This window comes from Bacteroides sp. B1-V-101 (assembly GCF_023656585.1).
GTDB classification, from domain to species: domain Bacteria; phylum Bacteroidota; class Bacteroidia; order Bacteroidales; family Bacteroidaceae; genus Bacteroides; species Bacteroides thetaiotaomicron.
Genome location: NZ_JAMOKH010000002.1, coordinates 230,685 through 288,355 on the forward strand (window position 1 = coordinate 230,685; position 57,671 = coordinate 288,355).

At 41.6% G+C, this 57,671-nt stretch carries 32 protein-coding genes and 1 pseudogene (2 of these 33 cut by a window edge); 16 read left to right on the forward strand and 17 right to left on the reverse strand.

Features of this window, described 5'->3' with window-relative positions:
* The 5 genes and pseudogenes from NBH01_RS02555 to NBH01_RS02575 all read left to right on the forward strand — a co-directional run.
* A protein-coding gene (locus NBH01_RS02555) for an STN domain-containing protein (protein ID WP_250699958.1) crosses the window boundary here: on the forward strand, positions 1-276 show its 3' portion. Its footprint begins 51 nt before the window's first position; 276 of the gene's 327 nt are visible here — the last part of the coding sequence; its start codon lies beyond the left edge, outside the window; it ends in the stop codon at positions 274-276.
* A 27-nt stretch (positions 277-303) separates the two neighbouring features.
* A pseudogene (locus NBH01_RS02560) lies at positions 304-3,498 on the forward strand (SusC/RagA family TonB-linked outer membrane protein); the annotation flags it as partial.
* Between the two features lie 12 nt (positions 3,499-3,510).
* A complete protein-coding gene (locus NBH01_RS02565; protein WP_008767503.1) occupies positions 3,511-4,977 on the forward strand; it encodes a RagB/SusD family nutrient uptake outer membrane protein in 1,467 nt (488 codons plus the stop codon).
* A 6-nt stretch (positions 4,978-4,983) separates the two neighbouring features.
* Positions 4,984-5,883 (forward strand): hypothetical protein, encoded by a 900-nt coding sequence (locus tag NBH01_RS02570; protein ID WP_061473929.1) that lies wholly within the window; start codon positions 4,984-4,986, stop codon positions 5,881-5,883.
* 19 nt (positions 5,884-5,902) lie between these two features.
* The gene (locus tag NBH01_RS02575; RefSeq protein WP_055219217.1) at positions 5,903-8,452 is read left to right on the forward strand and encodes a zinc-dependent metalloprotease; all 2,550 of its coding nucleotides are present in this window, start codon (positions 5,903-5,905) and stop codon (positions 8,450-8,452) included.
* A gap of 92 nt (positions 8,453-8,544) precedes the next feature.
* Here the strand turns inward: NBH01_RS02575 and ybeY are convergent, their stop codons facing one another.
* Both ybeY and NBH01_RS02585 read right to left on the reverse strand, forming a co-directional pair.
* Complete coding sequence (gene ybeY / locus NBH01_RS02580) at positions 8,545-8,958, reverse strand: rRNA maturation RNase YbeY (protein WP_011108739.1); 414 nt, start codon at positions 8,956-8,958, stop codon at positions 8,545-8,547.
* Between the two features lie 15 nt (positions 8,959-8,973).
* Entirely contained in the window at positions 8,974-10,206 is a 1,233-nt protein-coding gene (locus NBH01_RS02585) for a spore maturation protein (RefSeq protein ID WP_008762891.1), read from the reverse strand.
* Positions 10,207-10,730: 524 nt separating this feature from the next.
* Here NBH01_RS02585 and ruvB point away from each other — a divergent pair.
* The 5 genes from ruvB to NBH01_RS02610 all read left to right on the forward strand — a co-directional run bounded on the left by ruvB (position 10,731) and on the right by NBH01_RS02610 (position 17,570).
* Positions 10,731-11,762 carry a Holliday junction branch migration DNA helicase RuvB gene (ruvB, locus tag NBH01_RS02590; RefSeq protein ID WP_008762892.1) on the forward strand — a complete coding sequence of 344 codons (1,032 nt, stop codon included), beginning with the start codon at positions 10,731-10,733 and terminating at the stop codon, positions 11,760-11,762.
* A gap of 145 nt (positions 11,763-11,907) precedes the next feature.
* Positions 11,908-12,573, forward strand: a complete 666-nt coding sequence (locus NBH01_RS02595; protein ID WP_234140423.1) for an endonuclease domain-containing protein — start codon at positions 11,908-11,910, stop codon at positions 12,571-12,573.
* 2 nt (positions 12,574-12,575) lie between these two features.
* Positions 12,576-14,024, forward strand: a complete 1,449-nt coding sequence (locus NBH01_RS02600) for a lipopolysaccharide biosynthesis protein (RefSeq protein ID WP_234119819.1) — start codon at positions 12,576-12,578, stop codon at positions 14,022-14,024.
* A gap of 2 nt (positions 14,025-14,026) precedes the next feature.
* Positions 14,027-15,382: a TIGR00341 family protein gene (locus NBH01_RS02605; protein ID WP_008762895.1), complete on the forward strand. Its 1,356-nt coding sequence runs from the start codon at positions 14,027-14,029 to the stop codon at positions 15,380-15,382.
* A 46-nt stretch (positions 15,383-15,428) separates the two neighbouring features.
* A complete protein-coding gene (locus tag NBH01_RS02610; RefSeq protein WP_011108743.1) occupies positions 15,429-17,570 on the forward strand; it encodes a S46 family peptidase in 2,142 nt (713 codons plus the stop codon).
* 32 nt (positions 17,571-17,602) lie between these two features.
* Here NBH01_RS02610 and NBH01_RS02615 read toward each other — a convergent pair whose 3' ends face one another.
* Complete coding sequence (locus tag NBH01_RS02615; protein ID WP_016269238.1) at positions 17,603-18,469, reverse strand: DMT family transporter; 867 nt, start codon at positions 18,467-18,469, stop codon at positions 17,603-17,605.
* Between the two features lie 283 nt (positions 18,470-18,752).
* Between NBH01_RS02615 and NBH01_RS02620 the strand changes: the two genes are divergently transcribed.
* Positions 18,753-20,957, forward strand: coding sequence for a S41 family peptidase (locus NBH01_RS02620; protein WP_162303097.1), 2,205 nt, complete (start codon positions 18,753-18,755; stop codon positions 20,955-20,957).
* Positions 20,958-21,049: 92 nt separating this feature from the next.
* Here the strand turns inward: NBH01_RS02620 and NBH01_RS02625 are convergent, their stop codons facing one another.
* Positions 21,050-22,825 (reverse strand): glycoside hydrolase family 2 protein, encoded by a 1,776-nt coding sequence (locus tag NBH01_RS02625; protein ID WP_250699960.1) that lies wholly within the window; start codon positions 22,823-22,825, stop codon positions 21,050-21,052.
* A gap of 267 nt (positions 22,826-23,092) precedes the next feature.
* Between NBH01_RS02625 and NBH01_RS02630 the strand changes: the two genes are divergently transcribed.
* Positions 23,093-27,358 carry a glycoside hydrolase family 2 TIM barrel-domain containing protein gene (locus NBH01_RS02630; protein ID WP_074857610.1) on the forward strand — a complete coding sequence of 1,422 codons (4,266 nt, stop codon included), beginning with the start codon at positions 23,093-23,095 and terminating at the stop codon, positions 27,356-27,358.
* A gap of 102 nt (positions 27,359-27,460) precedes the next feature.
* On the opposite strand, the gene NBH01_RS02635 is transcribed toward NBH01_RS02630, so the two are convergent.
* From NBH01_RS02635 to NBH01_RS02670, 8 genes are all read right to left on the reverse strand, one after another.
* On the reverse strand, positions 27,461-29,413 hold the full coding sequence (locus tag NBH01_RS02635) for a glycoside hydrolase family 97 protein (protein WP_196068909.1): 1,953 nt from the start codon (positions 29,411-29,413) through the stop codon (positions 27,461-27,463).
* A gap of 275 nt (positions 29,414-29,688) precedes the next feature.
* Positions 29,689-30,693 (reverse strand): DUF4973 domain-containing protein, encoded by a 1,005-nt coding sequence (locus NBH01_RS02640; RefSeq protein WP_250699961.1) that lies wholly within the window; start codon positions 30,691-30,693, stop codon positions 29,689-29,691.
* Positions 30,694-30,711: 18 nt separating this feature from the next.
* Positions 30,712-32,736 carry a RagB/SusD family nutrient uptake outer membrane protein gene (locus NBH01_RS02645; RefSeq protein WP_074857616.1) on the reverse strand — a complete coding sequence of 675 codons (2,025 nt, stop codon included), beginning with the start codon at positions 32,734-32,736 and terminating at the stop codon, positions 30,712-30,714.
* A gap of 10 nt (positions 32,737-32,746) precedes the next feature.
* Positions 32,747-35,827 (reverse strand): SusC/RagA family TonB-linked outer membrane protein, encoded by a 3,081-nt coding sequence (locus NBH01_RS02650; protein WP_008767514.1) that lies wholly within the window; start codon positions 35,825-35,827, stop codon positions 32,747-32,749.
* A 20-nt stretch (positions 35,828-35,847) separates the two neighbouring features.
* Positions 35,848-37,260: an IPT/TIG domain-containing protein gene (locus tag NBH01_RS02655; protein ID WP_008762901.1), complete on the reverse strand. Its 1,413-nt coding sequence runs from the start codon at positions 37,258-37,260 to the stop codon at positions 35,848-35,850.
* A gap of 41 nt (positions 37,261-37,301) precedes the next feature.
* Positions 37,302-39,455 (reverse strand): TIM-barrel domain-containing protein, encoded by a 2,154-nt coding sequence (locus NBH01_RS02660; protein ID WP_008762902.1) that lies wholly within the window; start codon positions 39,453-39,455, stop codon positions 37,302-37,304.
* Between the two features lie 21 nt (positions 39,456-39,476).
* A complete protein-coding gene (locus tag NBH01_RS02665; protein WP_011108750.1) occupies positions 39,477-41,954 on the reverse strand; it encodes a glycoside hydrolase family 3 C-terminal domain-containing protein in 2,478 nt (825 codons plus the stop codon).
* A gap of 111 nt (positions 41,955-42,065) precedes the next feature.
* Entirely contained in the window at positions 42,066-43,253 is a 1,188-nt protein-coding gene (locus NBH01_RS02670) for a glycoside hydrolase family 76 protein (protein WP_055300064.1), read from the reverse strand.
* Between the two features lie 364 nt (positions 43,254-43,617).
* Here NBH01_RS02670 and NBH01_RS02675 point away from each other — a divergent pair, with 364 nt between their 5' ends.
* Positions 43,618-47,718, forward strand: coding sequence for a hybrid sensor histidine kinase/response regulator transcription factor (locus tag NBH01_RS02675; RefSeq protein WP_016269244.1), 4,101 nt, complete (start codon positions 43,618-43,620; stop codon positions 47,716-47,718).
* A gap of 486 nt (positions 47,719-48,204) precedes the next feature.
* On the opposite strand, the gene NBH01_RS02680 is transcribed toward NBH01_RS02675, so the two are convergent.
* The 5 genes from NBH01_RS02680 to NBH01_RS02700 all read right to left on the reverse strand — a co-directional run bounded on the left by NBH01_RS02680 (position 48,205) and on the right by NBH01_RS02700 (position 53,506).
* Positions 48,205-50,148, reverse strand: a complete 1,944-nt coding sequence (locus tag NBH01_RS02680; protein ID WP_008762906.1) for a DEAD/DEAH box helicase — start codon at positions 50,146-50,148, stop codon at positions 48,205-48,207.
* 111 nt (positions 50,149-50,259) lie between these two features.
* On the reverse strand, positions 50,260-51,330 hold the full coding sequence (locus NBH01_RS02685) for a tyrosine-protein phosphatase (RefSeq protein WP_008767522.1): 1,071 nt from the start codon (positions 51,328-51,330) through the stop codon (positions 50,260-50,262).
* 118 nt (positions 51,331-51,448) lie between these two features.
* Positions 51,449-52,375 (reverse strand): carbohydrate kinase family protein, encoded by a 927-nt coding sequence (locus tag NBH01_RS02690; RefSeq protein WP_008762907.1) that lies wholly within the window; start codon positions 52,373-52,375, stop codon positions 51,449-51,451.
* The gene (locus NBH01_RS02695) at positions 52,363-52,968 is read right to left on the reverse strand and encodes an SIS domain-containing protein (protein ID WP_008762908.1); all 606 of its coding nucleotides are present in this window, start codon (positions 52,966-52,968) and stop codon (positions 52,363-52,365) included. Before NBH01_RS02695 ends, NBH01_RS02690 begins: the two co-directional genes overlap by 13 nt.
* Positions 52,969-52,972: 4 nt before the next feature.
* Positions 52,973-53,506 carry an LOG family protein gene (locus NBH01_RS02700; RefSeq protein ID WP_008762909.1) on the reverse strand — a complete coding sequence of 178 codons (534 nt, stop codon included), beginning with the start codon at positions 53,504-53,506 and terminating at the stop codon, positions 52,973-52,975.
* 105 nt (positions 53,507-53,611) lie between these two features.
* Here NBH01_RS02700 and NBH01_RS02705 point away from each other — a divergent pair, with 105 nt between their 5' ends.
* The 3 genes from NBH01_RS02705 to NBH01_RS02715 form a co-directional block, all read left to right on the forward strand.
* Entirely contained in the window at positions 53,612-54,832 is a 1,221-nt protein-coding gene (locus NBH01_RS02705; protein ID WP_196068908.1) for a M16 family metallopeptidase, read from the forward strand.
* Positions 54,833-54,880: 48 nt separating this feature from the next.
* The gene (susR, locus tag NBH01_RS02710) at positions 54,881-56,524 is read left to right on the forward strand and encodes a SusR family glycan utilization regulator (protein WP_008762911.1); all 1,644 of its coding nucleotides are present in this window, start codon (positions 54,881-54,883) and stop codon (positions 56,522-56,524) included.
* Positions 56,525-56,733: 209 nt separating this feature from the next.
* Positions 56,734-57,671, forward strand: partial view of a SusC/RagA family TonB-linked outer membrane protein gene (locus NBH01_RS02715; protein WP_008762912.1) — the start only. The gene runs 2,068 nt beyond the window's last position; 938 of the gene's 3,006 nt are visible here — the first part of the coding sequence; the start codon lies at positions 56,734-56,736; the stop codon falls past the right edge of the window.

Below are 57,671 nucleotides of genomic sequence, written 5' to 3' on the forward strand. Positions count from 1 at the left end.
TCCTTGTTGTTTACACCGGTGTTGGCTGCATCGCAATCTAATGCAATGAGGGTATCCTTAGATCTTAAATCTGCAACAGTTAAAGAATTTTTTGATGCTGTAAAAGTACAGACTGGCTTGAACTTTATTTATAGTACGGAGCAAGTGAAGAATATGCCTCGTATCACTATTCAGAGCAATAGTCAGCCTATCAGTGAGGTGTTGAACAAAGTGCTGGCAAATACCGGATACAGTTATGAGATAGAAGGAAATATTGTAACCATTGTATATCAGTAACCTAAGGAGAATGTCCGCACGGCTACGGGCGTTGTGGTTGATGAGGGAGGGTTGCCCTTGCCGGGAGCTTATATAAAACTCTCTAAAACGGAACATTCGACGATAACTGATAATGAAGGTAAATTTTCTATTAATTTATTCCATCAGAAAGAGCCTGTCCTGATTGTCTCCTATTTGGGAATGATTGTACAGGAAGTAAAAGTTGCCGGTACTAAACCTATGACAATCGTGATGAAATCGGATGTAAAGTCAATCGATGAAGTTGTAGTAACAGGTTATCAGGAGATTGACAGACGGAAGTTGGCAAGCTCCATATCCTCTATAAAGGGAGCTGATCTGATTGGTGGGGAGTATCTGTCTATCGACAAAATGTTGCAGGGACGCCTGCCGGGTGTTGCTGTGATGAATATGTCATCTACTCCGGGAGCTGCTCCTAAGATTAGAATCAGGGGATCTTCCTCTATTACAGGAAATAGAGAACCGGTATGGGTAGTCGATGGAATTATTCTGGAAGAACCTGTCAATATCTCTACAGAGGAACTGAACAGTCCGGATAAGATAAATCTGATCGGAAATGCCATCGGTTCGGTCAATCCGGAAGATATTGAACGTGTGGATATTCTGAAAGATGCCAGTGCTACTGCTATCTATGGTATCAAAGCGGCCAATGGAGTTATTGTGGTCACTACCAAGCAAGGAAAAAGCCAGAAACCGAGTATCTCGTATACCGCTACATTGGGGATAACAGCTCCTCCTACTTACGATAAAATGTTTCGGATGAATTCTGCCGACAGAATTGATATGTCTATCGAAATGCAGGAGAGGGGATTATCTTTCGGAAGTTACAAACCTTCGGATATTGGCTATGAAGGGGCATTGCAACATCTGTGGAATAAGGATATTACCTATCAGGAATTCTTAAACCAGGTGAAGACCCTGAAAGGATTAAATACCGACTGGTATGACTTGCTGTTCCGTACAGCATTTACACATCAGCATTCGGTATCCATTACAGGTGGAAATGACCGGAGTAATTATTATATGTCCATGGGATATGCGAATAATAACAGTGTGACGATAGGAGAAGGGTTAGAGCGCTATAACGTACTGGCTAAAATAAATACCAGAATTAACCGGAATATACATTTGGGATTAAAGGTTAGCGGTTCGCTTTCCAAAGCCGAACATCCTCATACTTCCATTGATGTGTATGAGTATGCTTATAATACTTCACGGGCTATTCCACTTCGGACAGCTTCTAATGAGTTGTATTTTTATGCGAATGAGGCTGGACGTAACGGAGTATTGTCTTACAATATCATGAACGAACTGAATCATACAGGAAACAAGAATGATAATTCCGCTATAGATGTAGCTGTCAATCTGGATTGGAAGGTTGCTTCATGGATGAGATTTTCATCTATATTAGGATTGTCCAGAAGCAACGTGACACAAGAAAACTGGGGTGATGAACAATCATATTATATTTCTTCTATGCGACAAAGTCCCTATGGGAAGATGTTGCCGAATCCCATTGAAGATTCTGAATTTGCAGAAAGATATTGTCTGCTTCCGTTTGGAGGAGAGTTGATGACGACCAATACACGTAATACTTCTTATACATGGAGAAATAGCCTGTCATTGATGCAAAGTTTCGGAAAACATGAAGTTTCCGGAAGCATCGGACAAGAAGTCAGATCTTCAAAATATGACGGATTAAGCTCTACACAATATGGTTATTTGCCCGAAAGAGGTAAAAAGTTTGTTGATATTGACCCGACAGTCTGGAAAAGATACGGTGCTTTGGTAAAGAGTCATCCGGATGTGGTGACCGATACAAAGAATAATGTGATTTCATTATATGCTACGGCTGCTTATGTTTATGACAGTCGCTATATTCTGAACTTCAATATACGTACTGACGGTTCTAATAAGTTCGGCCAGAGCAAGAGCGTTCGTTTTCTGCCGATATGGTCAGTGTCTACACGATGGAATGTCATCAATGAGAAGTTTATGAAAAACGTCGACTTCCTGAATGATCTGGCAATTCGTGCCTCATACGGTATACAAGGTAACGTGCATCCGGATCAGACCCCTAACTTGATTGCTAGTTTGGGGACATTGGAATCAATGCCACAGGAGTATATTTCAACATTGTATAAGCTGCCGAATAATAAACTGAAGTGGGAAAAAACCAATTCGTATAATATTGCAATCGACTGGGCATTCTGGAATAACAGAATCTATGGATCGCTTGATGTATATTATAAAAAGGGAGTAGATCAGGTGGTTACGAAAAACGTAGCTCCTTCTACAGGTGCGTCAAGTGTCTCCATTAATGATGGTGATGTTGAGAATAAAGGTTGGGATTTGGCTGTTTCTTTTGTTCCAATTCAGACCCGGGACTGGATGTGGAGTTTATCATTCAATACAGGTAAAAACTACAATAAAGTGTTGAATGCCGGGAACTCAGCGATCACTTGGCAAGACTATATCGCAGGAACATTAGTGAGCAATGGCAATGCGATAAATAGTTTCTATTCTTATAAATTTGATAAACTGGATGATCAGGGTTTTCCTACATTTAAGGATATTAATGAGAAAGATGAAGAAGGAAATGCTGTGGTTCATTCTTTGCAGGAGATGTATGACCGTGCTTTTGTTCTTTCCGGAAAACGTGAACCCGATCTGACCGGTGGATTCTCTACTTATTTGAAATATAAGAATATTACATTTAATGCGTTATTCTCATTCAGCTTTGGTAATAAAATGCGCTTGAACGATTTGTATGAGTCCTCCGGACAGCGGCTTCCTTATCCGGACCAGAATATGTCCAGTGAATTTGTGAATCGTTGGAGAGAGCCGGGTGATGAAGACAGAACCATTATACCGGTTTTATCGGATAAGAGTTTGCAGATCAACGATAAGGATGTGACCTATCGTATTGCGGATAATGGATGGGATATGTATAATAAGAGTGATATCCGTGTAGTTTCAGGCAGTTTCCTCAGATGCCGTTCGATGTCTATTCGCTATGATTTTAAACGTGAATGGTTGAAACCTGTCTATCTGAAAGGAGCAAGTGTCAGCTTTGATATGGGTAATGTATTTGTCATTAAAGATAAAGCGCTGAAGGGCAGAGACCCCGAACAGATTGGATTTGGTTCAAGAAGTGTACCACCGCAGCGTTCTTACTCACTTCGCTTTAATATTACTCTTTAATAATGAATGATGATGAAAAAGTATAATTTATATATCATATTGCTTATCTGCACATTATCGTCGTGCAGTGACTTTTTGGAAGAAAGTTCACAAGATTTGATGATACCCAGATCGGTGAAGGATTACAAGGAACTGTTCTTCGGTGAGGTAATGAAAACGAATGAAAAAGACATACCTCATCCTTATCTGGAATATATGACAGACGATGTGAAAGACCAATGTTACTATGGAACCAGACCACAAGTCATTTCTAATGATTTCAGAGAATATGTTTGGGCATATTATACGTGGCAGGGAAACCCGGAAGTGGGAATTTCAAATGAACTAACGCCGGATGTTGCATGGACAGTCTATTATCATAAGATATTGATGACTAATATTATACTGGACCAGCTTTATACCATGAACGGGACGGATATGGAGCGTCAGGATTTAGCAGGTGAAGCTTATTTTATGCGGGCTTTCTCGTATTTTATGCTTGCTAATTTGTATGGAAAGCCTTATCATCCTGCTACGGCAAATGAAGACTTATGTGTACCGCTCAATAAAGAAATCGGCTTATCAGATAAGATGATGAAGCGGGCCACGAATGCAGCTGTTTATGCCCAAATGGAAGAAGACATTAATAAGGCTATCCAGTGTTTTAAAGCTATAGGAGGCGAGAAAACTATTTTCCGTCCTAACTTGCCGAGTGCTTATCTATTGGCATCACGTATTGCCCTTTTTCAGGAGAAATATGATGAGACCATTCTTTATTGTGACTCGGTCTTTAAGGTCGCGACTCAGCCACTTTACAAACTTCAGGAAAAAAAGGATCACTATTTCTTTTCTCTTGCTAACAAAGAAATCTTGTTATCCTACGGACTTACATCACTTGAGACGCATATGAAAGAAGATTTCAGATATACGGGGAACTTGGTGGTTTCTGATGATTTGCTAGCGCTATATTCGGAAGATGATTTGCGTCTTACGAATTATTTCAAGAATACAATCGGCAACCAGACCAGACCTACTAACAAACAGTATAGTGTCTATACACCTATTAAGTGGACTAAAAATTCTGCTACAGTCTATGCCAACGCCTTACGTATTTCGGAAGCTTATCTGAATCGTGCTGAGGCTTTTGCTGAACTTGGCAATACGAACAAGGCTCTTGCTGACTTAAATGAGCTCCGTGAAAATCGTATGAAACCGGGAACTCCGCCGTTAGCTGTTGATGAAGACGGAATTGTAGCAACCGTACGTAAGGAACGCCGTAGAGAACTGGCGTTTGAAGGATTCCGCTGGTTTGATTTGCGCAGATATGGCTGCCCTCCTCTTACGCATACTTACAGTTCAAAGGAGAACGAGGGAGCAGGAGATGTCTTCGAACTGAAAGAGAAAGGCTCATACGTATTGCCGATTCCTAAGAGCGAAAGAGAGAGAAATACGGAAATAGAAATATTCGACCGTCCGAATAGTGAACCTGTTAATAATTGATCGATTATGAAGAAACTTATATTATTAATTTGTATGTTGGCAGGTATGTCTTCTTGTTATCATGAAGATGCGTTAATCGTTCCTGAGCAACCGGATAAATATAACATTTTGACAGATGACCTGTCAGATCCGACACAGCATTTTATATACCAGTTTTATCAGAAATATCAGACTGTGATTATAACCAATCCGACTGAGGCTGATTATAAATTCAACTTTACAGCGAATAACGGAATTAAAATAACTGCTCCCGAACAAAAGCAGGAGATTATTGATGAAGGGATTGAGTTTTTGCAAAAGGTATTATTGAATTTGTACTCGGATAGTTTTTTAAAGAAGAATTTACCTTTTTCTATATTGTTATCTGAAGAGGTCCGGATGGCCTCTTATGGTGAGACAACCATCATGAATTGCTATGCTAGTAGCAGCTTTATAGCCTTAGGTAATGTATCATCTTCTCTGAAAACAATGACCGATGAGGAGTTTGTGAAAATCAGAGCAGATGTGAATGCCAGCTTTTGGGCAAAGTATATGTCGGAAGTCAGAGGATTGTTTACTATTTCAGATGCTTTTTATGAAGCTAGTGAAGAAGTTGAACCGAAATTGTACGACCCGAACTGGTATCGTTTTAAAGGAACGGACCCTAATGAAATCGATTTTTATAAGTATGGGGTGATTACTTATTCTGAGAACTCCTATATTGATGAAGATTGGCCGGATTTTAATTCCATTTATGCTCCTTTAAAGAGTGAAGACCTTGCGCAATGGATGAATTTCGTCTTTGAGAAAACTCCTGCCGAGATTCAGGAAATCTGCGATAAATATCCGGTAATGAAGAAGAAGTATGATGTGATTCGGGAAGCTATGCTTGAAAACGGATTCGATCTGTCCAAACTGGAACTATAGAACTTAAAAACAACATGATATGAACAAAATTTTCACCTTATTACTTGTAGGAGCATTAACTGCCGGAGCGGTAACTGCTAATGCCGAAAGTCAGATTTTTAAAAAGAAAAAGAAGAAAGCAAAAGCGGAAACAGAGCAGCCGGCGGCAAAAGATTCCACAAAGAGTAGTATGACCGAATACAAAAAACTACTGAAAGGAGCCAAGACGATTGATGGCATGTTTAAGGTACACATCGTTAAGGATAAGTATTATTTCGAAATACCTAAAGACTTGATGGGACGCGATTTTATGATTGCGTCCAGAGTATCGAGTACCAGTAACAATAAAGATATAGCTGCCGGACAAATGCCACGCAATCCGGTACTGGTAACTTTCTCGGCAGATAAAAAGAAAATCTACATGCACAAAAAGATGGTGCGCAATTTGTGTGATACCACTTCCAATATGTATGCTGCTTTTCAGCGCAACTTCTCAGACCCTATTTGGGAAGCATATAAGATAGAAAGTCTTTCACCGGACTCTTCAGCATATGTCATCGATATGAGTTCGCTTTTCATAACGGATGTACCCGAATTCAGCCCATTTCGTTCGGAAAATATAATGGATGTATTGATGAAGAGAAAAGCACTGAAGGGAAGTCTTGCTTCTTCCAAATCGACTATTCTGGGAATGAAGTGTTTTCCGCTGAATATAAACATCAAGACGCTGATGAGTTATACTGTTGACGGAGGACCGTTCACTGTAACCATGACGCGTAATATTATTTTGCTGCCGGAGGAAATTATGCGTCCCCGTTATGGTGACTCGCGTATCGGTTATTTTGATGAAAGCAAGCGGTTTTATACTGAAAAGAAAGATGGTCTGCAAGAGCTTACTTACATCAACCGATGGGATTTGCAACCAAAACCAGAAGACTTGGAACGTTATAAGCAAGGTGAGTTGGTGGAACCTCAGAAGCCGATTGTATATTACGTTGATACTGCTATCCCCGACAAGTGGAGAGATTACATAAAGAAAGGAATAGAAGACTGGCAGGTTGCGTTTGAGGAAATAGGATTTAAGAATGCGATTGTAGCGAAAGACTATCCGAAGGATGATCCGAACTTTGATCCGGATGATATTCGTTATAGCTGCTACCGAATGATTACCACTCCGATACAAAATTCAATGGGACCTTCCTGTGCCGATCCTCGTTCGGGTGAAATCATTCAGGGCGACGTCTTGTTTTATTCAAATATCATTAAGTTGTTGCATAACTGGCGGTTTGTTCAGACTGCTACCGTTGACCCCAAAGTACGCAAGGCAGTGTTTGATGACGAGACGATGGGAAGCTCGTTACGTTATGTAGCAGCGCATGAGATCGGACATACCCTGGGACTGATGCATAACTTCGGTGCATCTTATTCGTATCCGGTAGATTCGCTCCGTTCGGCCACTTTCACTCAGAAGTATGGTACCACTCCGTCCATCATGGACTATACGCGCTATAATTATGTAGCTCAGCCGGAAGACAAAGGAGTTGCTCTGACTCCTCCGCTTTTGGGTGTATATGATAAGTTTGCCATCAAATGGGGATATAAACCTATATTTGATGCGGCATCTCCTGAAGAGGAGAAAGCTACTTTGAACAAGTGGATCAAAGAGAAAGAGAATGATCCGATGTACAAATACGGTCCGCAGCCTTTTATTAATGAGGTCGATCCTTCTTGTAAATCTGAGGATTTGGGTGATAATGCTGTGAAGGCAGGAAGATATGGCCTAAAGAATCTGAAACTTATCATGAAAAACCTGCCGGAATGGACCTATGAAGATGATCATCAATATGAACGCCTGACGGAATCATATCAGGAAGTGATTATGCAGATGCAACGCTACTTACTGCATGCCATGGTGTCCATCGGTGGAATTTACTTTGATGAGCCGAGACGGGACAGCGAAAAGCCTGTTATCCGTTTTGTGCCGAAAGCAGAACAGAAGGAGGCATTGAAGTTTATTATGGAAACTATGATGGAACTACCCGAATGGGTACTTGACAAGAAGGTGATTGAGTATACTGGTCCGACTTATTCGCCAAGTACTTTGCAGTCAATCATTATGAATCGTTTGTTCTTCACATACATTACATCCAGTCTTGTTTTGTACGAGGAGTTATATCCCAAACAGGCTTATACCTTTGCTGAGTATATGGATGATATTTATGATTTTGTGTGGAAGAAAACTATATCCGGTGCCCGGTTGAATATGTACGACCGTAACCTGCAAATTACTTATGTGGAAAAGTTGTTGAAAGAAGGAGGGATGCTGAAACAAAAATCTTCTCCATTCTCATTTAAAGACTTGAATGAAGTTGAGAAACAACTGCTTACGGATAATGTCGATTGGACGAAAGCCGGCTTTGAACTTAATCCGCTCGGAAGTGTGGATATGGTTAAGAATCCGGCTATTTATCAGAAGGTAATGGATAGCTATAGTTTGCTGCGAAGCAAAGTAAATACGGGTGATGCTACTACCCGGGCACATTATCAAAGTCTTGTCTTTAAAATAAAGCAAGCGTTAACGGAACAATAACTATCTCTCTTAGATACTTGGGGGCACCTCGTCGCAGTGATTGTGGCGGGGTGCTCATTTTATCCGGTCAATGGCTTTTATTGAATCGCCGACTATCGCATTGCCAACGCCTTATTCTCCGCCTCTTCCATAATTTCCCTTTCCCCGGGACCTTTGTCATTGATACCGCAGAGATGAAGAATACCGTGAATAATAACCCGGTGTAGTTCATCATCATAAGCTGCCCCGAATTGCTCGGCATTGGTGCGTATCGTATCCAGGCTGATGAACAGGTCGCCCGACAGACGATCACCCTGGCAATAATCAAAAGTAATGATATCCGTGTAATAATCGTGTTGCAGATATTGTCGGTTTACCTCCAGAATCTTTTCATCGGAGCAGAAGATATAAGCGATTTCACCGAGTCTTTTTCCATAAGAGGCAGCTACATTCTTTATCCATTCTGTTGTTTCCCGTTTTTTGATATCAGGCATCTTGACGCCTTCGGTTTGATAAGTTACAGCCATAATTGAGTCTATGCTTTAAAAGAAAAATAAATAACTGATTAAGATGGCGGCTATAATACCGGAGAAGTCTGCAATCAAGCCGCAGGTGACTGCATTCCGGGTTTTACTGATTCCGACGCTGCCGAAGTAAACGGCAAGGATATAGAAAGTGGTGTCCGAAGCTCCGCGTACTACGCAACTCATTCGGCCTACAAACGAATCCGGTCCCATCTCTTTCATCGTGTCAATCATCAGCCCATTGGCACCGCTACCGCTGAGAGACTTCATCAGCGCTGTCGGCAATGCTCCCACAAAACTGGTATCCACTCCGCACAGACCGACTACATAACCAATGCCTCCCACAAGGAAATCCATCGCTCCCGAAGTACGGAATACAGCAATGCCTACAAGGAAGGCAACCAGGTACGGAATGATTCGTACGGCTGTCGTGAAGCCTTCTTTGGCACCTTCTACAAAAGAATCATATACGTTAATCTTCTTCCGGACCCCTGTCAGAATAAACAGGATGATCACCCCGAACAGAAGAATATTTGCTATCAGCGTAGAGTAAGTGCCCATTTCCTCACGCGAAATATTCAGAAACAGATAAATCAATCCGGAGAAGAAAAGGCAGATAACGCCCATCAATATCAGGATAGGCTTGTTGATCAGATTGATCTTCTGGGCGATACTGACAGCTATAACGCCGACCAGAGTCGAGATAAAAGTACTCAGCAGGATAGGGATAAACACATCCGTAGGCTGGGCAGCCCCCATCTGCGCACGGTATACCATGATACTGATCGGGATGATGATGAGGCCGGAAGTATTGATAACCAGAAACATGATCATCGGATTGGAAGCCGTATCTTTCTTCGGGTTCAGTTCCTGCAGTTCTTTCATCGCTTTGAGCCCCAATGGGGTGGCAGCATTGTCGAGTCCGAGCATGTTGGCGGACATATTCATAAAGATGGAACCCAATACCGGATGCCCTTTGGGAATGTCCGGAAACAGGCGGCAGAGTACCGGACTCAGAAAGCGGGCGAGTGCATTGATCAGTCCGCTGTTCTCTCCGATTTTCATGATACCGAGCCAGAGGGCCAGTACTCCGGTCAGTCCCAGAGATATCTCGAAAGCGGTTTTCGAAGAGTCGAAAGTTGAGTTCATGATAGCTGTAAATATCTCCGTGTCTCCCAGAAAAATTACTTTTATCAGGGCGATAATGAAGGCGATAACGAAGAATGCTATCCAGATATAATTTAGAACCATAGTCGATTGCGTGTATATAGATGGTGCAAAAGTAGTTATTACGTTTTAAATAAACTAATTGTTTTCGGGCAAAAGAGTAGAAGACCGAAACCGGTCTTGTGTACTTTTTCACTCTATTCTTCAATAGAATGATGCGTTGCTTAAGAAAAGAATGTGTAAATACGGTATTTTTAGGAAGAAGAGGCTTTTATGGTTATTAAATAGCAGGGGAAAAGCGGAAAGCAATTACTTGTTATTGTGTTTATACACAGCCAGATGCAGGTTGCTATATTCTCAGAGTATTCTCACCGTGATGAGAATAATTGCGCTTTGGTAAAATCGAAAATGATCCCCTTGTTATCAGGGAATGAAGTCACCGAAAGAAGACTGAATGGCATCTTATCATCGCATCGATTTTGAGATTTATTCTTCATAATTCCTCTTGGAAAAGAGAAATGGATAATGGCCGGAGGTTTTTATTATTCTTTCTTATATCGAAAATGAATGGATTTCTCTATCTTTGTCTCCTACATTTCAAGAAGAAAATGGAACAAGAAGATTTTAACATACGCGAACATCAGCTGACTTCACGGGAGCGGGATTTTGAAAATGCGCTCCGTCCGTTAAGCTTTGAAGACTTTAGCGGGCAGGATAAGGTGGTGGAAAACCTTCGCATCTTTGTGAAGGCGGCACGTCTGCGTGGCGAAGCACTCGACCACGTTCTGCTGCACGGGCCTCCCGGATTGGGTAAAACAACGCTTTCCAATATTATAGCTAACGAATTGGGAGTAGGCTTTAAAGTAACTTCCGGTCCGGTGCTCGACAAACCGGGCGATCTGGCAGGAGTTTTGACGAGTCTCGAACCGAACGACGTGCTCTTTATCGATGAAATTCACCGCTTATCGCCGGTGGTAGAAGAATATCTCTATTCGGCCATGGAAGATTACCGGATAGATATCATGATTGATAAGGGACCTTCGGCACGCAGTATTCAGATTGACCTGAATCCGTTTACGCTGGTCGGTGCAACCACCCGTAGCGGATTGCTGACGGCTCCACTTCGTGCCCGTTTTGGTATTAATCTGCATTTAGAGTACTATGACGATGATATTCTGAGTAATATCATCCGGCGTTCAGCTTCCATACTGGACGTACCTTGTTCGGTGCGGGCGGCATCGGAGATTGCTTCCCGAAGTCGTGGTACGCCCCGTATTGCCAATGCTTTGCTTCGTCGCGTACGCGATTTTGCGCAGGTGAAAGGTTCCGGCTCTATCGATACGGAAATAGCTCAGTTTGCGCTGGAAGCGTTGAATATCGACAAGTATGGTTTGGATGAGATAGACAACAAGATACTTTGTACCATCATAGACAAGTTTAAAGGCGGTCCTGTCGGTCTGACAACCATTGCTACCGCTTTGGGCGAAGATGCGGGCACTATCGAGGAAGTATATGAACCTTTCCTGATCAAAGAAGGTTTTATGAAACGGACTCCTCGTGGACGTGAAGTGACGGAGCTTGCCTATAAGCATTTGGGAAGGAGCCTCTATAGCAGCCAGAAAACCTTGTTTAATGACTGATAGTTTGGTCTGACACAGTCAAAACAGAGTTTGATTCATAAGTCAGTCAATAGTATCTCCAATTAGGGCTGACTAAAAAGTCGGCAGTATCTTAAATCTCCTCCTTCGGGAAGGAGGAGTACCCGTAGGGGGAGGTGGTAGGTGAATGCATAAATCTATCATTTACAAAGAAATAGGAACAAACATTATTTCTCCTACCACCTCGGTCTGCGACCACTCCTCCTTCCCGAAGGAGGAGAATAGAGATAGAATCGACTTTCTAGTCACCCCCTGGCTGAAAGCCGGGATGGTAGGTAAAAACATAAAATGGAACTATCTTATGCAAGATATAATGAATAAACCTGAGAATAAATCAGCTCGCAAGAACTTACGTAACTGTAGTACTTCAGCTGAGGCCACTCTTTGGAAATTGATAAAGGATAAGCAAATTGACGGACTTAAGTTTCGCCGGCAACATAGTGTCGGCTCTTATATTCTTGATTTTTATTGTCCGAAACTTCGGTTGGATATAGAATTGGATGGAGAAGTGCATTCAACATCAGAAGCTATGGACTATGCTGATACCCGTGCCCGTTTCCTTATTAACGAGAAAGATATTTGGGTGATTCGTTTTGAAAACAGGGTAGTGTTTGAGAATCCATCACAGATTGTAGAGGAGATTAGAGAGGTGGCGAAGAAGCGTAAAATAACTACCACCTCCCCCTGTGGGTACTCCTCCTTCCCGAAGGAGGAGAATGCGGATACTACCGACTTTTTAGTCGGCCCCAATGGAGAAAGTATTGCTAATCATCTTATCACTAATCATTTATAAACATGGCAGAACTAAAGTCATTGGCAAAGGACACTGCGATTTATGGTGCCAGCAGTATTATTGGTAAGTTTCTGAACTATTTTCTGGTACCGATTTATACTTTTTCACTTCCTGCTGCTTCCGGAGGATATGGAGTGATCACCAAGATGTATGCTATTGTGGCGTTATTGCTCGTAGTGCTAACCTTCGGAATGGAAACCGGCTTTTTCCGTTTTGCCAATAAAGGAGATGACGACCCGAAGAAGGTATATTCTGTTTCGTTATTGATGGTAGGGAGCGTATCGCTCCTGTTTTTGCTGTTGTGTCTGGTCTTCCTCAATCCTATTGCAGGACTGATGGGGTATAGTGAACATCCATGGTATCTGGGCATGATGCTGATTGTACTGGCTATGGATGCCATTCAGGCTATTCCGTTTGCTTATCTTCGTTATAAGAAACGCCCTATCAAGTTTGCCGGACTGAAACTCTTATTTATATTTGTCAGTATCTTGCTGAATATCCTTTATTTTGTTGTCATGAAAGGCGATGACGTAGGGGTAGCCTTTCTTATTAATCTGATCTGTTCTTTTGTTGTAATGCTCGGGCTGATACCTGAATTCCGTGAATTCCGCTATTGTCCTGACCGTTTGCTGATGAAGCGGATGTTATATTATTCATTCCCTATTCTGATATTAGGAGTGGCAGGCATTGTGAATCAGGTTGGAGACAAGATTATTTTTCCTTTTGTCTACCCCGATAAGGTGGAAGCGGATGTACAGTTGGGCATTTACAGTGCAGCTACTAAAATAGCCATGATAATGGCAATGATCACGCAGGCTTTTCGCTTCGCATACGAGCCTTTTGTCTTTGGCAAAAGTAAGGATAAGGATAATAAACGAATCTATGCGCAGGCAATGAAGTTCTTTATTATCTTTACGCTGCTGGCATTCCTGGCAGTCATGTTTTATCTGGACATTTTACGTTATATCATAGCAGAAGACTATTGGGAGGGACTCAAGGTAGTTCCCATCGTGATGATTGCAGAGATGTTTATGGGGATTTATTTTAATCTCTCGTTTTGGTATAAACTGACGGATGATACCAGATGGGGGGCATATTTCTCCATTATAGCCTGTCTGACTGTTGTTCTGATGAATATCTTCCTGATCCCTGTATATGGGTATGTAGCTTGCGCATGGGCGGGTTTTACCGGATATGCCATAGCTATGTTGCTTTCTTATTTTGTCGGTCAGAAGAAATATCCTATTGCTTATGATCTGCGTGGAATAGGTTGTTATGTAGGCTTAGCTATTATTCTGTATCTGATTGGTGAATGGACGCCGATTCATAATACAGTCTTGCTTCTTGCATTCCGCACAGTCCTTCTGCTACTATTTATTGCTTATATTATCAAACGGGACCTGCCTCTGAGTCAGATTCCTGTTATTAACCGGATTATAAAAAAGAAATGACTATGAAGACAGATGAACGGAATAAGTTTGCGATCAAGTCGTTCCTGGGTGAATACCTGGACTTGAAAAAGGATAAAGACAATGAAATGGAAACCGTTGACTCTATCCGAAAAGGAGTAGAATTCAAAGGAGCCAATTTGTGGATTCTTATTTTTGCCATCTTTATGGCTTCACTGGGCTTGAATGTCAACTCTACGGCAGTGATTATCGGTGCCATGTTGATTTCACCGTTGATGGGACCTATCATGGGTGTCGGACTTTCTGTCGGTTTGAATGATTTCGAGTTGATGAAACGTTCTTTGAAGAGCTTCCTCATCACGACTGCTTTCAGTGTGACGACGGCAACCATCTTCTTTCTTTTCACTCCTATTGCCGAAGCACAATCGGAGCTGTTGGCGCGTACTTCGCCTACGATTTATGACGTATTCATCGCACTTTTCGGTGGTTTGGCGGGAGTTGTCGCCCTGTCTACCAAAGAGAAGGGAAATGTGATTCCGGGAGTTGCCATTGCTACGGCGTTGATGCCTCCCCTTTGTACGGCAGGTTATGGTCTGGCATCGGGCAATCTGGTTTACTTTCTGGGTGCATTCTACCTCTACTTTATCAACTCCGTATTTATCAGTCTGGCTACCTTCATCGGTGTGCGGGTGATGCACTTCCAGCGTAAGGAATTTGTGGATAAGGCACGCGAGAAGATGGTGCGTAAATACATCATTCTGATTGTTGTGCTGACGATGTGCCCGGCTGTTTATCTGACGTTCGGCATCATTAAAAGTACTTTTTATGAGACGGCAGCCAATCGGTTTATCAATGAGCAGTTGAACTTTGAGAATACGCAGGTACTTGATAAGAAGATCAGTTATGAGCATAAAGACATCCGCGTGGTTCTGATCGGTCCCGAAGTTCCGGATGCTTCGATATCCATTGCCCGTAGCAAACTGAAAGAATACAAGCTGGAAGAAACAAAGCTGACCGTACTGCAAGGGATGAATAATGAGGCGGTAGATGTCTCTTCCATTCGTGCCATGGTGATGGAGGACTTTTATAAAAACAGCGAACAACGCCTGCAGGAACAGCAGAAAAAGATAACCCGACTGGAAGAAAACCTCGCTCAATATAAAGAGTACGATACGATGGGGCGTACTCTGGTGCCCGAATTGAAGGTGCTTTATCCTTCCATCACTTCGCTTTCTATCGCTCACTCGCTGGAAACACGGGTAGACTCGATGAAAACGGATACGGTGACACTGGCTGTTTTGAAATTTGGCAAACATCCGTCAGTTGCCGAGAAGGAGAAAATCAGCGCATGGCTGAAAGCACGGGTGGGAGCGAAGAAGTTGAGGCTCATTACCGAATAATGGCTCCCGGATTGATCATAGAATATATAAATCTAAAAATAATAGCATGAAACTCAGACTAACCGCAATGATTCTCCTCTCCCTTTGCCTGTCACAGGCATTTGCTGACGAGGGAATGTGGCTATTGGGGAACCTTCGCAAGAACAAACAGGCGGAACGGGTGATGAAGGAACTCGGTTTGCAGATGCCTGTAAATAAACTGTATAATCCGAAGAAGCCGGCTTTGGCAAATGCCGTTGTCAGTTTCGGTGGATTTTGTTCGGGAGTGGTGGTTTCCGAAGATGGTCTGGTATTTACCAATCATCACTGTGGTTTCAGCAGTATCCAGCAGCATTCTTCCGTAGAACATGATTATCTGAAGGATGGTTTTGTAGCCCGCAATCTTGGTGAAGAACTGCCGAATCCCGAATTATATGTCCGTTTCCTTCTTCGTACGGAGGATGTGACCAAGCGTGTGCTCTCGGCTGCCAAACATGCTCATACGGAAAGCGAACGTCGCGTAGTTGTCGACTCTGTCATGAATGTAATCGGCATGGAAGTATCAGAGAAGGACTCTACGTTGACGGGAATTGTCGATGCGTATTACGCCGGAAACGAGTTCTGGCTTTCTGTCTACCGCGATTATAATGATGTCCGGCTGGTTTTTGCTCCTCCTTCTTCAGTCGGCAAGTTCGGGTGGGACACGGACAACTGGATGTGGCCTCGCCATACAGGTGACTTCAGCGTTTTCCGTATTTATGCCAACAAACAGAACGGACCGGCGGATTATTCGCCAGAAAACGTCCCTTATCATCCGGAATACGTAGCTCCTATTTCGTTGGATGGATACAAGGAAGGCTCTTTCTGTATGACTCTCGGCTATCCGGGCAGTACGGAGCGCTATCTCTCTTCGTATGGGATCGAAGAAATGATGAACGGCATTAATCAGGCCATGATCGATGTGCGCGGGGTAAAACAGGCTATTTGGAAGCGGGAAATGGATCGCCATCCGGATATCCGTATCAAGTATGCTTCTAAATACGATGAAAGTTCCAACTACTGGAAAAACAGCATAGGAATGAATAAAGCCATCCGGCACCTGAAAGTGCTGGAAAAGAAGCGCGCAGCAGAAGCAGCCCTCCGGGACTGGATTCAGTCTCATCCGGAAGAAAGGGAGAAACTGATTCGTCTGTTCTCTTCTCTGGAACTGAATTATAATAATCGTAGGGAAACAAACCGTACCCTTGCTTATTTCGGGGAGTCGTTCATTAATGGTCCCGAATTGGTTCAATTGGCACTCGAAATACTGAATTTCGATTTTGAGGCCGAAGAGAAGTTGGTCGTTACCCGCATGAAAAAGTTACTGGAGAAATACGATAACCTGAATCTGTCTATTGATAAGGAAGTATTTGCGGCCATGCTCAAAGAATACCGGTCCAAAGTGGATAAGAAATACCTTCCGGCGATGTATCTGCAAATAGACACCTTGTATAACGGAAATGTCCAGACTTATGTAGACTCTTTGTATGCTACCTCTCAAATCACTTCTCCGAAGGGTCTGAAGCGCTTCCTTGAACGTGACACGACCTATAATCTCATCGAGGACCCTGCCATTTCTTTAAGCCTCGACCTAATAGTGAAATACTATGAGATGAATCAGAGCGTCTCAGAGGCTTCCGAACAGATAGAGCAGGATGAACGCCTGTTCAATGCCGCTATGCGTCGTATGTATGCCGACCGTAACTTCTATCCTGATGCCAATTCCACCATGCGCCTTAGTTTTGGTACAGTCTGTGGATATTCTCCTTTTGACGGGGCTACCTTCAGTTATTATACGACGGTAAAAGGCATTTTCGAGAAAGTAAAGGAACATGCAGGCGATATAGACTTTGCAGTTCAACCGGATCTTCTGGCTTTACTCTCTTCCGGTGATTTCGGCAGATATGCCGATGAAAAGGGAGATATGAACGTTTGTTTTATCTCGAATAATGATATTACGGGAGGAAATTCCGGCAGTGCCATGTTCAATGCGAAAGGGGAATTGCTTGGCCTTGCTTTTGACGGCAATTGGGAAGCGATGAGCAGTGACATTGTCTTTGAACCGGATTTGCAGCGTTGTATCGGAGTAGATGTGCGCTACATGCTTTTCATTATGGAAAAGTATGGAAAGGCTGCTAACCTTATCGAGGAACTGAAATTAACCCGCTGAAACGGAAAAACAATTTTATAGGAAGGCTGCTCTTATCGTTTCAGTATAATTACCATTACAGCAACGATAATCAGTGCAATGCCTACGCCAATACTTGTGGTGAATGCTTCTCCAAAGAGGAAGATGCCTACACATACGGCAGTTACCGGCTCCATAGCTCCCAATACAGAGGTGAGTGTGGAGCCGATGCTTTTTACTGCTCTGACCAGTGCAAGATTGGAAACGACGGTCGGGATTAATGCCAGCAAGATTAGATTTCCGGCAGTATGCCATTCTCTGATAGGCTGAAGATGGCTGATACTGCTGGTTCCGATAAAGAGAAAGATTCCTCCGAAAAGAAAGACATAGAAAGTGAGCAGTAATCCTTTCATCCGGCCGATCTTTAACTGGCTCATTGTGACAAGGTACAGTGCATATCCCAATGCTGATAAAAGAACGATGAAAAGGCCGAAAAATGAGAAACTTCCTGTCTCTGTATTTCCACCGGATAAGAAGTAGACACCTATCACGGCAGAGGCGATGGCGGCTATCCGCCAACCGGACTTTTTTTCTTTGAAGAATAGCATCATGACCAGGGTAGTCAGTACCGGATACATGAAGTGAATGGTGGTGGCTACACCGCTTGCCATAAACTTATATCCCCAGAACAGGAAGACGGCAGACATCAGATAAAGTATCGCAAGCAGGAGCAGGGAAGGAATGTCCCGTCTGCTGATTCGAAAGGATTGCCCGTTGATCAGTAGAATCCCGCCTAATGCCATACACGCAAACAGGAAGCGATAGAAGAGTATCGATTCGAATTGCATGCCCGCCTGCATGGCAGGAATGGTGAATAGGGGGATAAGCCCAAAAGAGGCCGACGAAAGCAGACCGTACAGGAAACCGTTGACTTTATTCATAGTTAAGTATATATTCGGAGTGCAAAGATACTCATAATAGATAAGATGATATTATGTTTGAATTATAAAATAGAGATTACGTCCGAAACGTATGAAGCTGTCTCTGTTTTCTTGTTGAGTATATCGAATTTTTCGCTAAAACATGTGTTTAGGGTTGAAATAAACAGATATTGCTAAATTATGAACAGATATTTTCTCTGGTAGTGTTTCTTTTTTCTGACCTTTGGTGTGTCCAGAGTACAAACCTGTAAATATTTGAATTGACAACAAAACTATGATACATATGAAAAACAGATTAGTTGGCTTATTAGTGTTCGCGTTGGTTGCTTTTAACTTATATGCGCAGTCTGATCAAAGTAAAAAGGGACTTCTTACTTTTACCGGTACGCGTATTATTTCCTTTGATCCAATGCGGGAAATGCCTAAGATGGCTTGGTATAGTGAAAATCAAGATATTCGGGTAGATGAAGAAGTGCTCTTTAATAATCAGTCGTCATTGTTGATTCCGTCTGTACGGGGAAAGAAAACAGAAGCTTATTTCGGCATGAATAACCGCGATATTACAGGTAAGACGATTGTGTTTAAAGGCAAATACAAATATCAGCAGGCAAATAATGCCAAAGTGAGTTTCGCAATTAAACTGGACACTCACCTTCAAAGAATAGACGAGAAGGCTATTGATTTTGAATGTAACGGCAGTCAGGACTGGAAAGACTTTTATGTGGAAATGCCGTTTACACGTTCCAAGAAATTTTTCTTTCGAATACTCTGTGACGGGGAGGCCAGGCTTTGGGTGAACGACTGCCAGGTGCTGATAGATGGACAGTCACTTGATTTAATCAAGAATCCGGATGTTGAAGTAGACAAGGATCTGGAGTTCGCAGGAAATTCAGGAATATCACTTGGAGACGTTGACGGGCAAACATTGGAAAATTTGGTGGTTTTGGGCAAGGTTTGGGGATTCCTTAAGTATTTTCATCCGCAGGTTGTGGTTGGAAAGTATAACTGGGATTTTGAATTGTTCAGAGTGATGCCCGGGATAGCAGCTGTGAAGAGCAAAAAGGAAAGGAACTCACTGTTAAACAAATGGATAGATAAGTACGGTAAAATCACGGAAACCGAGGAGTATGTAATCGGAGATTCGGCCCAATATCATCGTTTTGCACAGCTTGGCTGGCTGGAAGATCCGAATGTCTTCGATAAGAAACTGTCTGAAAAACTAGTGAGAATCAAGAATGCCAAACGTAATAGTGTATTGAACTACTATCTTCCGATATTAACCGGAAAGGAGGAGGTGGAATTTGCCAGAGACAAACCTTATCCTTCAATCGACTGGGAAGATCAGGGATATCGTATTCTTACGGTTTATAGATTGTGGAATGCCATCGAACATGGATATCCTTACGCCAACCTTACAGACCATAGATGGAGTACTCTGCTGGCGCAATATCTGCCTGAATTTATCAATGCCTCTTCGGAAAAAGATTTGGACCATTCTATACGAAAACTGGCTGCTGAAATCAATGATTCACATGGAGGGCTTGAATTTCCGAATCATGCTCCCCGATTGTATGGTCTTCCATTGGGATTGACTCAGACAACGGACGGTAAGCTTGTAGTAGAATCGACTGCATTAAAACAGATTGAGCGGGGATCGGTCATACTGGCTGTAAATGATAAACCGATTTCGGAAATAATCGACAATTACCGTTCTATATTGCCTTCTTCAAATGAGCATGGTTTACTGAGGAATGTCTCATTCAGACTATTTGTTACATCGGAGAATGAAATGAAAGTCACGGTGGAGAATCAAGGGCAGTCTCATGAATATACAATACCCATGCAGTCTTTTGAAAGAGCATCTTTTAAAGGCCGAAAGAGTCCGTCAGATTACGGACTGGATGCCAGAAAGATTCTTTATGTAGATGCAGGTATAATGGGGCTTCCGGAACTGGATCAGATGATGAAAACAAATTTGAATGCTAAAGGAATTATATTGGATATGCGTAAGTATCCGAGATGGGACATTATGGAAGTACTTGGAAAATATCTTTATCCTCAACCGACTACATTTATGTGGTATTCCATTAATTCGAAGAAATTTCCGGGTAACTTTGGTCTTGATATAATTGGGAAAATTGGTTTTAAAGAAAATCCTGATTATTTCAAAGGTAAGATTGCTATTCTTGTAAGTGAGATGACTCAGAGTTTTGGAGAGCTAATGTCTGTCGCTTATAGAGTGGCACCAAAAAGTGCGGTTATCGGTACGCAAACTGCCGGTGCGAACGGTCATGTCGGATATTTATATTTGCCTCGGGGAATTAAATTCACCTATACAATGGCGGGAGCATTCTATCCTGAATGGAAATTGAATCAACGGGATGGAGTGACTATTGATATTCCGGTGGAACAGACTGTAGAAGATATAGCTGCAGGAGAAGATATGTGGATTAGAAAAGCGATTGAATATATTGAGAGTAAACGGTAAGGTTTCACCCTGATTAAAGGGATATTCAGCCCGTCGATATAATTCGATTTGAATATATTGACGGGCTGAATTATACTATTAGCAAGCTGAACTTATTTCTTTATCGGTCTGCTTGGAATCTTTTCAAAGATAGATCTAATCCGTTCCATCTCAAATTTAGGCTGTCGGTCGTAAGTGTAGATACCGTTTTTCTCTTGTTCGATATCTGAAAACTGTGTATAGCAGAATCCGCTGATGATTCCGGAGGATTGAATCGCATTGATGAGTTTTTCGATGCGTTCGAAGAGGGCATCTTCGTTGGTAAATGTTCCTCCATGTCCCCATGTGTCTTCCTTGGTTCTGGATGTTTCCCATACAATACCGCCGAATTCACCGATGATAAAAGGTTGGTTGGCATAAGCTGCCTGGTTCTTGTCCGGCTTTAAGCTTAGTGCGAAACGTGTTGCATCCGGTTCGTAAGTACTGATGCTCCAGATATCTGTCAGGAAATGGAATCCACTGCCGGTAAGGTCGTTGAACGGGCGACTGGGATCGATTGCTTTTGTCAGTTTTTGCAGGTCAAATACCAAGCGTGCAAATGTACCGGACGAAACATTGCTCAATGGTACGGTAAGAGGTGCCCATGTGATGATAGAAGGGTGATTACGGTCTCGTTCGAGTATCTCTATCCATTCACTGAGAAGATTTCTTGATGCGGCCTCGTCATCGGGATTCATTCCCCAGTTAGGAGACTCTCCCCAAGTGATAAATCCCAGCTTATCTGCCCAGTAATGGAATCGTTCTTCGAAAAACTTTTGATGAAGGCGTGCCCCGTTGAAGCCGGCTTCCTTACTTAGTAAAATATCATTTTTAAGGGCTTCATCGGTAGGTGCAGTCCAGATTCCATCAGGATAATACCCCTGATTCATAACCAGGCGCTGGAAATAAGGCTCGTTATTCAAGTAAAATTTGCCATTGGCTGTATGTACTTTGCGCATACCTACATATGATTTTACTTCATCGATGGTCTGCCCTTTGGCATCTTTGACGCAGTAACTGATATCGTAAAGGTGTGGAGTTTCGGGGCTCCAGAGCTTGATATTCTTTATAGGTAAGATCAGGTTACTGCCATTGGCACATTTTGATGTCACTTGAGCGACTTTTTTCTGGCTGTCATAGATCGTAACTTCCAGTGTCTGGTCATTGGATATCTGATAGAATTCCGGAGTAATGATCAATTGATTATTGTCGATATCCGGATAGGTATTTGCCGATTTCAGTCCACAGGGAGAGAAAGCTTCCATCCACACCGTTTGCCAGATACCTGTGACACGCGTATAAAAACAGGCAAAGGAGTTTTTCTCCGGAGACTGTTTGCCGCATGCCTGACGACCTGATTTTGCATCATCGGACACGGATACTACCAGATTGTGACTATTCCCGGGTTTGGCTATGCGACTGATATCTATTACAAAAGGAGAGCTTCCGCCGTTATGAAAACCGACGAGGCGTCCGTCTATATAAATCTCTGCTAAATAGTCGACAGCGCCGAAATGGAGTAAAATCTTCTTGTTGCTCCAGTCAGCGGGTATCGGCAGAGAACGTTGATACCACATTTTTTTTATAAAGTCCGTATGATTAACTCCGGATAGTTTGCTTTCCGGGCAGAAAGGAACCGTAATTGTTTTGCTAAGCTCCTTTGCCGTAGGTAAGTTACGCTTTTTCCCGGAATCATCAAGATCGAATTCATACGTCCACGTACCATTTAAATTAACCCAGGTAGCTCTTTCAAATTGTGGGCGGGGATATTCCGGCCGGGGAATATCATTGGTTGCGTTTGCTGCAAAAGAGAGTAGTAAACCAACTAGCATCAGATGTGCTTTTCTCATGTTTTGTAATTTTTGTTATTGTATAATTTAAGTGCCTTAGCTGATTGTAAAAATAGAGATTTAAAAGAAGAAAAGGTGTAAACGATTGTTCAAATTAGGAAATAATCTGATCATAGTGAAGATTATTCGGTTATATTTGATAAATGTGTATAATAATGTCACAAATTTATGGTATGAAATAGGTAAAAGCCGCTACATTTGTAATCGAATGAATTTTAGGAAAATATTATAGAAGAACATTTAAACTAAATAACTCAATCAATTATTATGAAACTACGAATCATGCGAAGTGCATGGATTGCACTTTTGTTTATGTCTTTATCTGTAACAGCACAAACCACGGATAAGCCGGAGTGGAGCAATGAGTATGTCTCGGGAGTCAATAAGGAAGAAGCAGTTCAGATTGCTATTCCTTTTACCGATGAACAACAAGCAATGAATCTGACTATTGAAGAGTCACCTTATTACAAAACGCTGAATGGAATATGGAAATTTCATTGGGTGGCTGACCCGAAAGACCGACCGCAGGATTTCTGTAAACCGGAATATGATGTAAGCCAATGGGATAATATTAAAGTCCCTGCAACCTGGCAGATAGAGGCCGTAAGACATAATAAAAACTGGGATAAGCCCTTATATTGCAATGTGATTTATCCTTTTTGTGAGTGGGATTGGAAAAAGATTCAGTGGCCTAATGTAATTCAACCTCGTCCGTCTAACTATACTTTTGCGACGATGCCTAATCCTGTCGGTAGTTATCGCAGGGAGTTTATATTGCCTGATTCATGGAAAGGACGTGACATCTTTATTCGTTTTAATGGGGTAGAAGCCGGTTTTTATATTTGGGTGAATGGTAAAAAGGTCGGCTATTCGGAGGACAGCTACCTGCCTGCCGAATTTAATCTGACTCCTTATCTGAAAGCTGGAAAGAATGTTCTTGCTGTCGAGGTGTATCGCTTTACAGATGGTAGCTTTCTGGAGTGTCAGGATTTCTGGCGTTTCAGCGGTATATTCAGAGATGTATTTCTGTGGTCGGCTCCTAAAACGCAAATCAGAGACTTCTTCTTCCGTACGGATTTAGACAAGGAGTATAAAAATGCATCCGTCTCTCTGGATATAGATATTACAGGTAAAAGAAGTAATAACGAGATTCAAGTGAAGGTGACGGATCAGAATGGTAAAGAGATTGCTACCCAAAATGCGCGTGCTGTAACGGGAACGAATAAACTTCAGTTTGAGGTTGTGAATCCTTTGAAATGGACGGCAGAAACGCCCAACCTTTATAATCTCACTATTCTTTTAAAGCAAAAAGGGAAAACTGTAGATATTCGTAGTGTCAAGGTCGGTTTTCGTAAGATTGAACTGGCGCAAGATGGTCGGCTGTTGATTAATGGAAAATCAACTTTGTTTAAGGGAGTTGACAGACACGACCATAGTTCGGAGAATGGTCGTACGGTATCTAAAGAAGAAATGGAAAAAGATGTACAGTTGATGAAGTCATTGAATATTAATGCTGTACGTACTTCTCATTATCCTAATAATCCTTATTTCTATGATTTATGTGACAGATATGGTATATATGTTCTTTCCGAAGCCAATGTAGAATGCCATGGTCTTATGGCATTGTCCTCTGAACCTTCATGGGTGAAAGCATTTACGGAACGCAGTGAGAATATGGTGCGACGCTATAAAAATCATGCTTCTATAGTCATGTGGTCGTTGGGCAACGAATCCGGTAATGGCATTAACTTTAAATCTGCTGCAGAGGCTGTTAAGAAGCTCGATGATACCCGTCCTACTCACTATGAAGGTAATAGCTCTTATTGCGATGTAACCAGTTCTATGTACCCCGATGTGCAATGGCTGGAAAGCGTAGGGAAGGAGCGTTTACAGAAATTCCAGAATGGAGAAACGGTCAAACCTCATGTGGTTTGTGAATATGCTCATGCGATGGGTAATTCAATCGGGAATTTCAAGGAATATTGGGAAACTTACGAGCGCTATCCTGCACTTGTCGGTGGCTTTATCTGGGACTGGGTAGATCAAAGTATTAAGATGCCTGCTCCGGATGGTTCCGGTTATTATATGGCCTTCGGAGGAGATTTTGGAGATACACCGAATGACGGTAATTTTTGCACGAATGGCGTAATCTTTTCCGATCGTACATACTCTGCCAAGGCATACGAGGTGAAAAAAATACATCAGCCTGTATGGGTTGAGGCTATGGGAAATGGGACGTATAAACTGACTAATAAGAGATTTCATGCAGGGTTGGATGACTTATATGGAAGGTATGAGATTGAAGAGGATGGAAAAGTTGTATTCTCGGCTAATCTGGAAGAATTGTCCTTGAACGCACAGGACAGTAAGGTCATTACTATAGCTGATAATCAGATCAATAAAATTCCGGGAGCCGAATACTTTATAAAGTTCCGCTTCTGTCAAAAGCAAGATACTGAATGGGAAAAGGCTGGATATGAGGTAGCATCAGAGCAATTCAAACTTTCTGATAGTGCGAAGCCTGTATTTAAAGCAGGAGAAGGTAGTATTGATCTGATAGAGACTGATGATGCATATCTGGTAAAAGGCTCGCAGTTTGAAGCGTCTTTTTCAAAGCAGCAGGGAACGATCTCTTCTTATACATTAAATGAATTGCCCATGATTAGTAAAGGGTTGGAATTGAATGCTTTCCGTGCTCCTACTGATAATGATAAGCAAGTGGATGGTGACTGGTATCAGAAAGGCTTGTATCAGATGACTCTTGAACCTGGACATTGGAATGTGCGGAAAGAAGATAATAAGGTAACTCTGCAGATAGAGAATCTATATCGGGGAAAAACGGGTTTTGATTATCGAACTAATATAGAATATACGGTGGCTGCCGATGGTTCTATTTTGGTTAATAGCACTATTATTCCTTCAACAAAAGGTGTAATTATTCCCCGTATTGGTTATCGTATGGAACTTCCGGAAGGCTTTGAACGCATGCGTTGGTATGGTCGCGGACCGTTGGAAAACTATGTTGACCGAAAAGATGCCACTTACGTAGGCGTGTATGATGAGTTAGTATCTGATCAATGGGTGAACTATGTCAGAGCACAGGAAATGGGTAATCGCGAGGATCTGCGTTGGATTTCAATAACCAATCCTGATGGAATAGGCTTTGTCTTTATTGCAGGTGATAAGATGTCTGCTTCTGCTTTGCATGCAACAGCGCAGGATATGGTTGACTCTGCCAATCATCGTAGGTTGCTTCATAAGTATGAAGTACCGATGCGTAAAGAAACTGTTCTTTGTCTGGATGCTAATCAGCGTCCGCTTGGTAATGCCAGTTGTGGTCCTGGCCCGATGCAAAAGTATGAACTTCGTTCCCAGCCTACTGTTTTCAGTTTTATCATACTACCTTTGGAGAGAAGTTATTCGACAGAAGAACTTATAAGGAAGGCACGCGTACAGATGCCCGTATGTATGCCTGTATTGATAGAAAGAGATAACAATGGTTATTTGAATTTAAAGACTAATACTCCCGGAGCTACTGTTCATTATAGTCTGAATGGCGGAGAAGAGAAGATATATACTGAACCTTTCGAATTTATTTCTGGTGGTCATGTGGAAGCATATGCCGTTTCAGAACAATTAGGAAAAAGTGCGGGAACTTCAGCTGAATTTCCGATATATGTGGATCGTTCACTGTGGAAAATTGTATCAGTTAGTAGTGAGAATGGGGGTGAAGAGGCCCGTAACGCAATCGATGGTGATCTGAATACTATCTGGCATAGTCGGTGGAATGATCCTGTGGCTAAACATCCCCACGAAATAGTAGTGGATATGTCTTCATCACTTGAGATTGATAAGTTTATTTATCAACCTCGTAACTCTGAGAACGGACGTATCAAGGATTATGAGCTCTATTTCAGTAAAGATGGAAAGAACTGGGAAAACAAGACTAAAGGTCGTTTTGAAAATTCATCTTCTGCACAGTTTGTAACATTGGAGAAACCAATTGTGGCACGTTACTTTAAATTGATTGCTTTATCTGAAATTTATGGTCGGGATTGGGCTTCGGCAGCAGAATTAAATGTCAATGCAGTCCGTAATTTATCGGGTGCATCTGAAGAGAGACAGAAGGTTGTATATGTGGATAGTGATGCTGATGGAAGTATGAAATTGGCTGCGGATGGTGATATTAATACATTCTGGCATACGGTACATAACCAGTTCTATCTGGCTCCTTATCCTCATGAGATACAGATTGCATTAGCTAAAGAAACTACAGTAAAAGGTCTTAAATATACACCTCGTCAGGATTCTTCGGAAGGTAGAATCGGTAAATATGAAGTGTATATCAGCCATGATGGCAAGGAGTGGGGAAAAGCTGTGGCTTCTGGTACATTTGCCGATTCAAAGGAAGTACAGACAGTTGAATTTAATCCATGTAAAGCACGTTATGTAAAACTTCAGGCTCTGTCTGCTGTCATTAAAGAGGCTAAGATGGCTGCTGTGGCAGAGTTAGAGGTTCTCTTGGCTGAATAGGAAAAGCGATAAAGAGTGTTATGAAAAAGAGAGACTGCCTCATTTTTTGATTGGAGGCAGTCTCTTTTTTATGGGAGATATCTTGATTTCTACAGTATAGGCTTATTCGAGAACAGCTGCAAACCCACCATTTCTAGCCATTTTGACAGAAAGCTTTTGATTCTTATTCATTGTTGCCGATTTCATACGGTAATCCATTGCCTGATATCCTGCATTTATTCCATCCTCAAACGAGGTTACACGGTAGGTCCTGCCATCTTTCAGGAAGTCGAGATTTATTTCAAATTCTCTTTCATTTTCCTTATCATTAGTCATCCCACCAATAAACCATTTCTCTCCTTTACGCTTCGCAACGATTACATATTCACCTACTTTAGCTTCCAGAACAACTGTTTCATCCCATGTTACAGGTACTTGGGTAATGAAACGAGTGCAATCTTCATTGCGGTAATATAAGGTCGGATTGTCTGCCAACATTTGTAAACCGCTTTCGAATATGACAAATAAAGACATTTGGTATGCACGGGTACCGATACTTGCAGAGTTAGGACGTTCGGAACGATAGATATTCGGTTGCATACTGATCATAGCTCCAGGAGTGTAATCCATAGGGCCTACCGCATTTCTCATGAAAGGCAAGTAGATGCTATTCTCCGGCTTACAGCCTCCCATTTGTTCCATACCTCTGACCCCTTCATAGGATAATACATTGGGATACTTGTATTCCAGTCCGGCCGGCTTGAATGATCCATGGAAGTCAACAAATAAATGATGTCTGGCTGCTTCTTGGGCTACTCGTTCGTAGTAGTTAACCATCCATTGATCGCTGCGGTCCATGAAGTCTATTTTTACTCCCTTTATTCCCCATTCATTGAATGTTTTGAAAAGGTCAAAATTCTTTTCTACTGTTAACCAAGTCAGCCAAAGGACAATACCCACATTCTTTTCTTTTCCATAACGAATCAGCTCATGAAGGTCTACGTCCGGATTAGGAGTGTAAGGATCGCGTGTACTCTTGGCCCATCCTTCATCCATAATAATGTAAGGGATTCCGAACTTGGATGCGAAATCAATGAAGTATTTGTATGTTTCCAAATTACAACCAGCTTTAAAGGTTATATCTTGCCCATACGGGGTTGCTCCGTTCCACCATTCCCAACTTACTTGCCCTGGTTTTATCCATGACACATCTTCTAACTGATTCTTATCAGCCAGTTTATAGGTCATAGTGTTCTCAACTAATTGCTTGTCTTCCTTGGTAATGACAAAGTAGCGCCATGGAAAGTTCCTTTTTCCACTTGTTTTAGCGATATATTCCGCTTCTTTTTCGATTTTGAGGCTGCGGTCTCCGTCTTCACCAAATGCAAGGGGGACTTTTGGAAAAATGGAGGATATGCCATTGGTCCCGTTTCCTTTCAGAAACATGCAAGGATAGTCCGACAGATCAGATTCACTGATTAGTATCTTATATGATTTACGTGTATCAATGAGAACTGGAAGTACGGACATTTTATCCGATGGTTTCCATGAGTGACTGGAAATGTGTGTGTACGGCTCTTCATAAGCTGTTTTGAACCCTCCCGGCTGTTGGAGATGTAATAAATAGTCTGTCGGGAACTGCAATGAAAGGTCTTCTCCCAATACTTCGATTTCTCCTTTTTGGCGGGTGATAAAACGATAGGCTATTCCATCGTTAAAAGCACGGAATTCTACTGAGTAGTTTCCTTTAAAATTGAGTAGAAGTTGGTTATATTCGTTATTGATCGTTGAAAATTTCAGTGGAACGACAGGGGTTAAGGTTTCTTTTATTTTGTTCTGTTTTTGTCCGGACAGTTTGGGATGTTCGCCCAATATTTTATCTTTTAGTTTAAGTTGGAGATAATTGTCTTTCAACAGAACTTCATCATTGCAGGCTACGTCATAGTAGATTTTGTCGGTGAGGCGGACGGATACTTTTATTTCTCCGTTCGGGGAACTTAATTCTACATTCTTTTGTGCTTGTGCATGTAGCACTAATCCACAAATAAATAGGAATAATAAGAGTAACTTTCTCATTGTTTTAGATCATCAATATGTTATATTTATAATATGAGTTATTTCTTTATGAATTAAATTTGCCAAATATAAGTATTTTTAATCTAAGTAAGGCTGTTTATGAATAAAAAGTGACACTTATAGCGAAGTTGCTAACTAAGCTAAGTGTCACTTTTTATTTGGCAATAATTATTCTTTCTCCAATCAGATTGAGCATATAGTTTAAATGCTCCTTAGTATAGAATCAAACCATTGACTTGATATATTTCATTGAGTAGGGATATAATATTGCATTTTTACCATTGAATAGCTTGATCTTGGTCTGGTATTAGAGTATTAATCTTTCGTTCCATGAGCAATGAACCGCTAGCTCTGTACGAAGTAGGAACATTGGATGAGGTTACGTCATCATAACTATATTCCATTCTTAATACATGATAACGATGCAATAGATAAGGCTGATTTGTATCCATTTCATCCCAAATCTCATAGGTAGGATTACCTATTATTTGGAAATTTATTGCCGGGTTGGTAGCTGTTATTGTCAGATTACCTGTTTTTTTTGTTTCAGTTTCTTCTATAGGTTTTTCGAACTTGACATTAATTTTGTAAGTTTCCCGGTCGATTGAGTTATCTTCCTTCGTTCCGACATAGAGAAATACTGTATTTTCATCAACGACGTGTGCTCTTCGATTATCAACTACTAATGGATCGTCATTAGAGCCAGCAAAATAAATATTCATTGCTGTTGCAGAATAATTGCCTGAGTAATCATTATATGGCAAAACATGGAGTAATGCTTTACGCCAGCCTTTCCGTTTATTGGTCACATATGAAGGATCTTCTTCAACGGTCAGAGGTAATACCCATTCTTTTGACAGGTTTAGTCCAGAAAACTTAAATTTGATAGGGAATAATTCCTTTCTTGTGCCTGCAGGCATATAGCAGGTAGGTGCTGTAAATTCATAGTTTTGCTCAGGTAATAATTCATACCATAAATCTTTTCTCAACTCATGGTAGTTGGCTAGATTTAGAGCAACCAGCGTGTCTGGGTCCACAGCAATACGAACATTCAAGTCTCTATCTAATGGGGTTGATCCGCTGACTAGCACCGGGAGATCATATACAACTTCTCCGTTAGGTTTGTATCGTACATAGATATCAGACACCTCTTCACTGCCTATAGGTGCTTTCAAGGAGATCATATGTGAATAAAGTTCGTCTTTCCATTCGTCATTACATGCACTAAAGAAAGATAGTGCAGCAAACATTGTAACTATATAAATTATTCTTCTTTTCATTTTTATCTTCTTTTTATATTAATCGAAAGTTTCCCAGCCAGGAGCTTGTGTCATCCGTCTATTCCACTGTAGCTCTCTTTCCAGAATAGGCCAGAAGTACATTTTACGTGAGAAGTTGGCTTGTAGATTCTCGACTCTTACACGTTCATAGAATCTTTCTTTAGTAGCTTCTGTCATTAATACATTGCAACCGTAGATCTGCTCCGATTCCTCGATAGCTACATTTTTCCAGCGTCTTAAATCGTGGTAGCGCTGGTTCTCTCCCATAAACTCAACTTGTCGTTCATGCATTAATTTTTTGCGGAATAATGTTTGGTCGTTATATACTTCCTGTTCATAATCTGGCATTCCGGCACGAATACGAACTCTTGAGACTGCTTTACTCATTTCTTCCGTATTGCGTGAAACTACCATCGTTTCTCCTTGCCAGTTTGTTACCTCATAACTATTACCTGGAGTAAGTTCATTTAAAGCTTCTGCATACATCAAAAGAATATCGGCATAGCGAATTGCGACATCTACTTTATCATAGATCTTTCCATTATTTGTATTACAATCATTTGGATTGATGAATTTCATCATTCCAATTCCAGTTGGTATCCATTTATCAGATCCGTTTTTGCGTCCTTCTTTGTTGCCTCTGTAATACCATATTTGTTGGTTACGATATTCTGCATCTTTGGCACTGGCAAATGGCCAAAAAGCACCGCTAAATGCTACACTGGCATAAAAGCGCGGTTCTCGGTTGGCATATTCTTTCCATACATTCGGGCGAAGCTGCGGATATTTTCCTGCTTTGTATTCATCTTCGGTAACAAAACGTTTACTTGCGTCGCAAGTGTCCAAGAAATGTTGCAAATTAAAGGCGTCACCATTTGCCATATCGTAAGCATCACATTGTTTAGCGGTTAAACCATGACGATTCTCTCCTCCTGCAAAGGTCGGCATTTGATTTCTGACGAGATAATTCACTTGATCTGCTAAAGAGTTATTACCACGAGTAAAGATTAATTCTTCATTTTCATTTGCATATAAATCTCCGTTAAAAATCGAACGATATGATTCAAACGGATCGATATTTGCCCACCCATCAGGAAAGTTTTTGGTAGAATATTTTGCGTTGTATGGAGGCTTAACTGTAGCTGGATAAGTATTGTCTCCTTTATCTTGATAGTCTGCGATATGTAACTCATAACGACCTAAATTAATTACATCTTTTGCTGCTGCAGCGGCTCTTGCCCATTTACTTTCATCATATGTTTGTGACATTAATATACGGCCTTGATCATCAACAAAGTCTGTAAACTTATCGGGATCATTTGGTAATGGATTATTGAGTGGACTAGCGGAGTATAATAAAACTTTTGCACGTACAGCTAGTGCTGCGCCCTTTGTTGCCCGCGCAATATTTTGTCTGTCTCGTCTGTCAGGCAGATCGTTAGCTGCAAGTATCATCTCTTTATCAATATAGTCTACTACTTCATCATATGTAGCTCTTGGACAGGACATGCCTATATATGTTTCATCAATACTGATTGTTTCATCAGGAATTAAGGGTACTGGACCATATCTTCTAAGTAGTAACCAATAGAAGTAAGCTCTTAAGAAACGGGCTTGTGCCTTTTTGTCTAAGATCTCTTCTTTTGTCAATTCTTCGTTAATATCTACATTATTGATCATGATGGAAGCTTGGCGTACACCTTCATAACAACGGATATAAGAGTCATTTACCCAACCGTTATCATATTGTCCAAATTTAAGAGCGTTGTAATTTACAGCACCATCGCTTTCATTAAAAATAATATCGTCCGAATAATTGGAGAGTGTAAATTTGATAAGTCCGTATTCTATATTCGAACCATTTAAAAGCCCATAGCATTTAGCTAACCATTCTTCAGTAAATTGTTTACTTTTGAAGATTTTTTCTTCACTTTGTCGGTCGTTGAAGAAACGTTCTACACTTAGATAGTCTGAACAGGAAGATAAACTAACTCCTAGTCCAATACTGAACGCAATGGCTAATAATATATGTTTCTTTTTCATGTCTTTGATATTAGATATTGATAGTTAATCCTAAAGTATATGATTTAGACAGTGGATATTTTTGTCCATTACTGCTACCTAATTCAGGATCCCAAAGTTTGAAACTGGAGAAGGTAACTAAATTGGTACCCATAAAATAAATACGGATGTTATTTAAATGCATTTTATTAACAAGACTTTTTGGTATTGTATATCCTATCTCTAAATTTTTCAAACGTAGGTAAGAACCATTACGCAACCAATAAGTGGAGGCGCGATAGTTATTGCTGTTTCCTCCATAGCTCAAACGAGGATATTTAGCATTTGGATCTTCATTTTCACCTAATATCCAACGGTTTGATTTTACTACATCAGTTAGAATGTTTCCCCAGTCTCCATTTTCAAATGGATATACAGTGGGACCATCAATGCAAAAAGTAGACTTTCCAGATCCTTGGAATAAAACATTAATGTCAATACCTTTCCATTGTCCGGAGAGACCGAAGCCATAAACTAAGTTTGGACGTGTTGTAGCTCCAATAGGAACTATATCATTATCATTTACATAACCATCACCGTTTACGTCTGCGTATTTGATATCACCTGGCATTACATCTCCCCAAGATTGTTTGGGGCTATTGCGTATATCATCATAATCTTTAAATAGTCCCAATGCGATAAGTCCACGGGTTTGATCAACTCGGAAACCTCTCTGGCTTTTGTATGGGTAGTTGCTATATTCTTCGTCATATTCCAAAATTTCGCTTTTGCTATAGGTGAAGTTGCCACGTAAAGTGAGGTTCACATCTCCGATACGTTGTTTGAATCCGAAATTTCCATCAAATCCTTTGGATAAAACAGAGCCAATATTGGTAGATATTCTCATAGCTCCGTTCAGACCAACAGAAATGGGAATGAAATTACGTTGTTGGTAAATACCGTCACGTTGTTCGTGGAAATAGTCAATTGTCCCAGTGAACTTATCGTCCCATAAAGAGAAGTCGATACCAATATCATGTTTAGTTGCTATTTCCCATGTTACGGCTGTAGTAGCGTAATGTGTGTAGCTTAAACCTGTAAATTCATATTTTTGTCCGATGTCTGCATAATTAAATCCCCCACTGGCACCGAAGGTAGATAAATAGGGGAAACGCTGGTCATTGTCTCCTACGACGTCATTGCCGACTTTGCCATATGAATAACGGAGTTTGAACATATTCATCCATTTCAAATGTTTTTTGATGATAGGTTCTTCTGCAATATTCCATGCTGCAGAATAAGCTGGGAAAAAGCCATACTGATGTCCCGGTGCAAAGTTTTCGGAACCGTTATACCCAAAGTTGAAATCGAAGAAATAACGGTATTTCCATCCATAGGTGAAGCGTCCAGCAAGTCCTTGATGGCGTTTATCAATACCTTGCATAATATCATTTCCATTCTGAGAGGTATCTATCGTTTTGTCTTGAGAATATTTAAATACTGCTCCAACAATGTGGTCTCCAAAGGTACGGTCATAATGCAGTTCGGCTTCTAGATATTCCTTACGATTTCCGTTAGAAGATGATTCTTGTGTCATTAGTTGTTCGTCTTTGATTTTTTTCATGACTAAACTTCCGTCAGAAGCACGATTTTGTTCTGCTCTCCACATTTCAGGGAATTTTTTACGGTTTATCCACTGATAGTTGTTTGTGTCAAATCCGTAACGGCCAATAAATTTTAATCCTTTTGTAATAAAGTTGAGGCTTTGTTCTAAAGTAGCATTGGCTTGCAACTTATTGTTCCATGTTTCTTGATAACCGGTTTGTGTAGCGGCTACCCACGGATTGAGTTGATCATTCTCCGAACCGTAGGCAGGAACGTATCCGTTGGAATACATCACAGGAACTGAGATAGGATTGTTGCGCATGGCTGATGCCCAAATGTTTCCTGCCATTCCTGGTTCGTTTTTTTTATCTAGTGAACCTGCGACTCCTACTTTCAATAAGGTGGACTTTGTGATATCCATATCTACGTTGAGACGGTAATTCCAACGTCTGTAATTTGCATTGGTGTTATAGTCTTTTAATCCTTCGTCCACTTTATACATACCTCCTTCGTCTACGTAACTAACAGATACATAATAACGGGCAAGCGAGCCACCACCGTTCAGATTTAAAGTTGCTCGATAAGTTGGTGCCCCTTTTTTTAAGAGTACATCCATCCAATCTACATTGGGGTATAAGTCTTTGTCCAATCCGTTGCGGAGTATGTATAGCTTTTCATCAGAGAAGAATGCTTCCTTATTACGAGTAGTACGTGCTTCATTCATTAAGTTGGCATAGGTATAGCCATCAACAAGTTCGGGGGTATATGTACGTGTGTTGTAAGTAGTTTCAACCTTTGCATCGATTTGAACCTTACCTGATTTACCACGTTTAGTAGTAATCAATACAACCCCATTTGCTCCACGTGAACCGTATATTGCTGTTGCAGAGGCATCTTTTAATACAGTAAATGATTCAATATCTTCAATATTGATCTCATTCATGTCTCTTTCGAATCCATCAATTAATACTAGTGCACCCGAACCTGCACCAAAAGTAGAAATTCCACGAATCCAAAATTCAGATATATTATTGCCTGGCTGTCCAGATGTTTGGCGTGCCATTATACCTGCTACATTACCAGCCAACGCATTTGTAATGCTTGAAGTGGAAGTTCTCAGTGTATTTACATCTACTGTAGTAGCCGCTCCAGTCATTGTAATTTTTTTCTGTGCGCCTGTTCCTGTGATAACAACCTCGTCGATAGCAGTTGCTTTTGCTTCTTGCATAATGACATTGATGCTCTTTTGTTCTTTAACAAGTATTTCTTGTTTATCAAATCCTATAAAAGTGAATACTAACCATTGATAAGGTTCAACCTTTATTTTAAACTTACCGTTTATATCTGTAATAGCACCTAGTCCGGGTATGTCTTTTACGGAAACGTTTACTCCGACAAGTGGCTCTTTATTCTGATCCAGAACAATGCCGCTGATTTCTATTTTTTCTTGTTGTTGTTTTTCTGTATGTGCGTATGTGTTAAGCACACAGCTAATTAGAAAAAACAAACTTAAAATATATTTTTTCATTCGAAATGTGTTTTTATAGTTTATTCTACAGAAATTGTGCGAATTCGATGGTTTTCTCTATCTGCTATATAGAATGTTTGTGTTTCTTCATCATAAGCGATCCCACAAGGACTGTCGAAACGTGCTTCTGTGCGTAGCTCGCCGTCTATGTATCCGTTTACTCGTCCATCAGAAGATACACTACCTCTGCCGGCATAAGTCGAGATGATACCGTCAGGAGTTATTTTACGGATGCAATGTCCGTTTCTATCACAAAGATAAAAATCGTAAATATCTGATTTACCAGCTTCTATGTAATCCTTGTTTTTTACAAATGTGCCTTGATAAGGCCATACGAAACGCCCTGATGTACCGGGAGAGTCTACCCAATCACTGGCTCCTTCAGAACCGGCAAACATTGTTGGCTTTTGGAATTCTTTTGTTTCTGGATTGAACATGGATTTATAAAGGCAATTTGCTCCTGTAATATACATATATTTACCTTCAGGGTGTACTGTTAGGTAGGCATGTTCATTCCTGCTTTCATATGTTGGGAATACTTCTTTTGCTACCATTCCTTGTGTTGTCGGGTCAAAAACGGCTTTGTCAATAGTTCCCTGCCAATAAACGGTATAATATAGAGTTTTTGTCAAAGGTTGATAAGCGCAACTATATCCAGTACGGTCATAAACATAAGGTCTTGCTCTTCGGAAGTCTTCAGAGCGTAGCAGGTAGGCAATCTCTCTTCGGTCTTTGTTACTTTGTCCGTGGTCGTCTGATACAAATAAAGTGTCTCCAGTCGCATCGAAACACATGTAGTACATACCTCCAAACAATCCTTGCCCTTCAGTCATAAGTGTGGATACTTCTTGAGTTTCCAGATTGATTCTCCGGATAGGTCCTTTAAAACCATTAACGATCAAGCATTTTTGTATTCCGAATGTATCCATTAACAACCATTCTGCATTTCCGAACCTTGCGTTTTCAAAATCTCCATCTACATCAGAAGAATTGCCTTGTTCATCTTCGTTTCCTACTAATGTACCTACTGAAGTTTGAGATACATATTGGAAACGTCTCTCAAATTCATATTCTATGGGTGAAGACGTCCCATCAGCACTTTCGATAGATATTTTTATATTTCCATCAAAAGCTTTTGGGGGTATCATACAATAAATTTCATTATTGTTACAGCCAATTGTAGTGGTAGTTCGCCCTCCTACAGTAATATAAATTTTTGATGGGTCGTTTCCGAAGTTCTCACCGTAGATATGGAGCTGAGTACGGAGACTTCCCTGACTTGGAGAGAAATCTGTAAAAACAACAGGTTTAGACGGATCATATCCGCTAGAACTGATTTTGTCGTCTTGGCAACTACTAATACATGCCATCAGATACAGTAGCAATACCCCGCACCAATGGGGATATTGCTTTTTCATGTGCTCTTTTTTCATAAAACTTTTTTTTAGGTTTCCAAACAAAGTATAGTGCTTTTTTATAGTCTTATTTCAATGCCTTCCACTAGATTTCCACTGGCTTGACGTATGCCTTGATCTGTTATAATTTTAATCACTGCCATGTCTTTATTCTCAGTGTTGTATTTTCCGGTTTTCTTTGTTAGCTTTACAGTCACTTTATCACCATTTCGCTCTGCGACAAATTGTAGCAGGCTATAGTCCCCTTTTTTGTAAGACCAACCATCTCCCGCATCCCAATACATATTTCCGGAAGCTTTGCCCTGTTCGTCCAGACACACTAGTAATGTCAGAGGATCTAATGAATTTTCTGTAGTGTTCTGAATTATTTTTCCAGTCGGAATGATAGCTCCCCCACGAATCTTCATTTTTGCCTGATATTTATCATTCTGATCTCCTTCTACAAGTGACAGTTCTTTCCAGATCCCTTTCGGAAGTGCCGGTTGATTAGCAAATGCTGGAATGATAAGTAAATTATCACCGACAAGGAAAGCTTCTTCCTCTGCTCTCAGTGACAAGTCTTTAGGGTCGGAGAAGAAGACAGGACGCATGATAGGCATGCCATTAGTTGAGGCTTCGTGTAAGAGTGTATAAAAGTAGGGTAGTAGTATATATCTACGTTCCAAAGCGATGCGTGAGGCATCTTCTACTTTTTGTCCAAATACCCATGGTTCCTTGTTGTTTGTTCCGGCGCAAGCATGACCACGTGCGAAAGGATAAAAGGCACCGAAACCAATCCAGTTGCCGAATAAGTCAGCATCAGCATTGAATAAGAAACCGCCTATATCTGCACCACTAAACGGTTGACCGGATAATCCCAATGTTAATGACATGGGAACTGACATTTTTAGATGATCCCAGCAAGAACCGTTGTCGCCAGTCCATGTAGCGGCATAACGTTGTCCCCCAAGGAAGTTGGAACGTGTCAGAATGAAAGGACGTTTTTCTGGACGAGCATCCAGTATACCTTCCCTGGATGCTTTAACCATCAGGAAGCCATATACATTATGATACTGAAGATGTGTACCTGCCGGAAGCTTTCCTCCTCCACGATGCAGGTTGTCTTCCGGCATTGTTTTGTTGGGCGTATCATTGATCTGGGGTTCGTTAACATCATTCCATACGCCATCTACTCCTTGTGCTAGAAAATCTTTATATAAGTTTCTCCACCATTTGTTTACTTTAGGAGAAGTAAAATCAGGGAATGCTGCTGCTCCCGGCCATGCATCACCGTGGAAGTTCTTACCGTCTGCTGTTTTCACCCAAACGTCATTTTCTGTTCCCGATTTATATACGAAATAGTTAGGGTCAACTTTTGCTCCCGGGTCAATCATCCATGCAGAATGGAATCCACGTATGTGCAAATCACGGTTCACCGCTTTAGGATTCGGAAAACTTTTCGGATTAAAGGTAAAGATGCGGTATCCGTCCATATAATCAATGTCCATCCAGATAACATCACATGGTATTCTTTTTAGTCTGAAAGTATCTGCTATTTCAATGACACGGCTGTCGGGAGAATATGAGAACCGGCATTGCTGATAACCTAGTGCCCAGCGAGGAATCATTGGCATTGTGCCGGTCAGTTCGGATAGTCCGCGAATGACTGCTTGTGGAGATTCCCTGTCAATGATGAATACCCGAAAGGGTATTCCTTCACTTTTTAATTCGATTTTTTCGTCTGTACTGCTTAGTTCTGCTTTCCAAGTAGTATCGAATAAAATTCCAAAAGCTGTTCCGTCCTTTCGCACTCCCATCATCCAAGGATGTGATTGATACAGACGAGTACCTTTGTCTACACCATAAGCTCCTGAGTCTGTATTCCATAATTTGATGGTCTTTCCATTTCTCAGAAGTGAACCGGTCACTTCACCACCGCCATAGATGCTTGTACCTTCCGGCACTGTTAATGATGCGTTTGCTTTACCATCCGTGAGTGAGAACTCGGGAACAAGTACCCAGTCGGCAGGAAGTGCTCCTTGTTCGCGTGGTTCTTTTTCTATTGCAAAAGAAGGTATCTTTTGAGCGTCGAAGCCTTCCGGGATGAATTTTGCGATTCCGTCCCCAACCATGACGCTATGTGTAATTTTTACCTTGTGTGTTGAGGCGTTCGCCAATAAAGGTAAGGTTGCGAGCAAGTAAATTGCTACAGTTTTGATACAAGTATATTTCATGTTACTTATTGATTATGCAATCTATAGTGTATATTGAATATTTTTTTGTGCTTTAATATCTCTAGAGGAGAAGCCAAGCATTATATTGTAAATACCCGGATCAGTGACGAACTGAGTTCTGTTGACATCAAAATACATAAATGATTCTTTAGGTAATGTCATCTTGACAGTTGTGGATTCTCCGGCTTTCAGGAATATCTTTTCAAATTTTCTCAGTTCTTTTTGGGGACGTTCTACTGGGCTGTTTTCTGCTTTGCCCACATAGGCTTGTATGACTTGTGCACCATCTCTTTTTCCTGTGTTGGCAAGACGGCAGGTTACTTCTACTGTTCCATCAGCATTTGGCTTTGAGACTACTATATTAGATAGCTTAAAGGTGGTATAAGACAATCCGTAGCCAAAAGGATATTGTACTTCACGTTTCAATTTGTCATAGCCGCGATAGCCGATGAATATTCCTTCCGTATATGCTACATGTTTGTCTTTATCCGGGTCATGATAGCTGTTGTAAGCGGGGCTGTCTTCCCATTTCTTTTCAAAAGTCATAGGTAATTTTCCTGATGGGTTAACTTTACCGAATAAAGCTTCGCCGATAGCTGTTCCCGCTTCCTGACCTCCATAAAATCCCCAAATAAGCCCCTTCAAAGACGGTTCCCATTTTTGCATTTCAATATTACCTCCGGCATTTACAATACCGATAACAGGCTTTTTACATCCGGATAAGCTGGCCAGCATTTTTTTATCTACTTCGGGCAGTTCGAATGTGCGGTCGCTTGCTTCTCCTTCTGTATCGGAACTATGACCGAAGCAGGCAATCACTAAATCTGCTTTGTTCAGGTAATCGGCAAACTTATTCTGAGTCTCGTTCTTACGTTTCCATAAAAAGCAGATACCTGCTCCACCACCCTGCTGATAGTATTCTACACGTACATGATATTTTTCACCGGCTTTTAGTGTCTTGGTAACATTGGTCGTTCTGAAACCTCCGGGCGTCCAGTCATCAATAATCGGTTGGTCGTTGATAAACAATTTATAACCATCGTCGCCTCCTAATGTGAACTCATAGTCAGCGGTTTCGTCTACGCACATTGTACTGTACCATTTCACAGAGAAATAATCTTTGGGCATACCTTCCAATTCTGTGCCTGCAGCCCAAGAATAATTGATTTTTTTCTCAGTCTGTTTTACCACAGGGGCTCCTTCGAAGTGAATATTCTTGAAGTATTCGGCATGAAATCCCTTTTCGTTGAGATTGTCGTCTGTATACATGATGGACGGCATAAAGTCGAGTTCATCAATATATTCTACTTTTACATTATTCAGTTTACCTTCTTTTTGGATTCCGTCGAATAAATTGGTATAATGGAAAGGAACTACAGCGCCACTACCACCACCATGTACATATCCATGTGCATTTTTGCCGGTAACGATAATATGTTTGTATTTTTGGGGATTGATAGGAAGAATGTTGTTTTCATTCTTCAAAAGAACAAGTCCCTCTCTGGCAACATTTAATGCTGTTTCTACAGATTGAGGGTCATCCAGAGCGATACTTTTGTCAGCTTCCGTACCATCCTTGAATCCGAAAGCAATGAGTATGCGTAAGATGTGGCGTACTTTTTCGTCAACCATATCCATAGTCACATCTCCTGTTTTAAGATAGTAAGCCATATCTTTAGGATTCATCTTTTCTCCTCCTGCCATTTCCAGATCTAATCCGCTTCTTGCAGCTGGAACACAGTAATGAGTCGATCCCCAGTCAGACATCACTAATCCTTTGAAGCCCCATTGATTTCTGAGTACTTCTTTCAATAGCCACGGGTTTTCAGTGGTGTAGATGCCATTCATCAAGTTATAGCTTGTCATGATGGCTCCTACTTCTGCTTCCTGAATGGCAGCTTTATAAGCAGGGAAGTAAATCTCATTCAAGGTTCTTTCATCAATATCATTACTGATATTATTACGGTCATAGTCGGAGTTGTTGGCAACGAAGTGTTTGACTGTAGCCATGACACCTTGATCTTGTACACCTTTGATGTATCCTACACAGATACGGGATGTTAAATACGGATCTTCACCCATATATTCAAAGTTACGTCCACACATTGGGGCACGGTAGATATTGACCGCTGGACCTAATATGACATTGATGTTTCTTGCTCTGCAATCACGTCCCAAAGCTTTTCCGTATTGATAGGCAAGATTCTCGTTCCAAGTAGCTGCTAGTGTCACTGTAGCCGGGTATGCGGTAGACTTGCCTTTTGTGCCTATCCCTTGCGGTCCATCGGACATTCTCATGCGATGAATACCCAGGCGATCAATGCTTTTAGTGTACATCCAGTCAATGCCACCGATATATCCAAGTTTTTCTTCTACTGTCATTTGGCTCAGTAGCTCTTCAACTTTTAGATCAATCTCTGGTTTATACCATTTTTGAGCAGATGCACAAAAAAGGTTGGAGATTAACAGGAGTAAAAACGTAAGTCTTTTTTGTTTCATATTAATTTTCTTTTGAGTATTGGTTTTTATGTAGCTATTATTTTGTGCTGTGTTGTGACGGAAGACCTTTATATTATATAGCCTTAATTATTTATTGTTTTAAATTTGTACTTATTGTATAGTTGCTAGTCGGCTATACATTTCGACCATGGCAGCTTGCGTTAGCAGCCACTTCTTCTCATTATTGTTATTGCCAGTTAGGTCTGTGCTGAATAAGCCGTTTTCATCACGGGCATTATCCCAAGCATATGATAGGCATTGATTGAAAGCGTCGATAAAAGTTTTGTTTTGGTCCAATTGGTAAAGTTCAATGAAACCTCTTAACATGACAGCAGTAAACCAGATATTTCCTTGTTTCAACATTTTAAGGCTTTCTCCTGTGTCAGTTGTAAAGTCTGTGAAGAAGTAATTATAGCATTCTTTGGCAATGCTCTGCGCATCTTTCAGGTAATCCGGATTTTTGGTCAGTTGATAGAGTAGGGCAGCCGATTGCATCATTTGTCCGCTGTTGTAGGCAAATTTGGCTTTTCCTATCTTACCGTCAAGACGGATATTGTCAAAATAGAGGTAGTCTGTAGAATCTTGCAGATTCTTTTGTGTCCATTTATATAATTCTTTTCCCCGTTTGAAATAGAGGCTGTCATTGGTTGCTTTAAATAGTTTGAGGGCGAATACAGAACCGGGAGCATTTGAACAAGTGTTTTTGGACTCTTTCTTTTGTTCACACCAATAGATGCCATCTCCTAGCAGACTATCAGTACCGCTTTCTATGAAATTCCATATGAGTTGAGCTTTATCCAAATATTTTTTTTCTTTGGTAATCTGATAGATATCGATGAAGTCAATGCCTACCCAGATATTATCGTCATAAAAGCGGTCGGAGGTCGGAGCAGTTCGGATATACGATGAGTAAGCAATAGGAGTTCTTTCTGTATCGAAGTATTCTTCCAAGCCGGGTAATACCTGTTTTTCTAATAATTGCTGGTATTTCTTGTCGTGGGTGGCTTCTAATAATGAGTTTACTGCGGAAAATGTACCTGAATATGGCCATAAATAGGAGAACTGATTAGGCATGTTTGTTTGGTTTTCCGATGCCAGATAAGTGACTTTATATTGTTCGTTGAAAGGATAGTTTTCACGAAGCAGATGGGAGTTGCTTACAGAATAATTTAGATAAAGTGAATCCAGTGTTTGCCGGGCTCTCTCCAGATTTGAATTAGAGTCTGCCTGTTTGGTGGAAACGCAACTTGCCAAAAAGTAGGCACAAACTATGATTAGTAAAAAACGCAGTGCTTTCATTTTATATAATATTCATTATTAACTAAAGATTTTCCTTCCAAAATACAGGTAGCTGAATATGCTACCTGTTTGTGGATTACCTATTTCAAACTACAATCCTTTTTATTTTGCTTTTTACCTTATTCCGTTGTCTGATGCTGCAAAGTTATTATGGTTAGTATAAGATGATGTACGGACCCATGACATAAATGTCTCTTCTCGATGAAATGTCGTAAAAATATATATATGTGTCGTAAAAGCGTACTCCTGTTATGTTAATTTTCAGATGATCAGAATGTTTTTTGTGCAGTTCTTGGACGTTTTCCCGATTTTCCATATCTTTCCGTCGATTTTTGTGTCTTGATTTAAAACAAGAGAATGCTATATGAAAAAACACAATGAATGGACGAAGAGAACTACTCTTTTAAGAAGAGTTCTGCTGATACTGGTTTCTTTTCTTTTGATAGGAGTAGACATAAATGCTTCGTATAGTCTCCGGCAATTTTCCAGTAAGAACGGATTATCCAATAGTGCTATTCTTTCGATGTGTCAGGATAGGCATGGCGTGATATGGATCGGTTCATGCGATGGGCTGAATATCTACGACGGCACTTATCTGGGATTGTACAAACCAACCAATGTGCACCATAGTTTCTCCGGTAATCTCATCGAACGGATTATCGAGGCGGACAACGATGTGCTTTGGATACAGACTAATTATGGGCTCGACCGCTTTGATACACGCAGACAGACCATACAAAGCTTCAAAGACTTTAAATACATAAACCGTATGGCGATAAGTCCCGAAGATGATTTCTTTATTATTAAGGATGATGGCTACATTTATTATTATCAGCCGGAGCAGAAGGACTTCTGTAAACTTGATGTGAAAAAGATACATTTTGAGGAAGTACAACAAATGGCTATTGATAACTTTGGAGTACTTTGGATATTCTCTTCGGATAATGATAACCGGAGTTATATAATAGAGAAAAACGGAAATCAAGTGAAGCTGGTTCCCAGTAATTGCCTGAATCATTCGGAAAAGTTGTTGTGGACGTTTGTAGATGGCGATTTTCTCTATTTCATAGACAGTACTTATGCACTTTATGAATACGATCTGAATAATCATAAAGCGTATTTTATAGCAGATATGGAGGCAGAGATACTTCGTCGGGGTGAGGTTTCTTCCATTATAAAACAGAAAACTGATTATTTTATCGGCTTTAAGAGTAGTGGATTAATCCAATTAAAGTATATGCCGGATTCAAAGGTAAAATATAGCCTCCAGTCCATAAATGTTCAGTCCGGTATCTTTTGTCTTATGAAAGACCGGTTTCAGGATATAATCTGGGTGGGCGCTGACGGTCAAGGGCTTTATATGTATTTTACAGATGAGTTTTCTATTGACAACATCATGTTGGATGTACCGGAGTATCGGGTAGATAATCCGGTTCGTGCTCTATATCAGGATCAGGATCAGACATTGTGGATAGGTACGAAGGGAGGGGGAATATTAAAGATGTTTGATTTCCATCCTGATATGGAAACTTTGCCTCGGGCAGAAAGGATCCTGGCAAGTAATAGTCCGTTGATGGACAATTCGGTGTATAGTTTTGCTCCCAGCCGGAGGAAACTCTTATGGATTGGAACGGAGAGCGGACTTAATTACTACTCCTATTCACAAAAGCGGATACAAGAATTTCCGGTCATGGCAGATGGCAAGATGGTGAAGTATGTACATTCTGTCCGTGAGACAAATGATAGTACGTTATGGGTGGTTTCTGCCGGTGAAGGTATTGTGAAAATCATTCTGGATGCTACTTCACTTTTACCTAAAGTGAAGTCTGCCCGTCGCTTTACACTGGATGGCGGAAAGAGAAACTCCAATTATTTCTTTGTCTCTTTTCAGGAGAATGATTCGGTTATTTGGTTTGGTAACCGTGGATATGGTGCGTATAAAATGAATACGCATACCAATCAACTAACTCCCTGCCGCATTGACGATGTAGTGAAGAATCAGACTGTAAATGATATTTTTGCCATTCATAAGAATGACGAAGGATACTGGTTTGGTACGAGTTTCGGATTGACCCGGCTTTATCAGGGCGAATATAGGGTATATAACGAGACTGACGGCTTTCCCAACAATACGATTCACGGCATATTGGAAGGAAGGGACAATAACTTGTGGCTTAGCACCAATCAAGGGTTGGTGAGGTTTAATGTTCGCGAAAACACAGTTCAGACGTATCGGCAGCAGGGCGACCTGGAAGTGATTGAGTTTAGTGACGGTGCTTTCTTCAAGGATCAGCAGACGGGGACATTATTTTTTGGTGGTACGAACGGATTCATTACGATTAGCGAGAATGATCAACTTTCGGAAGAATACATGCCTCCTTTGCATTTCAACCGCCTCTCTATTTTTGGTAAAGAGTGCAATATTTATGATTTTCTGCAAGGCGCTACGAAGCAAGAAACTTTGGTGCTGGACTATAGTCAGAACTTCTTTAACCTTTCATTTATTGCTGTCGATTACATTAACGGGAACAATTATACTTACTCTTATAAGATAGACGGTTTGAGCGATAGTTGGATTGAGAACGGATTGTCTACGGTGGCGGTTTTCTCTAATCTATCTCCTGGAGAATACACCTTGCTAGTGAAGTACCGAAGTAATATAACAGGGAAAGAGAGTGAACCTTATTCATTATTGATCCGTATCACTCCTCCCTGGTATATGACTACTTGTGCTTATATTGTCTATTTCTTATTATTAGCCGGGGTAATTGCAGGAGCTATCCGGATGGTGATAAAACGTTATCGCAGAAAGCGGAATGTTATGATCGAGGAAATGAACCGCCAGCAGCGCGAAGAACTGTATGAATCGAAATTGCGTTTCTTTACTAACATTACCCATGAATTTTGTACTCCGTTGACATTGATCAACGGTCCGTGTGAAAAAATCCTTTCTTATAGCCGGGTAGACAGTTATGTCCGGAAGTATGCTTCCATGATTCAGCAGAATGCGTTGAAACTGAATGCGCTGATATTGGAACTGATTGAGTTCCGCCGACTGGAGACGGGGAACAAGATTTTGAAGATAAAACATGTTCCTGTCACAGAACAGATACGGACTATTGCCGAATCATTCGGAGAGCTGGCGGAAAGCCGGAAACTGAACTATCGATTGCAGATAGAAGATGGAGTTTTTTGGAATACGGATGTCAGCTGTCTGAGTAAAATTGTAAATAACCTGATTTCTAACGCTTTCAAATATACTCCGGAGAATGGTTCCATTACGGTAGAGCTGCGTATTGAAGGAGAACAACTTTGCATTCGGGTATCTAATACGGGAAAAGGAATCAAGGAGGCTGATCTCACGAAAATATTCGACCGTTATAAGATTCTGGATAATTTCGAAGTGCAGAACAAGAATGGGATTTCTCCGCGAAATGGATTGGGACTGGCCATTTGTCACAGTATGGTAAATCTGTTGAATGGACAGATTCAGGTATCCAGTATTCCTAATGAGGTGACTACTTTTGATGTATGGCTGCCTGTTATGGAGGTTACGGTGGATAATGAAGATGAAAAAGTAGCTGAAGAATTGGTTTTGTCATCAGATGAGCAAGCAGTCGAACTCAAGAATTCGTCGGTTGAATTTGATAAGAACAAGCAGACGATTATGATTATTGACGATGACCCTTCTATGTTATGGTTTGTTACGGAGATATTTGTCGGGGCATACAATGTTGTCTCTTTAGGCAGCGCAGAGGAAGCCTTGAAGCAGTTGGGCATCCAGTTACCGGATTTGATTATTTCGGATGTAATGATGCCCGGTATGGATGGAATGTCGTTTGCCAAAAAGATAAAGTCGGATAAACTGTTGAGCCGTATCCCGTTAATACTGCTTTCGGCACTGAATAACATCGACGAGCAAACGAGAGGAATTGAATCCGGTGCGGAAGCATATATCACGAAACCTTTCAATGTGGAATATCTCGAGAAAGTCGTTAGAAGGCTGTTACAGCGTGAAGAGGACCTGAAAGAGTATTATAGCTCTGTTCTAAGTGCTTTTGAACTGGATGATGGTCATTTTCTGCATAAAGAGGATAAATCCTTCTTCGAGAAGATGATGCAGATTATTGATAGTCATATACAGAATACGGATTTATCAGTGGAATTGTTGAGTAGTTCATTAGGATACAGTACCCGGCAGTTCTATCGGAAGCTGAAAAATGTCACGGAGAAGACTCCTGCCGACATCATCAGAGAGTATCGCCTGACGATTGTAGAACGCTTGTTGCTGACAACGCAACTTTCCATTGAAGAGATTATGGATAAAACCGGATTCTCGAACAGGGGGACTTTCTATAAAGCATTTGCCCAGAAGTTCGAGATGACGCCCAAGCAGTACAGGAATATCAAGACGAAGGATGTTCATGATGCTTCTGAGGAAGGAGGAGGAACTATGAACGTATAAAACTCCTGAAGACTTGACAAACGGCTTTTAATGTTGTATATTTGTATCCTTACAATAAATGAATTAAAACTTAGACCAATGAGAATATCTTACCTTATACTGCATTTGTTGTGCTGATATAGTATAATATGACAACATTTTAACCGATAATGCCTTGCTTCGGAAGGCTTTTCGGTAGCTTGTATATAAGAAACAGGCTGCAAACTTTTGAGAGGTTTGCAGCCTGTTTTGTTATATAAATTCGGATAAATGCTATCGAAAAGCCATGTAATCGTTTTTAATAAACTTGGATACCGTTTCTAATAAACGATCAAGAAGTTTATTAAAAACTGAAATATAGATTAGGCATAACAGTTCAGTATTTTTCAGCAGAGTCGGATAGAGAATAAATATGCTACGTCAATATCGGTTATGAATAGGTAAACTATATCAACGCCTTAAATCTTCTTCTTTTCCAACATCACCTTATAATGGCTGTTTTGCCTGTTACTTCTTTTTCGGCTTTCTGCGTGCCCATCCTTCCTCGCTGAAGTCAGGCTCTTTATCTTTAAAGAACTGTTGCCAGTCGTCTGTCTTTTTAGGACCACGTGCTCCGTAACCCCGTTCTTCGCGGCTGGGCTTGTCGCTTCTTTTTTTCTTGTCGGTCTTGTCACTGCCTTTAGTCGCTCTGTCAGCTCGCGGTGCTCTGTCCGATCTTTCGGAACGTGAGTTGCGGCTACTGTCACCACGCTTTTCGGAGGAACTTCCGAAAGGACGTTTTCCTCCTCTGCGTTCGGCAGAACCACTGCCTCTCCGGCCTTCTCCTGCTTCCTCACCGGCAACTTCTACAGATACTTTGCGGCCGTTCCAGTTAGCGCGGTTCAACGCCTTCACTACGTTTTGTGCTTCTTTCTCTTCTACTTCGAAGAAGGAGAAATTTTTCATCAAGTCAATGCGTCCCAACTCGATTCGTCCACGTGTATTGCTGTTCAGTAAGCTGATCAGCTCGCTTGGGAAGAAACTGTCCATTTTTCCCAGATTGATGAATAAGCGGGTGAAACCCGGCGCTGCCTTGCGGCTGCCTCTTTCACGGCTGTCACGTGTGTTACGTTCGCGGCTGTCGGTCGGAGTCTCGATCTCTTCACGGTCGCGGTAGTAGTCCAGAAAACGATTGAACTCATGCGATACCATGCGTTTGATCAGATCCTCTTTGCTCAGCCATTCCAGCTTACGATAAATCTCCGGCATGAAGTCCGTGATTTCTTCTTCGTTTACCTTCACCTTTTCCAGTTCATCAATCACTTTGATAAGCTGTTTTTCGCAGATCTGCTTGCCTGTCGGCATTTCTCCGGCAATAAACTTCTTGCCGATGATGCGCTCTATCTCACGCAGCTTTCCTTTTTCGCGCAGGTTGATGATAGCGATGGAAGTACCTGTCTTTCCGGCACGTCCGGTACGTCCGCTACGATGTGTGTAGCTTTCCGTATCATCGGGCAGGCCGTAGTTGATCACGTGTGTCAGGTCGTCTACGTCCAGTCCGCGTGCGGCAACGTCCGTAGCAACCAGTAATTGCAGGTTGCGGATGCGGAATTTCTGCATCACGGCATCGCGCTGAGCCTGTGACAGTTCTCCGTGCAGTGAATCTGCGTTATAGCCTTCCTGCATCAATTTATCGGCTATTTCCTGCGTTTCTTTACGGGTACGGCAGAAAATGATACCATATATTTGCGGGTAATAGTCAACAATGCGTTTCAGGGCTGCATATTTGTCTTTGGCTTGTACGGTATAAGCTACGTGTTTCACATTGCTTGTACTTTCGTTCTTGCGTCCGATGGTAATCTCCTTGGCATTCTGCAAGTAGTTCTTGGAGATGCGGGCGATTTCGGGGCTCATGGTTGCCGAGAAGAGCAAGGTGTTCCGTTCTTTGGGGACATCGGCAAGGATAGCGTTGATGCTGTCGGTGAATCCCATATTCAGCATTTCGTCCGCTTCGTCCATCACTATGTTGTGAACGGTCGATAAAGATACGGTTTTGCGCTCCATCAGGTCGAGCAGTCGTCCCGGTGTGGCCACGATGATATGTACGCCGCGTTTCAGGCTGCGTATCTGGCTGTCGATGGAAGAACCGCCGTAAACTGGCAGTACTTTCAGTCCGTCAATGTATTTTGAGTAATCGTTCAGATCGCCCGCTATCTGGAGGCATAGCTCACGGGTGGGGCAAAGTATTAGTGACTGGGGAACCCTGTTCTTTACGTCAATCTGTTGGAGCAGAGGCAGGCCGAATGCGGCTGTTTTACCTGTTCCAGTTTGTGCAAGAGCTACTACATCGTTATTTTCTCCTAAAAGGTACGGAATCACTTCCTCTTGTACCGGCATGGGATTCTCATATCCCATCTCTTCAATTGCTTTACGTATCTCCGGAGAAACGCCAAGCTCTTCAAATGTCTTCATTAAATCTCTGTATATCTTTTATTTCGGGCGCAAAGATAGAGAAAAATAATGAATAATGAATAATGGATAATGGATAATTATTGCTGCCTGCATAGCATTCTCCATTTTCCATTAACCATTATCTATTAATAAAATGCTGCGTAACCGTTCGATGTCTTCTGCCGAGAGCCCTATTCCTTTTTTTAGATATGCCTGTACGCTGCCGTATTCCGCATCAATCTGTTCTTTGGCTGCATTCAGGAAGTCTTCCTTGGCAGAGTAGATTGTAGTGATGGCTTCCTGCGAGTTGATAGGGAGTTTATACGCGTATCTGGAGGCTTTGGGGATGTTGAAATAGTCATTACTCAGGCGATAGTCTTTCATGATGGCTTCTTCATTGACTCCCAAAGCGGCAAGTACCAGTGCTGAAACAATGCCCGTACGTCCTTTGCCTGAAGTACAGTGGATGACGACGGGATAATTGTTGCGGTCGAGCAGGAGTGTGAACAGTTCTTTGTATTCCTTGCGGTAGTTGGTGACCAGTTGACGGTTCATTCGCTCTACTAAACGATAGATCGTATCCGTTTCTATTTTCTTATCACGTATGTCTTGCAGGATGTGTTCCATGTTTCCTGTTGCAATGGGGAGGTGCAGGACGTTAAAGTCTTCATCATGAAACTGTGGATAGTTATGGCGTTCTTCTTCCGAACGCAAATCGATGATAGTCCTTATACCCATGTTTTTCAATTCCCGGCGGGAGCAGAATGGAATGCTGTCAATCTGTGCAGAACGGTACAGCATTCCCCAGCGGGTATCTTTGCCTGTTTCTGCAGACTTGTATCCTCCCAGGTCACGGAAGTTCTGAATGCCGGGAATATTGACGTTACGGGCAGCTACCCTCACCCGGTATCTGTTGTTGAATACCATCAGGTAGTAATAGCGCTGAGACGGATCATTGGTCACGATGGTCTTTTTCCCTTTCGCAATGTTGATGGTGGCTACAGGATTTTCTTCGGGAATGAAGTCGGGAGAAGTGGAAGCATATACTTTTACCTGTCCTTTCAGTATAGGTGCTGTTTCCCATTTGATAATGGCGTTTCCTACATTGTTCTCTTCACACACTACGGATATAGTGGGCGAAGTGCCGGAACATGACGGAAGTACCAGTAGGATGGTCAGCCAGTTTAACAGGTTTCTGTACATAGTTTCTTTGTCTGATGAATCATGTACTGCAAAGATAGGAATTACCGTTAGATGTGGTAATTCCTTTGCGATTATTAGCCAAAGTTAATAGTAATTTAGGGGATGGTTGTATCCGTAATTACTTCGATGCGTACTGTCCGGCAAACTCCACCGATACTGAATTACTGAAACTACGGCATACTTCGGCGGCAAAGTCTTTCCCGCACTGAACTACTTTGTCCCAGACTTCTTCATTCAGATTATTAAGGTCACGGTATCGTACATCATATTTAAGCAATCCGTAGATCAATCCCGCATTGAAATTATCTCCGGCACCGATGGTGCTGACTGCTTCCAGCGGTTCTATCGGATATTCTTTGCTGACCAGATTGGTGCGAAGTGATACTTTGTCCCCACCGGCCGTGCATATAAACCGCGGGCAGTAGAATTTAATCTTGTCTTTATATATCTTGTCCACGTCTTGCAAGCCATACATATAGAAGAAATCTTCCAGCGATCCCCGTACAATATCGGCGTATTCCAGATTCTCGATAATCGTAGGAGCTAGTTTCATTGCTTCGTTCTTATGTGAAGAGCGGAAGTTCGGGTCGTAGTAGATGATTGCTTTCTTCTCGCGTGCCTGGTCCAGCAGTTCCAGAATCTTCTCCCTGAGTACCGGGTTCAGCGCATAGTAAGAGCCTACCATGACGATATCGTCTTCCTCTAACTTAGGATAAAGCACATCCAGACGTTGCTTGGGATAATCCTTATAGAAGATATATTCAGCATCGCTCTGTTCATTGAGGAATGCCAGTGATACAGGTGATTTACCATCCGGGAAGACATTTACGTGATCCGTCGGAATATTATTTTCACGCATGAATTGCAGAATGATATTTCCTACCCGGTCATTACCTGTTTCACTGATAAAACCTACCTTGATCCCCATTCGTCCGAGGGATACGATGCCGTTGAATACAGAGCCTCCCGGTACGGCTGCGGAAGGCTGGTTTCCCCGAAAGATGATATCGAGGATTGTTTCTCCGATACCGATTACTTTTCGCATAGCGATCTTGATTTTTCGCCCAAATAACCACCGTGATGGCGTTTTGAGTATTCTTCGATAGTGAATCCTGTCTTCTTCATTGTCTGTACTACCAGTATGTCACCGATGACGGTCATGGCGGTAGTCGATGTAGTAGGAGTCATGCCTAACGTACAAACTTCGGCAGGTTTACCGGTGCTCAGACAGACGTTTGATTCGTTGGCCAGCGGGCTGTCGGGATTTCCGGTGATAACGATAAACTTCAGTTCCGGGTCCAGATTATGTGCCAGTCGGGTCAGTTCCACGATTTCGCGTGTTTTGCCGGAGTTGGAGATAAGCAGGAGCAAATCGTTTTTTTGTAAGATGCCGAGGTCGCCGTGCTGCGCTTCGCTGGGGTGCAGGAAGACCGATGGAATGCCGGTGGAGCAGAAGGTGGTGGCGATGTTCATGGCAATCTGTCCGGCTTTTCCCATGCCGGAAGTTACTAATTTCCCTTTTTTCTGATGTATCTGTTCTACAATCAGTTGTACCGCTTTCTCGTAAGCGTCTGTTACAGGGATATTGAGCACTGCTTGTGCCTCTTGTTGCAAGAGTTGTTTGATGGAGTCTATCATATAATCAGTTTATTTTTTCTTTTAATTCATCCAGATTGTTTGCTGTTTCATAATAGGTAGAGAAAGATTGTCGGGCGAAGCCCTTATCCTCTAACGTCTTAAGTGCAGCCAGAAGTTCATTATAAAAACCGTATTCGTTATAGAAGATCACCTTTTTCTGATGATATCCGATAGAGGCGGCGGCTATGACGTGGAAAATCTCGTCGAGTGTACCTACACCACCAGGCAATGCGACCAATATCTCCGACTTCTCTGTTATCACATCTTTCCGGTCGCTCAGGTTACGGGTATGAATCACCTCGTCCAGTAATGTGCTCACACTACCTTTTTCTTCCAGTTTGGCAGGAACTACTCCGATGACCGTACCGCCATTCTCTTTCACGGCGCGGGCTACGCATTCCATCAGTCCGAGATTGGCTCCTCCATAAATCAACGTTTTGCCTGCTTTTCCCATCCATTCTCCGATTTGACGGGCACTGTCAAAGTACATTTTGTCAATGTTTTCCGAGGCAGAACAGAATATTCCTATCTTTTTCATACACGTTGTTGCTAATATAGTCTACAAATATCTGCAATTTTCTATAAACGACAATAAGTTTTATTGTATTTTTGCGGCATTAATTCAATAAGGAAGTAGAAAACAATGCATTACAACGAATATACATTGCCGAATGGCCTGCGCATAATTCATGAACCGACTCTCTCGAAAGTAGCTTATTGTGGTTTTGCCATCGATGCCGGAACGCGCGATGAGGCTGAGGATGAGCAGGGGATGGCTCATTTCGTGGAACATCTTATTTTTAAAGGGACGGAGAAGCGGAAAGCGTGGCATATCCTTAACCGCATGGAGAATGTGGGCGGCGATCTGAATGCCTATACGAATAAAGAGGAGACGGTTGTCTATGCCGCCTTCCTGACCGGGCATCTGGAACGTGCCCTCGAATTGCTCGGAGATATTGTATTCCATTCTACTTTCCCGCAGCATGAAATAGAAAAGGAGACGGAAGTGATCATTGACGAAATCCAGTCTTATGAGGATAATCCTTCGGAGTTGATCTTCGATGATTTTGAAGATATGATTTTCCGTAACCATCCGTTGGGAAGGAACATTCTCGGTAAGCCGGAACTGCTGCGGAGTTTCCGTACGGAGGATGTTCTCTCGTTTACCCGTCGCTTTTATCAACCGGGGAATATGGTATTCTTTGTTCAGGGACAATATGATTTCAAGAAGATTATCCGTCTGGCGGAAAAGCATTTGTCCGATATCCCGGCAGTGACGGTGGATAATCAGCGTATGCCTCCTCCTCTTTATGTGCCCGAACGGTTGGTAGTGCCTAAAGATACTCATCAGGCGCATGTAATGATTGGTAGCCGGGGATACAATGCGTATGATGATAAGCGTACGGCACTTTATCTGCTGAATAATGTGCTTGGCGGTCCGGGCATGAACAGTAAGCTGAATGTATCGCTTCGCGAGCGGAGGGGATTGGTGTATAATGTAGAGTCCAATCTGACTTCTTATACCGATACAGGAGCTTTCTGTATCTATTTCGGTACGGATATCGAAGATATGGATACCTGTCTGAAACTGATCTATAAAGAACTGAAGCGAATGCGGGATGTGAAGATGACATCTTCTCAGCTGGCGGCAGCGAAGAAGCAACTGATAGGCCAGATCGGCGTGGCATCTGATAATTTCGAGAATAATGCGCTAGGTATGGCGAAAACATATCTGCACTATCATAAGTATGAATCGTCAGAATCAGTGTTCCATCGTATTGAGGCGTTGACGGCAGAACAACTGCTGGAGGTTGCCAATGAGATGTTTGCGGAGGAATATTTGTCGACGCTGATTTATAAGTGAAACCTTGAGTGAAGAATGTCATATTTCCTACAAAACTTTAATACTCTAATGAAAAATAAATGTTTGCTGTTGTTGCTGTTTGCTTCTTTTCCGATTTTCTCATGGGCTGATGAAACTCTTGATTCACTATTGCATGTCCTTGATCAGACAATCTTGGCACATGACACTTATGTGGTACAGCGCGAATCGCGGATACGGCATCTGAAAGAGCTTGCCGGAGACGTGGCTCCTAATTCCATAGAACGCTATAATCTGAATAATCAGATCTATAAGGAATATAAAGCCTTTATTTGCGATTCCGCTATTTACTATTTAAATGAGAATGTTCGTATCGCGGGTAATCTGGGAGATACTGACCGGGAAATAGAAAGTAAGCTGCAACTTTCTCTTTTGCTTTCTTCTACGGGTATGTATACCGAATCAATTGATGTCCTGAAGTCAGTAGACCGACAGAAGGTAACTTCACATCTGATACTTGATTATTATACATGTTTCGATCATGTGTATGGTGAGATGGGATTTTATACACAAGATCAGACGTTATCTGCTTATTATCGGGAAATATCGTCAGCATATAAAGATTCATTATATGCGATATTATCTCCTCAATCGGAAGAATTTATGGTCATGCGCGAAACGTTGTTTCGTGACCGGCACAAGTATGATGAGGCCTTGGAGATAAACGACCGTCGCCTGATGGCAGCAGAGCCCGATACGCCTCAATATGCACTTGTAACTTACCATCGCTCACTTATTTATAAATATCTTGGAGATAAAATAAGAGAGAAACAGAATCTTTGCCTTTCTGCTATCTCTGATATTCGTTCTGCTATTAAAGATCATGCTTCTTTGTGGATGTTGGCTCAGTTGCTCTATGAGAATGGCGATATGGAGAGAGCTTACCAATATATGCGTTTCTCGTGGAATGCTACCAAATTCTATAATGCTCGTCTTCGAAGTTGGCAGAGTGCCGATGTGCTTTCTTTGATTGATAAAACTTATCAGGCGATGATTGAGAAACAGAACGACCGCCTTCAGCAGTATTTAGTGCTGATTACGGCATTGCTGGTGCTGCTGATTGGTGCGTTGGGCTATATATACCGGCAGATGAAGAAATTGGCTGTTGCAAGGAATCATCTGCAGACAGCCAATCATCAATTGAATCAATTGAATGAAGAATTACAGCAAATGAATGCCTGTTTGACATCTACCAATGCAGAACTGTCTGAATCTAACCAGATTAAGGAAGAATATATTGCCCGTTTTATTAAACTCTGCTCTACTTATATCAATCGGCTCGATGCATATCGTCGTATGGTAAATAAGAAAGTATCTGCTGGTCAGATAGCAGAATTACTTAAAATCACCCGCTCACAGGATGCCCTTGATGAGGAATTGGAAGAACTATATGCCAACTTTGATACTGCTTTCCTGCATTTATTTCCCGATTTTGTGAAGAAGTTCAATGCATTGTTGCAAGACAATGAACAAATCATTCTGAAGAAAGATGAATTATTGAATACCGAACTGAGAATTTTTGCATTAATACGTCTTGGTATTGAAGATAGTTCACAAATAGCAGAGTTTCTCCGTTATTCGGTGAATACAATTTATAATTATCGGGCGAAAGTAAAAAACAAAGCTCGTGGTTCCAGAGAAGATTTCGAAGATTTAGTTCGGAAAATACGTTGATCGATGTTGTAACCTATCCACTTTTTAGGCCTCTTTGGTTGATATTAACTTGCTGTTTATTAGTGGTTTGTCTGTTTGTATAATCCACTTATTATACCCTCATTGTCAAATCACTTCAGTTTCTTTATACTTTTGACCTGTGCTTCTGAAATAGTGGCGAAAGTCCTGTCAAGCACATACCTTAATTATAAACTTTAAAATTAATACGCATGAAAAAGAACAGGCGAAAAATCCTTTCGGGGAGTCGCAAGATTCTCTTTGCTATCTTAGCAGTATTTTTTTCTCTGAGTGCATCCGCACAACAATTTACTGCATCCGGTCAGGTACTGGATGCACAGAAAGAACCGCTTATCGGTGTAAGTGTACAGGAAAAGGGGACAACTAACGGAGCGATAACTGATTTAGACGGTAACTTTACATTGACGGTCCGGTCCAATGCTACTTTAATATTCTCTTATGTAGGATATAAATCGCAGGAACAGAAAGCATCCCGACAGATGAAAGTTACACTTCAGGAAGACAATGAAGTACTTGAAGAAGTAGTTGTGATCGGCTATGGTTCGGTAAAACGTAAAGATGTTACGACAGCCATTTCCACTGTGTCTACTAAAGATCTTGATGTACGTCCCATCGTTTCTGCCGGACAGGCTATTCAGGGTAAGGCAGCCGGTATCTCCGTAATTCAGCCTAGCGGTACGCCGGGAGGAGAGATGTCTATCCGTGTGCGTGGTACTACTTCTATGAACGGAAGTAACGATCCGCTATATGTAGTGGATGGTGTTCCTGTGGATAACATTAAGTTTTTATCTCCGAATGATATTGAAAGCATGCAGATTCTGAAAGATGCCTCTTCGGCTTCTATTTATGGTTCGCGTGCTGCCAATGGTGTAATTCTGATTACAACAAAGGCCGGAGCGACCGGAAAGGCAAAAGTATCTCTGACAGCACAGTTTGGCTTGAACAAGGTGGCGGATAAGGTAGAATCTCTGAATGCTGCGCAGTATAAAGAGTTACAGGATGAAATCGGACTGGTATCCTTGCCTGATGGACTGCCCGACCGTACTGATTGGTTTGACGAAACATATAAGACCGGAAAGATGCAAAACTATCAGGTAGCAGTATCTAACGGTAATGAAAAGATGAAATA

Bases quoted from the DNA above. Each gene is read 5' to 3' on its own strand.
- NBH01_RS02605 (WP_008762895.1), top strand. From the start codon at position 14,027: ATGAAGACAGATGAACGGAATAAGTTTGCGATCAAGTCGTTCCTGGGT.
- NBH01_RS02700 (WP_008762909.1), bottom strand. From the start codon at position 53,506: ATGAAAAAGATAGGAATATTCTGTTCTGCCTCGGAAAACATTGACAAA.
- NBH01_RS02585 (WP_008762891.1), bottom strand. From the start codon at position 10,206: ATGGTTCTAAATTATATCTGGATAGCATTCTTCGTTATCGCCTTCATT.
- NBH01_RS02615 (WP_016269238.1), bottom strand. From the start codon at position 18,469: ATGAATAAAGTCAACGGTTTCCTGTACGGTCTGCTTTCGTCGGCCTCT.
- NBH01_RS02600 (WP_234119819.1), top strand. From the start codon at position 12,576: ATGGCAGAACTAAAGTCATTGGCAAAGGACACTGCGATTTATGGTGCC.
- NBH01_RS02595 (WP_234140423.1), top strand. From the start codon at position 11,908: ATGCATAAATCTATCATTTACAAAGAAATAGGAACAAACATTATTTCT.
- NBH01_RS02565 (WP_008767503.1), top strand. From the start codon at position 3,511: ATGAAAAAGTATAATTTATATATCATATTGCTTATCTGCACATTATCG.
- NBH01_RS02630 (WP_074857610.1), top strand. From the start codon at position 23,093: ATGAAACTACGAATCATGCGAAGTGCATGGATTGCACTTTTGTTTATG.
- NBH01_RS02675 (WP_016269244.1), top strand. From the start codon at position 43,618: ATGAAAAAACACAATGAATGGACGAAGAGAACTACTCTTTTAAGAAGA.
- NBH01_RS02690 (WP_008762907.1), bottom strand. From the start codon at position 52,375: ATGCGAAAAGTAATCGGTATCGGAGAAACAATCCTCGATATCATCTTT.
- NBH01_RS02575 (WP_055219217.1), top strand. From the start codon at position 5,903: ATGAACAAAATTTTCACCTTATTACTTGTAGGAGCATTAACTGCCGGA.
- NBH01_RS02610 (WP_011108743.1), top strand. From the start codon at position 15,429: ATGAAACTCAGACTAACCGCAATGATTCTCCTCTCCCTTTGCCTGTCA.
- NBH01_RS02640 (WP_250699961.1), bottom strand. From the start codon at position 30,693: ATGAAAAGAAGAATAATTTATATAGTTACAATGTTTGCTGCACTATCT.
- NBH01_RS02660 (WP_008762902.1), bottom strand. From the start codon at position 39,455: ATGAAATATACTTGTATCAAAACTGTAGCAATTTACTTGCTCGCAACC.
- NBH01_RS02570 (WP_061473929.1), top strand. From the start codon at position 4,984: ATGAAGAAACTTATATTATTAATTTGTATGTTGGCAGGTATGTCTTCT.
- NBH01_RS02670 (WP_055300064.1), bottom strand. From the start codon at position 43,253: ATGAAAGCACTGCGTTTTTTACTAATCATAGTTTGTGCCTACTTTTTG.
- NBH01_RS02685 (WP_008767522.1), bottom strand. From the start codon at position 51,330: ATGTACAGAAACCTGTTAAACTGGCTGACCATCCTACTGGTACTTCCG.
- NBH01_RS02665 (WP_011108750.1), bottom strand. From the start codon at position 41,954: ATGAAACAAAAAAGACTTACGTTTTTACTCCTGTTAATCTCCAACCTT.
- susR (WP_008762911.1), top strand. From the start codon at position 54,881: ATGAAAAATAAATGTTTGCTGTTGTTGCTGTTTGCTTCTTTTCCGATT.
- NBH01_RS02625 (WP_250699960.1), bottom strand. From the start codon at position 22,825: ATGAGAAAAGCACATCTGATGCTAGTTGGTTTACTACTCTCTTTTGCA.
- NBH01_RS02695 (WP_008762908.1), bottom strand. From the start codon at position 52,968: ATGATAGACTCCATCAAACAACTCTTGCAACAAGAGGCACAAGCAGTG.
- NBH01_RS02645 (WP_074857616.1), bottom strand. From the start codon at position 32,736: ATGAAAAAGAAACATATATTATTAGCCATTGCGTTCAGTATTGGACTA.
- NBH01_RS02705 (WP_196068908.1), top strand. From the start codon at position 53,612: ATGCATTACAACGAATATACATTGCCGAATGGCCTGCGCATAATTCAT.
- NBH01_RS02680 (WP_008762906.1), bottom strand. From the start codon at position 50,148: ATGAAGACATTTGAAGAGCTTGGCGTTTCTCCGGAGATACGTAAAGCA.
- NBH01_RS02620 (WP_162303097.1), top strand. From the start codon at position 18,753: ATGAAAAACAGATTAGTTGGCTTATTAGTGTTCGCGTTGGTTGCTTTT.
- ybeY (WP_011108739.1), bottom strand. From the start codon at position 8,958: ATGGCTGTAACTTATCAAACCGAAGGCGTCAAGATGCCTGATATCAAA.
- ruvB (WP_008762892.1), top strand. From the start codon at position 10,731: ATGGAACAAGAAGATTTTAACATACGCGAACATCAGCTGACTTCACGG.
- NBH01_RS02655 (WP_008762901.1), bottom strand. From the start codon at position 37,260: ATGAAAAAAGAGCACATGAAAAAGCAATATCCCCATTGGTGCGGGGTA.
- NBH01_RS02650 (WP_008767514.1), bottom strand. From the start codon at position 35,827: ATGAAAAAATATATTTTAAGTTTGTTTTTTCTAATTAGCTGTGTGCTT.
- NBH01_RS02635 (WP_196068909.1), bottom strand. From the start codon at position 29,413: ATGAGAAAGTTACTCTTATTATTCCTATTTATTTGTGGATTAGTGCTA.